The following is a 44,070-nucleotide window of genomic DNA, read 5'->3' as shown; positions in this document are numbered from 1 at the left end:
GGGGCGACCCTGCACGGCCACACCCCGGTCGTACGCCGGGTGCGGGCCGGTGGTTCTTGTAAGACGGCGAGGAGGGGCCGTGCAGGGTCGCCCCCGCAGCGGATCGGCGGAGCGAAACGGTGAGGAGAGTGCTCGGGCACCCCGCCGACCGCGAGGAGGTGAGCCCGGAGGGGCCCCGACCCGGAACGCCGGCCGCAACCGACCTGCACACGCCGCACGGCCGCCGCCGTGACCGGGGCCGGGGCCGGGGAGAGTGTCAGGCCGCAGTGGCGCGGGGGCGGGTGGAGCCCGGGGACATCAGGCCGCCGCGGCGGAGGACGGCGTAGCCGAGGCCGATGCCGATGGCGACGGGCCATTCGATGACGTCGGCCGCGCCCAGGACCCCGAGGCCGAGGTAGAGCGGCAGGCCGCCCTTCGAGGGGAGCACCTGACGGGCGGCAGCGACCGGGAGCAGCGCCGCGTTCGCCGCGCCGTTCGCGACCCGGTCGAGGGACGGAACGGTGAAGCTGATCGTGCGGCCTCCTGGGGAGGCCTTGTCCTCGCTCCGCTCGGGGGCCGGTGCCTTGAGCGCCTTCGCCGCCATCTGCTGGTCGGCGGCCGTCGCGTCGGTGGGCTTGGTCTCGGTGGACTTCGTCGTGGTGCGCTTACGAGGTGCTGGAGAGGTGGCCACAGATCTCACATCCATGGATGCGGTATGGGCAGGTTGTCCATATTTCAGGGTATCCATTCCGGGACGGCTGAAGCGGACGTGACGACGACCGGAGGAACCAGCCATGTCACCGTTGCACCTGCTCGGACCCGTGGCGTCCGGCGTGACGTATGGCGTCGCCGTCGGCGTGCGCGGCGCCGCCGACGTGGCCGCGCAGCTCATGGGGCTGCCGCAGCGCGGCGTGTGGTGGCGGCCCGGGCGCTGCTACATCGAGGTGCACGGGGTGCACGGGGCGGGCGGCGACCGGGTCGCCCGGCGCGTCGAGCGCGCCCTGGAGGAGCATCCGGGCGTGCTGTGGGCCCGGGTGAACGCGCCGTCCGAGCGCGTGGTCGTGGCCGTGTCCGCACCGCCACCGTCGGACCGCGAACTGGTCGCCCTCGTCGAGCGCGCGGAAGGAGAGCTCGACGCGCACGCCGACGAGTTCGACGAGTGGTGCCCCGAACCGCACCACCCGAGCGAGGGCCCCGACACCCGCCAGTCGGTGCCCGCGCTGGCCGCCGACACGGTGGGGCTGGCCCTCGCCTCCGTACGGCGGCTGGCCCCCTGGTTCCGACTGCCGCCCGAGGTGGCGGCGCTCACGGGCGCCCTCCAGCGCCACCCGCGGCTGCGCCACCTGGTCGCCGAGCTCAGCAGCGCGGAGCAGGCCGAATCCGTACTGCCCGTCGTCAGCGCCCTCGCCCAGGGCGTGGCCACCCGGGGCGGCGGCCTCGCCCTGGACGCCTTCGAACGGGTCGCCCAGTGGCGCGAGGCCACCGCCGAACGCGCCGCGTGGAACGAGGCCGAGCCCCGGCTCGTCACCGGGCCGGACGACGCCTCGGCCGATCCGATCGTCGTCGACCGCGCCGGTCCGCCGCCCAAGGACACCACCGACCGGTACGCCGAGCGCGCCACGGCGGCGGGTCTGGCGGCCGGCGCGCTGGCGTCCCCGTTCGCAGGGCCGCGCAAGGGGCTGGCCGTCGCCCTGTCCGCCGTGCCGAAGGCCCCGGACGCCGGCCGCGAGGGCTTCGCCACCCGGCTGGGCCGGGCGCTGGCACTGCGGGGCGTCGTCACCATGGACCGGAGCGCGCTGCGGAGGCTCGGACAGGTCGACACGGTGATCCTGGAGGAGGACGCGCTGCGCAGCGACCGGTACGAGCCCGTGGACCTGGAGCTGCTCAGCGGCGCCGACCCCGAGCTGACCGCGGAGCGGCTCTTCGCGCTGTTCGACTCCGACGCGCCCCTGCGGACCGCCCGCGACGACGACGGCTGGATCCTCGGCCCGCTGGACGACCTGGAACTGACCGGCCGCACCGGGCGGCAGGCCGAGGGGCAGCTGCGCCGCCGGGGTGCCGAGAAGACACTCGGCCTGGCGCGTGGCCACCGGCTCCAGGCGGTGGCGGGGCTCGCCACCCAGACCGCCCCGGGCGCGGACGCCGTCGCCGCCGCCGCCCGCCGGGCGGGGGCGCGGGTGGTGCTGGCGACCGACCGGGAGTCCCCGGCGTTCACCTTCGCCGACGCGGTGGTCCCGGCGGGCGGGCGTCTGGTCGCCTCCGTACGCGGCCTCCAGGCCGACGGCGCGGTGATCCTGCTGGTGTCCGGCAACCGGCGGGCGCTGGGCGTGGCCGACTGCGGGGTCGGCGTGCACCGCGAGGGCGAGCCGCCCGCCTGGGGCGCCCACCTCATCGTCGGCGCCGACCTCGAATCGGCGGGGATCATCGTGGACGCCGTCGGCATGGCGGCCCGCGTCGACCGGGACAGCGCCGTGCTCGCGGCCGGCGGCAGCGGTGTCGGCGCGGTGGCCGCGCTGCAGGCGCCGCCCGCCCAGGCGACGGCCCGGGGCATGGCGGCCGGGACGACCGCCGCGAGCGTGGCGTTCTGCATGGGCGCCTGGCGCGCCCGGCAGCTCCTCGCCCGGCCCCTCGCCCCGCCCGTCACGAGCGTGCCCTGGCACCTGATGCCCACCGACCGGGTCCTGGAGCGGCTCCGCACCGGCGCCGACGGCCTGACCGCCGACGAGGCCGCCACCCGCGGTGGAGGTTCCGGCGGCAACGAGCCCGCCCGCCTCACCCTGCCGACCGCCTTCGTCGAGGAACTCGCGAACCCCCTGACCCCCGTCCTCGCCGGCGGTGCCGCCCTCGCCACCGCCGTGGGCTCACGCACCGACGCCGGGCTGGTGGCCGCCATCACGGGCAGCTCCGCGCTCATCGGCGGCTTCCAGCGCGTACGGACGGAACGCGCCCTGGAGGAGCTGTTCCGCCGCTCGGCCATCGGCGCGCGCGTACGCCGGGGAGGGCGCGAGCGGCTGGTGACGGCCGGCGACCTGGTGGAGGGCGACATCGTCCTGCTGCGGCCCGAGGACGTCGTACCGGCGGACTGCCGGCTGCTGGAGGCGGAGGGGCTGGAGGTCGACGAGTCGTCGCTGACCGGTGAGTCCCTCGCCGTCCACAAGGACCCGGCACCGGTGGTTGCCACCGACATCACCGGCCGCCGCTCGATGGTCTACGAGGGGACCACCGTCTCCTCCGGCCGGGCGGTGGCCGTGGTGGTGGCGACCGGTTCGAGCACCGAGGTCGGACGGAGCCTCGCCACCGCCCGGCAGGCCGCGCCCGAGACGGGAGTGGAGGCCCGGCTCGCCTCGCTCACCCGGTCCAGCCTGCCCATCGCGATCGGATCGGCCGGCGCGGTCGCCGCGTCGGGCCTGCTGCACGGGCGGCCCCTCGCCGACAACCTCGCCTCCGCGGTGAACCTCGCCGTCGCCTCCGTACCCGAAGGGCTGCCCTTCCTCGTCAACGCCGCCCAGCTGGCCGCCGCGCGGCGCCTGGCCGACGTCGGCGCGCTCGTCCGCAACCCGCGGACCATCGAGGCGCTCGGCCGCGCCGACGTGCTGTGCTTCGACAAGACCGGAACGCTCACGGAGGGCAAGCTGCAGCTGGCAGCCGTGAGCGACGGGGACGGCGCGCTGCCGCTGGACCGGCTGGACGGCCCGCGCAAGGACGTCCTCGCCGCCGCGCTGCGGGCCACCCCGCCCGCCCGGCAGGCCGAGCCCATGGCCCACCAGACCGACCGCGCCGTGACGGCCGGGGCGCGCAGCGCCAAGGTGTCCGTGCGGCAGGCGGCGGCACGCTGGCGGAGGCTGGACACGCTGCCGTTCGAGCCGTCCCGCCCCTACCACGCCACGTCCGGGCAGACCGCGCACGGCCCGCTGCTGAGTGTGAAGGGCGCGCCCGAGAACGTCCTGGCCCGCTGTGCCCGGCGCCGGACGCCCGACGGCCGGCCGCAAGCGCTCGACGACGAGGGGATCGCGGGGCTGAACGCGGCGGCGGAGGAGCTGGCGGGCGCCGGGCGACGTGTGCTGGCGGTGGCGGAGCGCCGGATGGACACCGGCGAGGACCTCACCGACGACAGCGTGCGGAACCTGACCTTCCTGGGGTTCGTCACGCTGGCGGACCCGGTCCGTGCGGGCGCCGCGCCCGCGACGGCGCGGCTGCGGGAGGCGGGCGTGCACACCGTGATGCTCACCGGTGACCACCCGGCCACCGCCGACGCCATCGCGTCCACCATCAGCGAGGTCACCGACCCGAAGGTCTGTACGGGCGCCGAGCTGGACGAGCTGAGCGACGACGAGCTGGACGCGCTCCTGCCGACCGTGGACGTCATCGCCCGGTGCAGTCCGCACCACAAGGTCCGGATCGTCCAGGCGTACCAGCGCGTCGGCCGGGTCGTCGCGATGACCGGCGACGGCGCCAACGACGCGCCCGCCATCCGGCTCGCCGACATCGGCATCGCGCTCGGGCGGCGCGGCACCCCGTCCGCGACGGCGGCCGCGGACCTGGTGGTCAGCGACGACCGGCTGGAGACGATCGTCTCGGCGCTGATGGAGGGCCGGTCCATGTGGGCGTCGGTGCGGGCCGCGCTGGGCATCCTCATCGGCGGCAACCTCGGCGAGGTCACGTTCAGCGTGCTGGTCTCCACGCTGACCGGCGCCACACCGCTGAACGCCCGGCAGATCATGCTGGTCAACCTGCTGACCGACCTGGCGCCCTCACTGGCCATCGCCGTGCGGGAGCCGGCCGGCCAGGCGGCGCAACGGCTCCTGGCGGAGGGCCCGAGCCGCTCGCTGGGCAGCGCGCTCACCCACGAGATGCTGCTGCGCGGCGCCATCACCGCCACCGGGGCGGGGCTGGCGTGGACCGGTGCCCGCCTGACCGGCCGCAGCAGGCGGGCGGGCACGGTGGCGCTCGCCGCGGTCGTCGGTACGCAGCTGGCCCAGACCCTCGCGACGGGCGGTCTCGACCGGAACGTGCTGGCCGCGAGTCTGGGTTCGGCGGCGGTGCTGGCCGCCGTGATCCAGACGCCGGGAGTCAGCCAGTTCTTCGGCTGCACCCCGCTCGGGCCGGTCGGCTGGGGCATCGCGCTGAGCTCGATCGCCGCGGCGACCCTGCTCGGTACGGCCCTGTCGCCGCTGGTCCGCACGATGACGGCCGCGGCGGAGGAGGAGCCGGACGAGCAGGAACCGGACCAGCGGGACGAGCGCGAGCCGGACGAGCGGGAGTCGCCCGCCTGAGCGGTCAGCGCTTGGCGTGCCGCCCGCGCGGGGCCGAGGGCGCGCCGTCCTCGGCGACCGGCTCCTTCTTCTTCTGGGAGCGGGCCCGCAGGTACTCGATCACGATCGGGACGACCGAGATCAGCACGATGAGGATGAGGATGGGCTCGATGTTCTTGTGGACGAACTCGATCTTGCCGAGCGAGGCCCCGAGCAGCGTCACACCGGCGCCCCACAGGACACCGCCGATGACGTTGAAGGTGATGAACGAGCGGTAGTTCATCCGGCTCACACCGGCGATGATCGGCGTGAACGTCCGCACGATCGGGACGAACCGGGCCAGGATCAGCGACTTGGGGCCGTGCTTCTCGAAGAACTCATGGGCCTTCTCCACGTTCTCCTGCTTGAAGAGGCGGGAGTCCGGGCGCTTGAAGAGGGCCGGTCCGACCTTGCGGCCGAAGAGGTAACCCACCTGGTCGCCGATGATCGCGGACAGCACGACCAGGGTGCACACCAGCCACAGCGGGGTGTCGAGCACGCCGGTGGTGACCAGCAGCCCCGTGGTGAACAGCAGCGAGTCACCGGGGAGGAAGAAACCGATCAGCAGTCCGGACTCGGCGAAGACGATGACCAGGACGCCGATGAGGCCGAAGGTCTCGATGAGGTAGTCCGGGTCCAGCCAGCTCGGTCCGAGCGCAAGCGTATTCACGGGTTCCGGGGCTCCTGGGTCGGTGGGCGGGGGACGGCTGCCCAAAGCTATCAACGCTTCCACCCCCCACCCGGTTCCACGTCCCCTTCCCTGCCCCCCGCCCCCGGGATCCGGGCCCCGAGAGCGGCCGGCCGCTTACGAGTGGCGGGCCGCGTTGGCGTGGATGGCGGCGTGGAGGTGTTCGGCGAGGCCGGGGGCCATGGCCTCGTAATAGGCCGTGAAGCGCTTGTCCGACACGTACATGTCCGCGAGGCCCCGGTGGATCTCGTAGGTGCAGTCGTAGTGCCACCGGACGATCTGCTGCCGGTGTTCCTCGGCCAGGTCCATCGCCCGCTCGCTCGTCGGCGGCTCGCCCTCCGACATCAGGGCCTGGTAGCGGGCGCCCCACTCGGTGGCCTCGTCCTTCAGGCGCTGCCAGTCGGCCTTGGTGTAGCGCGCGGTACGGCGCTGGGACTCCCGGTAGGCGTCGGTGCCGCCCCAGCGCTGCTCCGCCTCCTCGGCGTACTGGTCGGGGTCGTGGTCCCCGAACACTTCGAACTTCTCCTCGGGCGTGAGGTTGATGCCCATCTTCTTCGCCTCCATGGCGTGTTCGACGGCCTCGGCCATCTTCTGCAGTTCGGCGATCCGCGTGGTCAGCAGTTCGTGCTGGCGCCGCAGGTGCTCGCGCGGGTCCGCGTCGGGATCGTCGAGGAGGGCCGCGACCTGGTCGAGCGGGAAGCCCAGCTCCCGGTAGAACAGGATCCGCTGCAGCCGGTCGAGGTCGGCGTCGTCGTAACGCCGGTGGCCCGCGTGGCTGCGGCCGCTCGGGGAGAGCAGGCCGATTTCGTCGTAGTGGTGCAGCGTCCGCACCGTGACGTGGGCGAAAGCGGCGACCTGTCCCACGGAGTAGCTCATGGCTCTCCGCTCCCTTCTTCTCGGTACGCACACCAGGCTGGGTCCTCACCCGACGTGAGGTGCAAGTCCCCCTCGGCCCAGGTCCCCTTCAGTCCTCGCAGGCCAGCCGGAAGGTCACCCAGCGCACCCCGTCGGGCGACACCCCGTACGCGCAGCCGGAACCGGCGGACCGCAGGTACCCCAGCGGGCCGCGGGTGACGTGGTACGTGCCGGGGCCCGCCTCCCTGAAGGTACGGCCGCCGTCACCGCTGGTGTACGTGCTCCGCTCCCCGTGCACGGTCAGCCGGCCGCCCGGCCCGGCGACCACGACGCCCGTGAGCGTGCGGGGCTCGCGCCCCGGGCCGCTCGTCCACACCCGCGTCCAGGTCCGGCCGCCGTCCCGGGAGCGGTGCAGGGCGCGCAGCGGGTTCCTGACCTGTTCCCCGCCCCCGAGCTCGCCGCCCTCCGCGGCGTACACCGCGTCCGGGCCGACGGTGACCGCGATGCGCCACGCGGGACCGGCGGAGGGGCTGGGCAGCCTGCTCACCGTCCATGTCCGGCCGGCGTCCCGCGTCACGGCGACGGCCGTGCGGCCCGAGCGGGGTTCGACGCCCGACAGCCACCAGGATCCGTCGGGCTGGGCCTCGCCCGCCGGCGCGCGGTGCCGGCCGAGCCCCGGCTGCCGCGCCAGGAACCGGACCTTCCCGTCCTCGGGCGAGATCGCCACCAGCCGCGGTTCGTCGCACTCCTGCACGAGCGGCCCGTCCGGCCCGGCGCACCGGGTGGACAGCACCGCGCCTGGGGGGATCGTGTCGGCCGTGCCCGCCGCCCGCAGGTCACCGGCCCGCCAGGACCGGCCGCCGTCCTTCGTGAACCAGGTGCGCAGCGGATGCCGCTCGCTGCCCTCGTGGATCAGGGCGCGGCCCGGGCCCAGCACCGTGAGCGTGGCGGTGACGCCCACGCCGCGTACCTCGGGCAGCGGAGAGGTCCGCAGCACCCACCGGTCCGCGCCCCGGTCGAGCACCGCGACGTGCTGGCGGCAGAAGCCGTTCTCCGGGGCGGTCTCGTCCTCGACGCACTGGGCGAGCAGGGCGAACCCGCTCCCGTCGGCGGCGAATCCGGGGCTGTGCGACCAGCCGGGCAGGCCGGGAGCCGACGGGATGCGGGGCAACGCCGGTCCCGGGGTCGCCGACGGGGGTGGCGTCGGCGACGGCCGCGCCTCCTGCCCCGTACAGCCTCCGGCCACGAGTGACGCCGACAGCGCCGTCGCCGCCACCGTCCCGGTCACGCGTGCACGTCCGCGCATGGAGCCGCCCCCCGCCCTCCGGCCGGTCCGTGGCGGACCGTGCCGTCATGGAAGCACCGCGGGCCCCGACCCGTCAGCGGCTCGGCCGGCCGAAGTTCCGCGCCGCCGGCGGGACGACCGGCGAGCCGGCTACCGGACGTCCTCCGGGTGCGCCGTCCCCGTCGCGTACGGGTTCTCCTGGCCCTCCGCCAGCACGCCCACGAACGGCTCGCCCTCCCCCGCGAAGGTGTACGCCCCGCCCTCGATGCGCTCGATCAGTCCGCGGGTCCACGCGGCGCCCGCGTCGGCCGAGTGCACCCACATGTTCATGATCTCGCCGATGTGGCCGAGCGCCTCCGGCCCGTCCTCGGGGGTGTAGTACTCCGTGACGCTCGCCCGCCAGCGCTCCAGCCCCTCGATCCGCTGTCGGAGGAGCGCGACGGCCTCCTCGCGCGGCAGGTCGACGATGAAGCCGACCCCCGCGGACAGGACGTCCGTCTTCTGGTCATGGGTGGTCAGCGACTCGCGCAGCAGCGCGAAGTACTCCTCGGTGCCCTTGTCGGTGATCTCGTACTCGGTGCGGGGCGGGCCGCCGGCCGTGCTCGGCGCGGTCTCGTGGGCGTGCAGCAGCCCCTGCTTGGCCATCTGCTTGAGGGCGTGGTAGATCGAGCCGGGTTTGGCGTTGGACCACTCGTGCGCGCCCCAGAACTCCAGGTCGTTGCGGACCTGGTAGCCGTGCGCCCGCCCGTGCTGGCGCACGGCCCCCAGAACCAGCAGCCGGATCGCCGACATCTCCCACACACCCTTCGTAGTCAACTTTGACCAGGGTACGCAGGCGGTGCGGGCGGTGACCGTCAGGCGTGCTCCAGGGCGATCAGATCGAAGGCACTCTTGCCGTCCAGCGACTCACGGACGATGTCGGCGTGGCCGGCGTGCCGGGCGATCTCCTCGACGAGGTGCATGCCCAGCCACCGCATCGAGACGCGGGCGTCCTTCGGGTACCAGGGCGCGTCCGGGAGCGGGAAGGTGTCGTCCAGGCTCGGCACCGTCCGCAGGAACTCCTCCGTCTCCTCGGCCACCGCGTCCCAGAACGCCAGCACGCCCTTGACCGACTCGTCGTCCACCAGCCGGAAGCTGTCGGCCCAGTTCTCCTCGGTGCGCTGCTTCTCGTTGGGCCGCTGCTGGGCCAGCCGCAGCCAGGCCAGCTCCGTCTCGGCGACGTGCTTGACCAGACCCGACAGCGACAGCTCGCTCGCGCTGGGGCGGGACGCGGCCTGCTCGTCGGTCAGTCCGAGCACCGAACGGCGGACCGCGCCGCGCTGCGCCTCGATGAAGTTGAGCAGCGCGCCGCGCTCGTCGCCGTGAGCCTCTGCGGGAACGTGAGTGACCATGACCTGGTCCGCCTTTCCGGTCGGTGCCTTACGACAACCAACCTACGGACCCTTGCGGTCAGGCTCTGTCCTCAACTCGCGCGGAATCGAGCCCGACTCGCGCCCGACTCGCGTCCGAGTCACGCCGTCTTCACGCGGCGGAGGTCCCCGGAGCAGGGGTCCTCAGAAGGGGAAGCGGCTCCGGCCGTGCTGGATGGAGATCCACTTGTAGGTGGTGAAGGCGTCCACCGTCGCCTCGCCGTTCAGCCGCCCCACGCCCGAGTGCTTCTCGCCGCCGAACGGAACGATCGGCTCGTCGTGGACGGTGGCGTCGTTGATGTGGATCATGCCGGTGTGGATGCCCCGGGCGACCCGTACGCCACGCTCGACATCACCCGTGTGGACGGCGCCGCTGAGGCCGTACGGGGTGTCGTTGGCGATCCGTACCGCCTCCTCCTCCCCGTCGAAGGGGACGAGCATCACGACGGGCCCGAAGATCTCCTGGCCCAGGACGGGGGAGTCGTCGGGCAGGCCGGTCAGCACGGTCGGCGTCACGACGTTGCCCTCGGCGGTGCCGTGCACCAGCGCCGTCGCACCGGCCTCGACGGTCTGCTCGACGAGCGTGGTCACCGCCTCGGCCTGGGAGGCGTTGATGAGGGGACCGATGTGGGTGGCCGGATCGGCGGGGTCACCGGCCTTCAGGGTGCGGACCTTGGCGACGAACTTCTCGGTGAACTCCCGCTCCACCGCCCGGTCGACCAGCACCCGGTTGGCCGCCATGCACACCTGCCCCTGGTGCACGAACCGGCTGAAGACGGCCGCGTCGACCGCATAGTCGATGTCCGCGTCGTCCAGCACGATGAGTGCGCTGTTGCCGCCGAGCTCCAGCACGCACCGCTTGAAGTTGGCGGCGCAGACCGTGGCCACGTGCCGGCCGACCCGGTCGGATCCGGTGAACGAGATGACCTTGGGCACCGGGTGCTCGATCAGCGCGTCACCGATCTCCGCGATGTCGGTGATCACGACGTTGAGCAGGCCGGCCGGGAGCCCGGCGTCCTCGAAGATCTTCGCGACCAGCGCGCCGCCGAGGATCGGCGTGTTCTGGTGGGGCTTGAGGACGACCGCGTTGCCGAGGGCGAGCGCCGGGGCGACGGACTTGATCGAGAGCAGGAAGGGGAAGTTGAACGGGCTGATGACCCCGACGACGCCGACCGGCACTCGGTAGAGGCGGTTCTCCTTGCCGTCGACCGGCGAGGGGAGGATGCGGCCCTCGGGGCGCAGGGCCAGGTTGACCGCCTCGCGCATGAACTCCTTGGCCAGGTGGAGCTCGAAACCGGCCTTGGCCCGCGTACCGCCGAGTTCGGCGATGATCGCCTCGGTGATCTCGGCCTCGCGCTCCTCGATGAGTCGCAGCGCCCGCTCGAAAACGGCGCGGCGGGTGTACGGATTGGTGTCCGCCCACGCGCGCTGTGCCCGTTCGGCCGCCCGGTAGGCCTGGTCTATCTCCTCGACCGTGGCCACGGTTATGGAGGCGAGCTTCTCCTCGTTGTACGGGTTGAAGTCGATGATGTCCCACGAGCCGCCACCGGCCCGCCACTCACCGTCTATGTACTGCAGGGCCAGGTCTGTGAAGTAGGACATGCCATCCCTTCCCGAGGGCGCGCAAGCTCATACAGGTGTTTGATGGGACGTCATCCTACTGGCGGGTCACGTGAGTTGGAGGAGACCTCGGAGAAGGTCGCGGCTTTCCTCGGGGCCCGGGCTGTCCTGATGCAGCCGCTTCATCACCCGCTCGTACTGGGCCACTTCTTCGCGCTTGTCGAGGTACAGCGCGCTCGTCAGCTGCTCCAGGTAGACGATGTCGGAGAGGTCGGACTCGGGGAACCGCAGCATGGTGAACGCGCCGCTCTCGCCCGCGTGGCCGCCGAAGCTGAACGGCATGACCTGCAGCGTGACGTTGGGCTGCTCGGAGACCTCGATCAGGTGCTTGAGCTGGTCGCGCATCACGGCCCGGTCCCCGTACGGGCGGCGCAGCGCGGCCTCGTCGAGAACGGCATGGAACCGCGGGGCCCGCTCGGAGACGAGGATCTTCTGGCGCTCCAGGCGCAGCGCGACGCGCCGGTCGATCTCGGCCCGGGCGGCGTCCGGCATGCCGCGGGTGACGACGGCGTGCGCGTACGCCTCCGTCTGCAACAGGCCGTGCACGAACTGCACTTCATAGATACGGATGAGGGAGGCGGCGCCCTCCAGCCCGATGTAGGTCTGGAACCAGCCGGGGAGCACGTCGCCGTAACTGTGCCACCAGCCGGTGACGTTGGCCTCGCGGGCGAGGCCGAGGAGGGATTCGCGTTCGGTGTCGTCCGTGACGCCGTACAGCGTGAGCAGGTCCTCGATGTCCCTCGCCTTGAAGCTCACCCTGCCCAACTCCATACGGCTGATCTTGGATTCGGACGCCCGGATCGAGTAGCCGGCGGCCTCACGGGTGATGCCGCGCGACTCACGCAGCCGCCGCAGCTGCGAGCCCAGCAGGATGCGCCGCACCACGGAACCGCTCGATTCACTTGCGGTCACGTCTCCAACCCTCCCCATCGCTGATGTGTACGACGGAGCACCCCCGAGCCCCGAGACGGCGGATTCTGCCACCAAAACGCTTCACCGCGTACTCGCCCGGTTACGCAAAGACGAAGCCTTGACCGAGTCACGCCCTCTTGACCGTGCCTCCGGTGAAAGTCATGGGGGGAAGATATGCGCAGCAACCGGTGCGAGACGGTACAGACCCGGCGCGTGCACGTGCATCTGCCCTTGCATCAGGTGGTCCCATTCGGAACCATGGACCCCGCGCACCTGCGTAGTCGTTCGTGTTGTCGCACCACAGCCGCGAATCCCGGGAGTGCCTCGCATGGGGACGAATGGATCGACCATGCTCGAGCCTTTAAGGCAGGGGCTTCCGCCGATCGACGCCGCTTCCGTCTCCAGTTCCGCCTCGTGCGCACTGCCCGCCCGCTATGAAGCGGTGCGCGGCGCACGGAAGTTCACCAGCACGACACTGGCCCAGTGGGACCTCACCGACCGGTTCGACGACGTCGCACTGGTCGTCTCCGAACTCGTCACCAACGCGCTCCGGCACGCCCTGCCCGCCGACACGCCCCGTGACGCCCCGCACGACCCGCCCGTACGGCTGCATCTGATGCGCTGGGCGAGCCGTCTGGTGTGCGCGGTGCGCGACCCGAGCCCGGACAGCCCCGCGACGCGCGAGTCGGAGGAGGACTTCGCGGCCGAGTCGGGCCGGGGGCTGTTCCTGGTCGAGTCCTTCAGTGACAGCTGGGGCTGGCACCCGCTGGCCGGCACGCTGCACGGCAAGGTGGTCTGGGCCCTGTTCCGCCTCTCGGACACGCCGCAGAAGCCGTAGACAGCGAGAGCGTGGACCCGACGCCATCGAGGCGCCGCCTTTCCGGCGGCGCCTCGCGGTCGTGCCCGGGTCCCGCGGCCGTGGCCCGGAATCCGGCGGATCCGGTCCGGCTCAGCCGGCTATCAGGTGGTCGAACTCGCCGTCCTTGACGCCCAGCAGCATGGCCTCGATCTCGGCCGGCGTGTAGACCAGCGCCGGGCCGTCCGGGTGCCGTGAATTGCGTACGGCGACATCCCCGCCGGGCAGTTTGGCGAACTCCACGCACGAGCCCTGCGAGTTGCTGTGCCTGCTCTTCTGCCATACGACGCCGTGAAGCTCCGTGGCCGCCATGCCGTTGTACACGTAGTGCACAGGACGCTCCCCGAGATACATGTTGCAGGTGTCAACTATCGGGATCATAGCGGTGAATCCCGCGCAGGTGCGCGTGCAGATGCACGTGCACGCGGGGTGTTCCTGTGGTTACAAGCGCGTTGCTACTGCCCCGTACGCCATAAGAGACGTACGAGCGGCCGTAATGGCTCCCTCCCTTCCTCCACGACATACGAAAAGGCCCTCCGGGAAGGAGGGCCTTTGGTCGAATGTGCGTACGCGAGGACCGTCAGCGCGCCGACGAGGAGTACGGCAGCAGGGCCATCTCGCGCGCGTTCTTGATCGCGCGGGCCAGTTGCCGCTGCTGCTGCGCCGACACCCGCGTCACCCGGCGGCTGCGGATCTTGCCACGGTCGGAGATGAACCTCCGCAGCAGGTCGGTGTCCTTGTAGTCGATGTACGTGACGCCGTCGCGGTCGAGGGGATTGGGGCGGGACTTGGCGGGCTTGCGGTCGGCCGAGTGTCGGGGGGACATGGGGGTCAGACCTCCAGGAGGGCGTCGAAGGCGGGCGGGAGCCGCTTCCAGGCCTCGCGGCCCGCGGCGAACTCCGCGTCGGTGAGCAGGCAGGAGTCGAGGAGCTCGGCGAGCCCCTCCCGGTCCAGGCCGGGCGAGGTGAAGACCAGGTGCTGGCAGCAGTCCCCGTGCTCGGGGTCCCAGTCCAGCGCGGCCGCCGCCCGGCGCACCGGCGGGACCATCTCCCAGGCGGCGTCCGGCAGCGAGGCGAGCCACGGCCCGGCGGGCTCGACGCACAGGGCGCCGCCCGCCGCGTCCCACGCCAGCAGCGTGTCCGGCCGGTCGGCCAGCCAGAACCGCCCCCGGCTGCGCGCCGCCGCACAGCACAGGTCCTCCAGTGCCGCGTACAGCCGCTCCGGGTGGAACGGGCGGCGGCGGTGCCACACATAGGTGCCGACGCCGTGCGCGTCCGCCTCCTGGGGCAGCAGCGCACAGGCGGGGTGCTGTGCGGCCGCCGCCGCCTCGACGTCGAACCCCGCCAGCGCGGCGGCGGCCAGGTCCCCGTCGGGCAGGGTCACCCGGTGGGCCGTCGGGTGGAGCTGAGCCAGGAGCGCGCGGTCCTCGTCGTCGGCGTCCGGGTTGTCCAGGACGGCGAGGACCGGCGCGTACTCCAGCTGACGCGCCCAGGTGTCGGCGACCGTGCGCTGGTCGGTGGCGGCCGCGGCCAGCCCCGCCTCCTTCAGGTCGTCGCCGTTGCCGAGGTAGGGCAGCAGCAGCGCCGGGTCGACGGCGGTGATCACGGAGCTGACCGTCAGCCCGGCCGCCGCGACGACCTCGGCCATCGCCTTGGGTTCGACCGAGTCCCACAGCTCGACCACCGCGAGCCGCGTCAGCCCGGCGCCGGCGAGCCGTTCCAGCTCCGGCACCAGGTCCTCGCGCAGCGCGCAGCACGCGCAGTCGTTGACCAGCGGTGTCTCGTCCGTCGACAGGACACCGGTCGTGTCGCGCACGGTACGGGTGACCGTGCCCCGTTCGGCGGCGGCCGCCAGGTCGTGGTGGAGCGCGACGCTGCCGGGAACGGTGGCGAGCAGCCGGTCGACGGCGGCCGTGCGGGCGTCGGAGTGCAGCCCGCCGACGAGAGCGACGGACAGCATCAGCGTCCCTCGCGTCGCCGGCCGTACCGCTGCTCGAACCGCTCTACGCGGCCCGCGGTGTCCAGCACGCGCGCGTGGCCCGTGTAGAAGGGGTGGCTCGCGGACGAGATCTCGACGTCGATGACGGGGTAGGTGTTGCCGTCCTCCCATTCGACCGTCTTGTCGCTGGTGGCGGTCGACCGGGTGAGGAAGGCGAAGCCGCCCGCCTTGTCACGGAAGACGACGGGCTCGTACGGGGGGTGGATTCCGGGCTTCATGGTGCGCCTCAGCGCTCCTCTCGGAAGTCGACGTGCCGCCCGACGACCGGGTCGTACTTGCGCAGCGTCATGCGGTCGGGGTCGTTACGGCGGTTCTTGCGGGTCACGTAGGTGTAGCCGGTGCCGGCGGTGGACCGGAGCTTGATGACCGGTCGGAGTTCGTTGCGGGCCATGGGGGTAGAGTAAATGGAAATGGTTTCCATTACCAAGACAGTGTCCAGAGAGGTAGGTCACCTTGTCCGCCCACTGCCAGCTGACCGGCGCCCAGCCGGGCTTCGGCAACCGCATCTCGCACTCGCACCGGCGTACGTCCCGCCGCTTCGACCCCAACATCCAGCGCAAGCGCTACTGGCTGCCCAGCGAGGGCCGGTACGTCCGGCTCACCCTGTCCACCAAGGGCATCAAGACCGTCGACTCGATCGGGATCGAGGCCGCCGTGGCCCGGATCCGCGCCCGGGGGGTGAAGGTCTGATGGCCAAGAAGAGCAAGATCGCCCGCAATGAGCGGCGCAAGGAGGTCGTCGAGCGGTACGCCGCCCGGCGCGCGGAGCTGAAGGAGCTGATCCGGCACCCCGGCACCCCCGAGGCCGAGCGGCTCGCCGCCCAGGCCGAACTGCGCCGCCAGCCGCGCGACGCCAGCCCCACGCGCGTCCGCAACCGCGACAGCGTGGACGGCCGCCCGCGCGGCCACCTGAGGCGGTTCGGGCTCTCCCGGGTGAACGTGCGACAGCAGGCGCACGCCGGGTTCCTGCCCGGGGTCACCAAGTCGTCCTGGTAGCCGGCCCTACCGGCTGGTAGCTTGGCGCGCGTTTCCGGCACCGACGTTGGGGAGACGTGGCGTGAACGCGCGCAGGCTCGTACGTACCGGGTTCGTCGCGGCGGCGGGTGTCACCGCCCTGCTCGCGCTGGCCGGCTGCGGCGGCGGCCGCGACCAGCGACCCACCGGTGAAGCCCGCGCAGGCGCAGCGCCTGCCGCCGGCGCCACCCCGGCCGTCAGCGGCCCCACCCCGTCCCCGGTCGCACCACCCGTCACCACCGGTGCCGCGGACGGGTCCTGGGTGGGGCTCACGGACGGCAGACCCGTCAGCGTCACCATCAAGAAGGGCCACGCCCTGGTACTGGCCGACGCGCACGTCTGCCAGGGCACCGCCCGGGGCACGGACACCGTCACGCTCAGCCTGACCTGCGGCGACGGATACACCGCCCGCACGGAGGGCGCCGCCAGGGCCGCCCGGGGCAAGCTGGTCGTCACCTGGACCGGCGGCGCGAAGGACACGCTCGGCAAGGCCGAGACGCCCGGGTGACGCCCGGGTGACGTCCGTGGAGCCGCACGGGAGACGCTCCCGGACAACGGCTACTCCGGCAGCCGCCCCCGCTCGGGGCCACGCGCCCGCCCGTGATCCGTCCGCGCCCGGTCCGCCGCCGCCGTCCCGTGGTGCCAGCCCGCCTCGTCCACGGCGCCCCGCACGCGCGTGGTGGTCGTCTCGGGGAACATCCGGTCCGCCCGTGCCGTGACCGCCACGTCCCGGGCCGCGAGGACCGGCAACAGGGTCGGCTCCTCGGCGGTGACCCGGCGGGAGGTGGACGCGAGCCGGTCGCCGAGGCGGTGGGCGTACGCCAGCAGGAACGACTGACGAAACGTCTTCGTACGCTTCCGTCCACCCTTCCTCTGTTCCGCCTCCGCCTTGGTCATCGCGCCCGTCCCCTGGACCAGCAGCGAGGTGTACAACAACTCGACGACCTCCAGGTCCGGCTCGAAGCCGACGACGGTCGAGAAGCCGAACGCCTCGTTCCACACCGCCCGGCAGCGGTTCGCCGACGCCACCGCGTCCAGCAGGATCGCCTTGGCCGTCTCGTACGGCGCCTCGACGCCGATCCGAACCGCGGCGGGCTCGTCCGGGCTGTGCGTGCGGGCCGCGAGGGCGGCCTCGTCCAGGCTGTGGCGCGCCATCAGCTCCTGTGCCTTCGCGGTCAGCGCCTCGGCCTCCTCCGGGTAGCCGGTCGCCTCCGCCTTGGCCAGCAGCGCCCGGATCCGGGCCAGCATCCGCGGCTCGCCGTGCGCGGGCGCGGAGTGCAGGGGTGAGGCACCCGGTACAGGGCCGACGGGTTCGAGCGCGGGGAGGCGGGCGAGCAGCCGGTACAGCTCCAGCACGGCCGTGGCGTACGAGAAGCGGTCCGCGCGCCAGCCGGTGTCACCGAGCTCGGCGAGCTGCGCGGCCCACCGGGGCGGCAGCCGCTCGTACCGGCCCGTCTCGGCGGCGATCAGCCCCGACACCAGCCGTACGTGGTGCTCGTCCAGGTCCCGGCGTACGAGCCGGACCACATCGGCCGGCTGCCAGCCGCGCTGCCACGCCCGGCGCACGAACTCCTCACCGCGCCGCGCCAGCTCGGCGTCCGCGCCCGGGTCGGCGGCCAGGAGCGAGGCACCGGTGTCGAGGGCCGTGTCGTCCCGCGCGTACAGAGCGGCGGCGAACGCCCGCTCCACGGCACCTGCCTCCGAGTGCCCCGCTGACATGGTCCCCGCCTCCTCGCGCGTACGCCGCTTCCGGTGTCCATGGTCGCAGGGGGGTAGGGCCGGCCCTACCCCGAAGACACCTGCCAGCGGTCGTGATCGCGGGCCGGGGAAGCGGTTCGCTTGAGCCATGACCACAACCGCCGTACGGCTCACCGCCCTTCGCCGCACCTACGGCGACGTCACCGCGCTCGACGGCGTCGGCCTGGACTTCCGTGCCGGGTCCTTCACCGCCGTCATGGGACCGTCCGGGTCCGGCAAGTCGACGTTGCTCCAGTGCGCGGCGGGCCTCGACCGGCCGACCGGCGGGCGCGTCGAGGTCGACGGCGTCGACCTGGCCGGGCTGAGCGAGCGGCGGCTGACGCTGCTGCGGCGCGACCGGATCGGGTTCGTGTTCCAGGCGTTCAACCTGCTGCCGTCGCTGACCGCCGCGCAGAACGTCGCCCTGCCGCTGCGGCTCGCCGGGCGGCGCCCGTCCCGTTCCGAGGTGCGGGCGGCCCTCGCACGCGTGGGACTGGCCGAGCGGGCGCGGCACCGGCCCGGCGAGCTGTCCGGTGGGCAGCAGCAGCGGGTGGCGATCGCCCGGGCCCTGATCACCCGGCCCGCCGTGCTGTTCGGTGACGAGCCGACCGGGGCGCTGGACAGCACGACGAGCCGTGAGGTGCTGCGGATGCTGCGGGAGGTGGTGGACCGGGACGGGCTGACGGTCGTCATGGTCACCCATGATCCGGTGGCCGCCTCGTACGCGGACCGGGTCGTCTTCCTGGTGGACGGGCGGGTGAGCGGGGAGCTGACGGCGCCCACCGCCGAGGTGGTCGCGGGCCGGATGGCCGGGCTGGAGTCCCCGGAGCGTGCGGCGTGCTGAGCCTCGCGGTCCACGGGCTGCGCGGCCGCTGGACGGCCTTCGTGGGAAGCTTCGTCGCGCTGGCGCTCGGCGTCGGGCTGCTGGCGACCATGGGCCTGGGCCTGGCGTCGACGTTCGACGCGCCGGAGCGGGCGCCCGAGCGGTTCGCGGCCTCGCCGGTGGTGGTGGTCGGTACGGACACCCTGACCGTCGGGCGCGTCACGCACGAGCTGTTCCATCCACACCCTGTGGACGTGCGGCTGCTCGCCGCACTGCGGGCACTCGGGCCGGTGACCACCGACGGAAGCCCGGATGCGGTGGGGGTCGACGCCGACCCCGACGCCGTCCGCCGGGTCGTCGGCGACCGCGGCCGGGTCCTCACCGGAGACGAGCGGCGGCAGGCCGACCCGGAGCCGGAGCGGGACGCGGAAGCGCTGGTGACGGTGAACGCCCTGCTGGGCACGGCCGGCGGGGTGACCGCCTTCGTGTCGGTGTTCGTCGTGGCGTCGACGTTCGCGTTCGCGGTGGCGCTGCGCAGACGCGAGTTCGGGCTGCTGCGGGCCGCGGGCGCGACGCCCGGGCAGGTGCGGCGGGCGCTGCTCACCGAGGCGGGCGTCGTGGGGGTCGTCGCCTCCGCGGCGGGATGCGCCCTCGGGGCGTGGGGCGCGCCGGAGCTGGCCCGGCTCCTGGTCGAGGGCGGCATCGCCCCCGAGTGGTTCACGGTCCGGGACGCCGCCTGGCCGTTCCACGCCGCCTTCTGGACCGGCCTGGCCGTCGCCGTCACCGGAGCCTGGGCGGCCGCCCGCCGGGCGGGGCGCACCGGTCCGGTCGAGGCGTTGCGCGAGGCGGACGTGGACAGCGGCGTCCTGCCCCCGGGCCGCCGTCTGCTGGGCGGGGCACTGCTGCTCACGGGTGCCGCCCTGCTCTGCTGGACGCTGATCACCGACCCGTCGGACCTGCTGAAGCGCAAGACGTACACGACCCAGCCGATGCTCCTGATCACCGGCGTGGCCCTGCTCGCCCCGCTGCTCGTCCGCCCGGTGGTGCGCGCCCTGCCGCTGCCCGGTGCCACGGGCATGCTCGTGCGGGAGAACACGGCCGCCGCCCTTCGCCGCACCGCCGCCGTCGCCGCGCCCGTCGTGGTCACCGTCGCCCTGGCCGGATCCCTGCTCGGCTCGGCCGGGACGGTGAGCGCCGCCAAGGCGGCCGAGGCCAGGCGGCACACGGCGGCGGACCACATCGTGACCGGCGAGGACCTCGAGCCGGTCCGGATACCCGGCGCCACGCTCTCCCCCACCGCGTCGACCGGCGTCTTCGTCCGCGACGGCGGCACGGCCGTCGTCCGGTACGAGGCCCGGGCGGTCGCCGACCCGGCAGCCTTCGCCGACCTGGCCCGCCTGCCCGTCGTCGCGGGTGACCTCAAGGACCTGGACGACACCTCGATCGTGATCAACCAGGAGATCGCGAACAGCGAGTCGGGGAAGCGGGCGGTCGGCGACCGGATCGCCGTGTGGCTGGGCGACGGGCGGCGGGTTTCGTTGCGCGTCGCGGCGGTGCTGGCGACCGGGACGGGCGACAACGGTCCGTACGTCACCGCCGCCAACGCCCGTGCGGCGGCTATCGACCGCGTCGACGTACGGCTCCCGCCCGGCACCGGCCCCGCCGTGCTGCGCGCCACCGGTGGCACGGTCACCTCCGTCGCGGCCTGGGCCGCCCCGCGCACCGGTCCGCAGACCCGGCTCGGCCTCCTCGTGGTGCTCGGCATCGCCCTTCTCTACACGGCGATATCCCTCGCCAACACACTGGTGATGGCGACGTCGGTCCGGGGTGGGGAGCTGCGCGCGCTGCGGCTGACCGGCGCGACCCGCCCCCAGGTCCTGGCGGTCGTCGCGGGCGAGGCGCTGCTCGCGGTCGCGGTCGGCGCGGTGCTCGGCGCCGCGGTGGCCGCGGTCAACCTCGCCGGGCTCGGCGCGGCCCTGGCCTCCCTGTCCGCCCCGGCCGCCGTCACGGTCCCGTGGAGCACGCTGGCCGCCGCGCTGGGCGGCTGCGCCCTGGTGGCGGTCACCTCGGCCGTCCTGGCCGCCACCCGCACGGGCCGGTGAGCACCCCCGTGACACCCGGCCGGCGCGGGACGGCGGCCCCTGGGCGGGCCGGAGGATCACACCCGGATCACCAGCTTGCCCCGCACATGGCCGCCCTCGCTCAGCTCCTGCGCCTTCGCCGCGTCGGCCAGGGCGAACGTCTCGGCGACCGGCACCCGCAGCCCGCCCTCGACGGCGAGACGGCCGTGCTCGGCAAGACCCGCCCGGACCACGTCCGACGGGGTGCCGCCCCCGGAGAAGGGGATGCCGTACGCGTCGGCGTCCGTGGCCGCGATGGTGACGATCCGGTCCGTCGTACCGCCCCGCAGCTCGATCGACACGGGCAGCGTGTCATGCCCGGCGGCGTCGAAGACCGCGTCGACAGCCCCGTCGGGCGCCACCGCCCGGACCCGGTCGCCGAGGCCCTCCCCGTACGCCACGGGGATCGCGCCCAGCGCCCGCAGGAAGTCGTGGTTGGCCGGGGAGGCCGTGCCGATGACCGTCGCGCCGAGCGCCACGGCCAGCTGGACGGCGACCTGACCGACCGCGCCCGCCGCACCGTGCAGCAGCAGGGTCTCGCCGCTCCGCAGCCCCAGGAGGCCCAGGACACGCTGCGCGGTCTCCCCGGCCACGGGCAGGGTGACCGCGTCGTCGAAGGAGAGACCGGCCGGCTTGTGGACGATGTCCCCGGCGATCGCGTACTCGGCGTACGCGCCGGTCCGCGTCCATCCGAACACCTCGTCGCCGACGGCGAATCCGGTCGCTCCCTCGCCGAGCGCGTCCACGACCCCGGCGAACTCCAGGCCCGGCACGGCGGGGAACGTCGTCGGATAGAACTGCTCGACCCAGCCGTAACGGCGCTTGTGGTCGAGCGGGTTGACCCCGACCGTCACCACCTTCACACGCACCTCGCCCGGCCCGGGCTCGGGCTTGGGAATCTCACCGAACTCCAGGACCTCCGGGCCGCCGAACCGGTCGTAAGTGATCGCCTTCATGTCGTGCTCCCCCTCGTGGTGGTCTCGCTGACGAGCTCAACCCTCCACCGGAGACCCACCCAACCCGGCCGGTCCAACGGACAGTTGCACCTGTCCGAAAGGACAGTGCCACCCGGACCGGGCCTGTCTAGCCTGGGCGCATGGACCTGATGGACCCGACCGGCCCCGGCGCCGTCCCCGCCCTCAACGCCGCCCACGACGTGATCAGCCAGCCGCTCGGCCGGATCCTGCCCCGGCTGTCGTCCGTCCTGTCCGGGACGGTCCCGCACCGCGCGGTGGCCGAACTGTCCACCCACTGCGCGCACTCACCCTTCAAGACGTACGGGGACGAGGCCCTCACCGCCCGGCTCACCACCGCCGATCTGGCCCCACTGCTCGCCTCGGGAGTCGCGGGCAGGCCCTGGCAGGGCACCCTGGCGGTGGCGGGGGCCGACCACCCGGTGCTCGCCGTCCGCAGCGACGCGACACCGCGCGGCGCCGTGCTGCTCCTGATCCGCGACGAGGGCACCGCTCTCGACGCTGCCGTCCTCGCCCTCGTACAGGCGCTGTGGGACCTGGTCACCAGCCACTTCGAGCGGCTGTCCGCCGAGGCCGTGCCGGGCGCGCTGGCCCGCTCCCGCACCGCCGCCGACACCCGTGCCCGGGTCATCGCCGAGCTGGGCGAGGCGCACTCGGCCGCGCTGACCGGACTGCTGGGCGTCCTGCGCAGCCGGCACCTGGACGACGCGGCCGCCCGCGCCACCGCCACCGACCTGGCCGTGTCCGCGCTGGTGGAGCTGAGGGCCCAGGCGGAGCGGGACCAGCGGATCGCGGAGGAACCCGCCGACCAGGCGTTCGCCCGGCTGGCCGACTCGCTGCGCCCCCTCGTCCGCTACAGCCCGGTCCGCCTGGAGCTGGGCGCACCGGGCTCCACCAAGCCGCTGGCCGCCGACGTGGCGCACACCGCCCGCGCGGTCGTCCGCGCCGTACTGATGAAGGTGCTGGAGCAGGAGCCGGTGGGGCGCGTCCACATCGGCTGGCAGGTCTCCGAGGACGCCCTGCGCGCGACGGTACGGGACGACGGGCCCGGGACCCTGTCGCACTGCACGCTGGGTCCGGGCCGGGTCGCCGAACGGCTCGACGTCCTCGACGGCCGCCTCGACGTCGACGCCGTACCGGGCTGGGGCACCACCGTCACGGCGACGATCCCGCTGCGCACCGCCCAGGATCCCGCGCCGCACCCCCTCACCGCGCTGGGCGAGCGGGAACTGGAGGTGCTGACGCACCTGGCGCTCGGTCACCGCAACCGGGTGATCGCCGAGGAGCTGCACATCAGCGAGTCGACGGTGAAGTTCCACGTGGCGAACATCCTGACCAAGCTGGGCGTCGGGTCGCGCGGCGAGGCGGCCGCGCTCTTCCACGCGGCGGCGTAGCCGCGGCCGCGGCCGATTGTCAGTGCCGGGTGCCAGACTCGCATGCGTGAGCGAGCGCTGGGTGGTGGACGGCACGGAGGGCGGCGGAGCGCGGCTCGTCCCCCTCGGCGGGGACGGCCTGCCCGCCGGCCCGGTGCTGACCGAGCCCGACCTGGTGGAGGCGGTGCGGTCACGGCCGGAGGTCGGCCGGTGGGTGTGGCGGTCCACCGGCTCGGTCTACCCCCGGCTCCTGGCGGCCGGTGTCCGGGTCGAGCGGTGTTACGACATCGAGGGCGCCGAGCAGTTGCTGCTCGGGCACGAGGGGCGCCTGGGTGAGCCCCGTTCGGCGGCGGCGGCCTGGGCGCGGCTGCACGACCGTCCCGTACCGCCCGATCCGCCGCTCAGGGCGGCCGAGCCGGGCGCCCAGTCGTCACTCTTCGAGCCCGTGCCCTCGACGGACCTCCCCTTCGAGGCCCTCCTGGAGGTGTACGCGGACCAGCAGCGAAGACACGCTGCCGCCGAGCACCCGGGGAGGATGCGGCTGCTGACGGCGGCCGAGTCCGCCGGGATGCTGGTGGCCGCCGAGATGCACCGGGCCGGGCTGCCGTGGCGGGCGGACGTCCACCGGGCGGTGCTGCACGAGCTGCTGGGCGAGCGGTACGCGGGCGGGGGCGAGCCGCGCCGGCTGGCGGAGCTGACGGACGAGGTGTCGGCGGCCTTCGGGCGGCGCGTCCGCCCCGACCTGCCGGCGGACGTGGTGAAGGCGTTCGCCCAGGCGGGGATCAAGGTGCGTTCGACGCGCCGATGGGAGCTCGCGGAGATCGACCACCCGGCGGTCGAGCCGCTGATCACGTACAAGAAGCTGTACCGGATCTGGACGGCGCACGGCTGGAGCTGGCTCCAGGACTGGGTGCGGGACGGCCGTTTCCGGCCGGAGTACCTCCCGGGCGGCACGGTCAGCGGGCGCTGGACGACCAATGGCGGCGGCGCCCTGCAGATCCCGAAGGTCATACGGCAGGCGGTCGTCGCGGACGACGGCTGGCGGCTCGTCGTCGCGGACGCGGACCAGATGGAGCCCCGCGTGCTGGCGGCGATCTCCCGGGACCCGGGGCTGATGGAGGTCGCGGGCCACGGGGACGACCTGTACACACGCCTGTCCGACCGGGCGTTCTCCGGCGACCGGAACCACGCGAAGCTCGCGCTGCTGGGCGCGATCTACGGGCAGACCAGCGGGGACGGTCTGAAGAACCTGGCGGCTCTGCGTCGGCGGTTCCCCCGGGCGGTGGCCTATGTGGACGACGCGGCGAAGGCGGGCGAGGAGGGGCGGCTGGTGCGCACCTGGCTGGGCCGGACGAGCCCGCGCGCGGCGGGCGCTGCGGAGGCCGACGAGGCGGGCATCCCGCAGGAGGGGGTGGAAGAGCCGCTGCCGGACGGGGAGTTCACCCCGGGGTACGCGTCGGTGAACGCCCGCGCGCGGGGCCGGTTCACCCGGAACTTCGTGGTGCAGGGCAGCGCCGCAGACTGGGCGCTGCTGATGCTGGCCGCGCTGCGGCAGGCGCTGGCGGGCATGCGGGCGGAGCTGGTCTTCTTCCAGCACGACGAGGTGATCGTGCACTGCCCCGCCGGCGAGGCCCCGACGGTCGCCGAGGCGATCCGTGCGGCCGGTGACACGGCCGGACGGATCGCCTTCGGGGACACCCCGGTGCGGTTCCCGTTCACGACGGCGACGGTGGAGCGGTACTCCGACGCGAAGTGACGCCGTGCCCCGGGTGGACGCCGTGCCCTACTTGAGCGTCAGCCAGGAGTCGTCGACCGCCACCGCCTTGAGCTGCTCCAGGGAGGCGGGCGGCGTCGTCCGGTTGGCGTCCTTGTGCGGGTACTCCGCGTTGTACGAGCTGATGGTGACGCGCAGACCGTTCGGCCGCAGCGCGTCGACCCGCCACTCGGTGACGCCCTTGCCCTTGGCGGGCCGCTCCGAGGTGGCGATCTTCGTGCCGTCCGGCAGTGTCTCGCTCCACTGCGGCTCCCCGCCGCCCGGGGCGCCCTTCGGGGTGAGGGTGGCCCGGAGGTGGCTCTTGGTCTTGTTCTTGACGTCGTACGCGATGATGTAGCCGGTCGCGCCGTCGCCCCCGCCGCCGCGCGGCGAGAGGCCCTTGGGCGAGAGCCGCTGCAGCCGCTCCATGACGTCCAGGCTCCCCGAGATGTGCACCTCGCGGCTGAAGAGGTCCGGGTTGGGGATGCCGTACTTGGTCATCGCCGAGTTCAGCATCCCTACCAGGTGGGACGTCTGCATCCGGGAGAAGGGCGTGTTCGTACGGGTGGCCCTGCCCTCCTTCGGCAGACCGTTGAAGGTGGTCAGCTCGACGAGGTAGCCCTCCTCGGACAGGCTCGTCGTGCGTGACTTGCGCAGGCCCTTGTCCTCGCTCAGGACGGTGGCGTAGCCCCCGCCCCACGACTCGCCGTGACAGCTGATCGCGGGCGGGGTGAGCTTCTTGGGGCAGACGATCAGCTTGCGGTTGGCCGGGTCCTTGCGGTCGGCCCGCTTGATGGACACCTCGACGAGAGCCTGGCCGAATCCGTCGTCGTACACCAGGGACGCGTTCGCCGCCTGGTTCGGGTCGCCGAAGTTGCTGGTGCCGCGCTGCTGGGTCAGCTTCGCCTTGGGCAGTACCCGTTCCAGGATCTGGATCATCTGGTCGGCGCTGACACGGATGTGCTGGTCGGGGTCGTTCGTCCCGGGGTTCGGCCTGCCGGTGAGTGTGACGTCCGGGGTCGGGGACCGGCCGCTGTCGGCGGCGAGTTCCCGGCTCTCCTGGGCGGAGGATGCTCCGAGCAGCCAGCCCCCGTAGACCGCCGAACCGGTCAGCGCCATCACGGCGGCCGCACCGACGGCGGCGTGGCGGCGCAACACCCGGGCACGCCCCCGGCGCAGTCCGCCTTCCACGAGCGCGCGGTGGTCCGTGGTGAAGGTGTCGCCGGTGCGGTGCATCGCCTCGGAGACGTCGTCCTCAAAGGGCATGGGGAACCACCGTTCGTGGGTCGTATGACGTGCGTGGGTCGCAGGGTCGGGGGGGGGAGCGCCGCCGCTCAGTGCGCGGGGACGAGTTCGGCGAGGCTGCCGCCGAGTTGCTCACGGAGCCGGGCGAGCGCCCGGCTGGAGCGGGTGCGTACGGCGGCGGCGCTGACGTTCATGGCGGCGGCGGTTTCCTCGACGCTGCGGTCCTCCCAGTACCGCAGCACCACCACCGCCCGGTCCTTGGGCGCCAGCCGTGCCAGCGCGTCGAGCAGTGCCACCCGCAGCGCCGGATCGTCGCCCCGCCCCGTAGCAGTCTCGGGAACTTCGGCCAGCGGCCGCTCGCCCGCGGAGCGCCGGCGCGCTTGGGTGAGGTAGGCGCGGACGAGGACGGTCTGGGCGTACGCCGCGGGGCTGTCGATCCGCGCCATCCGGCCCCACAGCGCGTACATCCGCCCCAGCGTCTCCTGGACCAGGTCCTCGGCGAGGTAGGTGTCTCCACTGGTCAGCAGGCAGGCAGAGCGGAAAAGATGCCCGGTGCGGCCCGCCGCGAACTCCATGAACTCGTCCGCTCGGGACCTTCTCATGCCCTCCCCTTCACCCACTGCCGTCGTCCTTCACCCCATTGACGCGGCAGCCCCGGGCAAATGTTTCACATGAATTCCTCCCGCCCCCCGCGCTCGCGGCCCGCAGGCCCACGCACAAGGGCGGGCCCCGCATCCGTGGTGTCGGATGCGGGGCCCGCCCAAGCGTGGCTACGCGTGCGGGGAGGTGTGTCAGTCCTGGACCGCGAGGGCCCCGTTCTCGGAGATGACGTTCTCCAGGATGTGCGACAGGGCGCTGTCACCCTTGACCGCCGTGGAGTTCTCGGCGCACTGCTGGTTCTGCGTGTCGTTGAGGATGTCCTGAACACCGATGTTGAGCAGGCCCACGACGTTCTGGACGTCCGCCTCCACCGGCAGACCGATGCAGGGCTTGTTCAGCGTGCCCTGGATCAGCCCGATCTGCGGGCTCATGTAGCCACCGGTCGTGGTGTTGCCGTAAATCTGCTTGGAGAAGTTGCCGTTCTGCGTGTCGACCCCGCGGTCGCCCACGGCTGCGGCCATCGGCGCGGACGCGCCGAGCACGGCCGCAGCGACGCCGGCGGTAGCCAGAACCTTCTTGATCATGGTTCATCCCATTCGTCGAGAGACCCGGTGCTCGGGTCGTGCCAGCGCCCGGCGTCGGGCGCGTGGGAGGTGGGCGTCAGCCCGTTGTGCGTGGCGAAGGCCACGCGGATCCGTCCCGCACGGCTGTGACGACCGTGCGGGACGGTGACCTCGCGCGTCACTTCTGGACGGCGACGGCCCCGTTCTCGGAGAGGACGTTCTCCAGGAGGTGCGACAGGGCGCTGTCGCCCTTGACCGCCGTGGAGTTCTCGACGCACTGCTGGTTCTGCGTGTCGTTGAGGATGTCCTGAACACCGATGTTGACCAGGCCCACGACGTTCTGGATGTCAGCCTGGACGGGCAGACCGATGCAGGGCTTGTTCAGCGAGCCCTGGATCAGCCCGATCTGCGGGCTCATGTACCCACCGGTCGTGGTGTTGCCGTACGACTGGGTGGCGAAGTTGCCGTTCTGCGTGTCGATTCCGCGGTCGCCCACGGCGGCGGCCATCGGCGCGGACGCGCCAAGGACGGCCGCGGCGACGCCGGCGGTGGCCAGAACCTTCTTGATCATGGTCCATCCTTCTCGTCGAGAGACCCTGTGCTCGGGGTCGCCCTGATCAACAGCAGGCCACCGTTTAAGTTGCGCCAGGTCACCCGAAGAGATCAATCACCTAAAACCGGATGAATCACTGAGATGACGATGGGCTTGTTCACGCCCACGGAGATGTCTGATCGCCGCACGACCGGGGTACACGCCCCATATGGACTCTCTCACGACATTCACCACGGAATTCGCCGCTAAGGACCATGTCGTCGGTATTGGTCCGCTGGTCGCGGGGATCCTCCTCGTCGGCTTCCTGATCGGCGCGTTCTGGCTGGGGCGGCGCATCCGGAACCGGGAGCCCGCTCCCCCCACGCCGGACCAGCAGCCGCACCGGCCTTTGGACGCCGGGATCCCCGGCGAGGCCGAGGGCCACCGCCGGCCCGCCGAGCTGGACGAGCGCGAGGACCGGGTGATGCCGTACGAGCTGAGGCACCAGAACACCGACCCGGACTCCTCGCCGCGCAGCGAGAAGGACGCCAAGTGGGGCGGCGCGCCCAGTGGCGGCTTCGGCAGCGGCGGGCCGACCACGGGCGGCTGATCCGCCCCGGCCGATGCCCCGCCGACCGCTCCCACCTGCCGTTTCGCGCGCCGGACGCCTGGGCACCCGGGGGCCATGACCAGTACGGACACGGCCACGCACACCCCCGCCCGGGCGTCCGCCCGTGACACGGCACGGCTGGTCGCCCACGTCGTCGCACCGACGCTCGCGGCCGGCGTCATCGTCCGCCGCCGCGCCGGGATGGCCCTCGCCGAGCGGTACGCCGTCGACCGGCGCGCCACCGGGCTCCTCACCGAATTGCGCGGCGCCTACGGCCCCGGCCCGCTCCGGGTCGACGTGGCCGGGCGGCACTTCGCCGTCGTCCTCCGGCCCGGCGACGCCGCCCGCGTCCTGAACGGCACGCCGGACCCGTACTCCCCCTCCACCCGTGAGAAGCGCGCCGCACTGGAGCAGTTCCAGCCGCACGGCGTGCTGATCACGCACGGCGCGGAACGCGACACGCGGCGCGCGTTCAACGAGGCCGTGCTGGAGTACGGCCACCAGATGCACAGCATGGCCCCCCGGATGGTGCGGACCGTACGCGAGGAGGCCGGCAAGCTCCTGGGCGCGACGACCGCGGGCGACGGCGAGATCGACTGGCCGGCCTTCCGCACCGCCTGGGACCGCACCACGCGCCGCCTCGTGCTCGGTGACACCGGGCGCGACGACACGGGCCTGACCGCGATGCTCGGCAGGCTGCGCTCCACCGCCGACTGGGCGGGCGCCGCCCCGCGCCGCACCGGTCTGCGCGACCGCTTCGAGCGGCGCCTGCGCGGTCACCTCGACCGCGCCGAGCCCGGGAGCCTCGCCGCCGCCCTCGCGGCCGCCCCCGCCGGGTCCGGCACCGACCCGGCCGGGCAGGTGCCGCACTGGCTGTTCGCCTTCGACGCGGCGGGCATCGCGGCCTTCCGGACCCTGGCCCTGCTGTCCACGCACACCACGCAGGAGACGCAGATACGCAACGAACTGGCCGTCACCGACCTCACCGAGCCGCGCCTCCTGCCGTACACCCGCGCCAGCGTGCTGGAGTCGGTACGCCTGTGGCCCACCGCCCCGTTCCTGCTGCGGGAGTCGGTGCGCCCGACCGACTGGGGCGACGACGCGCTGCCCGCCGGGACGGAGTTCCTGATCTACGCGCCCCTGTTCCACCGCGACGAGTCGCTGCCGTACTCCGACCGGTTCACACCGGAGATCTGGCTGGACGGCACGGCACAGGACACCGAGGCGCTGATGCCGTTCAGCGCGGGCCCCGGCGAGTGCCCCGGGCAGGACCTGGTGCTGCTGGTCACGTCGACCATGCTGGCGGCGCTCCTCGAACGGCACACGTACCTGCCGGAACGCCCCGGCCGGCTGCGGCCCGACCGGCCGCTGCCACGCACCCTCGACCACTTCGGGCTGCGGTTCGCCGCCCTCCCCCGGCGGCCATGAACCCTGAATCGTGAGGATACGAGCACGGGCTGTGACATGATGCGAGAGCCTCTCCAAGGCTGCTGTGAACGGAAAGGTTCGGCATGGCTCCTCGCGCCGGTAAATGGCAGCGTGTGCCCCTCATCCCACAGAGCAGGCAAGCGACGGAGGCCGACACGGTCCCCGTCTATTCGTCGTTGATGCGCGAATGGAGAGCGCTGGGCCGGGCCGTCCCGGGACTGCCGGACCACGAATGGGAGGTCCTGGTGACCCGCCCCGTGTGGCCCAGTCGTTGAGCCATCTGCCTCCGGCCGGTGCTCGGCGGTTCGAGTGAATCGGTGCGGAATGCAGCCTCAATGGTGTCTTTCCGCTTTCGCATTCGTTGTGATTTTCGCAGTGGAAGCCGGGCCTCATCGGGCTCGCCCGTCACGAAATCCGTGGCAAGACTTCCTCCTGTGGAAAGGACCCGAAACTATGAAGTGCAAGAAGGCTGCGGTAGCCGTCGCCGGTGTGGTCATGGCGCTGGGTGCGGCCGCGCCTGCTGTCGCCGACGCTGACGCCAACGGTGCCGCCGTGGGCTCCCCGGGCGTCCTGTCCGGCAACGTCGTCCAGGTTCCGGTGCACGTGCCGATCAACATCTGCGGCAACACCGTCAACATCGTCGCGCTGCTGAACCCGGCCTTCGGGAACGTCTGCATCAACAAGTGACGCAGCATCAGGCCTCGGCCGCGTAACAGCCGGTCCCGGAGCGCTCCGGGACCGGCTTTTCTGTGCCCGGATGCCCCCGAGCGGGCGATGAAATCCCCCAACGGCCTACTGGGGGACGGGACCGCGATCCCGATCGGCCCATTAACAATACTTTTGCTCCGAGTGGCTGGCGAAATCCTGACGCCTGGCGAAGGAGCGGACATGGGTCACCGGAGAGCGAAGACGAAAGGCGCACGGCTGGGGGTGCTCACCGCCGGTCTGCTCAGCCTGCTGATGGCGGGCTCCGCCGTGTCGGCCCCGCCCGGCCATGCCGCCGTGCCGGCCTCTGCCCCGGTCGCCGGACCGCGGCAGGGGCCGGGCCCGGGCGGCGACGGGGACGCGGACGCGGACGCGGACGGGAGGGTGGCGGACGCGGGGACGAAGACGGACGCGGGAGCGAGGACGGAACCCGAGGCGGCCGGGGACGCGGCGGGGACAGGGCCGGGGGCCGACGCAGGGACGGGGCCGGGGCCGGAGACGGACGCGGGGACGGGGCCGGGTACGGCGGCAGGGACGGAGCGCGGGCCGGGGCCCGGCGTGGAACCCGGCCCCAAGGACGGACCCGCACCGGAGCAGGGCACGGGCGCCGGGGACGCGGACGGGGCGCAGCCCGGGGCGGGGGCACGGGAGGCGGCGGAGGAGGAAGCCCGGACGGCGATGGGGGCCTACCTGGATTACGGTCCGCGGGGCATCCACCGCATGGCGGGGCTGCGCAAGTGGCTGGGCGGCACCGAGCTGCGGGTGGGGCACACCTACCTCCCGGGCGATGTGTGGACCAACATCGAGGGGCGCCCCGGGTTCCTGGAGCACTGGGCACAGTGGCGGCAGGCCCGGAAGGACCGGCTGTTCGTCCTCAACGTGCCCATGCTGGAGCGCAACGAGAGCCACCTCCCCGACCCCGTCGTACGCCAGTTGCTGCGGCTCGGCGCGGACGGGCGGTTCGACCGGCACTTCCGGGCCCTGGCGGAACGTCTCGTACGGGTCGGCGTGCCGGACACCGTCGTCGTCCTCGGCTGGGAGATGAACGGCATCACCTACTCGCACCGCTGCGGTCCCGACCCGGAGGCCTGGAAGACGTACTGGAAGCGCATCGTCACCACCATGCGCGAGGTGCCGGGGCAGCGGTTCCGGTTCGACTTCGCGCCCAACCGCGGGCGGGACGCCGTTCCGTGGACCGCCTGTTACCCCGGTGACGACGTCGTCGACATCATCGGGATGGACTCGTACGACCAGCCTTCGGGCCTGACCTTCGACGAGCAGGTGAACGAGCCCTACGGGCTGCGGGAGCACGTGCGGTTCGCCGCCGAGCACGGCAAGCCCATCTCGTATCCGGAGTGGGGGCTGTTCCGCAACGGCGACAACCCGGAGTACATGCGGCGCATGCTGGACTGGATCGAGAAGAACAAGCCGCTCTACCACACGATCACGGACTACTGCCCGCACGGCGTCTGGCAGTGCGACGAGAATCCGAAGTCGTCCGAGGTGTTCCGCACGAAGCTGTCCGGGAAGGGCGACCCCACCGAACCGGCCCCGGAGCCGACCCCGGATCCCAATCCGGAGCCCACTCCGGAACCCGAGCCGCAGCCCGAGCCCGAGCCCGAGCCGCAGCCGGAGCGGCCCGCCTGTACGCCGCTGGACCTCGGTGAGTGGGTCGAGAAGTGGCTGGGCCGCAAGCTGTGCGTCCGGTTCGAATGGCGCCGTCACCTCACGGCATGAGCCGCCGCACCCAGGTACGGTCGCGCAACCGGTCCGCCGCCCAGCGGCGGCCGGCCGCGCAGCCGGCCAGGAGCAGCAGCGGTGCCGCCGTCCGTCGCCGGGCCAGCAACAGCCTCTGGTTGACGACCGGTTCGGGACGCCAGTGGCTCTTGTAGGGCTCCCGGCCGCGCAGCAGGCTCAGTTTGACGCGGCCACTGGCGCTGCTCTCCCGGGCGCCGTTGCGCAACAGCAGGGTGGCGACGTCCACCTTGCTGCTGCGCAGCACCGGGTCCGCCCCGTAGAGGTAGCCGCCGGAAAGCAGCGGTGACATCAGCGTGAGGTCCGCGGCGACCACGTCTCCGGCCATGCGGAACTCCGTCACCATCGCGTCCCCCGACTCCACCATCGACCGCACCGCCCGCTGGAGGTGCTCCGCGAACCGGGGCCGGAGGTGCTCCGGCGTCACTCCCCGGTCCGCCCACTGGCGTTGGTGCAGGTCCAGGAGTCGCCGGAGCGCGCCCGGCACCTCGGCGGGCGGGACGACGTGCTCCTCGATGCCCAGCTTGTCGAGCCTCCGCAGCTTGGACCGGGCGCGCTGGGCGCGGGACGACGGCAGCCGGCCGACCAGCTCGTCGATGGACGCGGCGGGCAGCTCCATGCAGACCGAGTCGGGCAGGCGGTGGCGCGGACCGCGCCAGTTCGCGTAGACCCGCTGGGCGGCGGCTTCCGCCCGTACCTCCCGGAGGTCGATCACGGCGGTACGGGCCAGTCGGCCGAGGGCCCCGGTCAGCGCCGGTACCGCCTCCTCGGCGCGCGTGTCGTCGACGAGCACGTCGGAGAAGTCGGTGATCGCCCCGCCCAGGTGCGTCAGTACGGGCAGCGGTCCGCGCACCAGCCGCAGCGGCGCCGCGGCGAGGAGCTGCCCGTCCCGGCGTACGAGGACCACGCGCAGACAGCCGGGGGTGCCGTACGACACCCACCAGGAGTGCAGCCAGGAGTGCGACTGGAACGGGGTGGCGCCGGCGCACCGCCGGTACAGGTCCGTCCACTCCGGCCCCAGCCGGCCGAACTCCTCGCCGTCCCGGCAGACGGTGACCTCCCACGTCATACGAGCGCCTCCTGCTGTGCCACCGGCCCCGGCACGGACCTGTACCCGGCCCGCTCCCCGCGCCGGGGGTACCGGGGCCGCACGAGCAGGGCCAGGGCACCGAGCAGTCCGCCCGCGCAGCCGCCGACGAGCGCGGACAGCGACGCCGACGGGGAGACGGGACTGGTGGGTGTGGCGGCCCGGGTGAACTGGAGGACCTTCACCCCGGTGCTGCCCTCGGTGTGGGAGCCCTTCTGCACCAGGGCCCTGGCCACGCTGTCGGCCATGCCCGCCGCGACCGCGGCCTCCGGCGCCCTCGCGGTGATGGCGATCATCGGGGCGTCCGGCGAGGTCACGGCCTGCACGCTCGTGCGCAGGGTCTCCACCGGCACACCGGCGGCGACCTGGGCGTCGCCGACGACCGCGATGTCGGTCGCGACCCGCCCGTACGCCTGCGCCAGGCCCATCGCCCCGGCCGGGTCGGACTTCGCGGACGGTACGACGATGACGTAACTGGTCGCCGCGTACTCGGGGGTCTTCAGCAGCCCGTAGAAGCCGCCGACCAGGAGGCCCAGCAGCGCGGCGCCCGGGACGAGCCACCGTCGGCGGGTGCGCTTGAGGCGGGTGAGCCAGCCGATCGCACGGCGTACGGCAAGGGACTGGGTCGTGGTCATCGACAACTCGCTCCGTCGTAAAGGTCGTCGTAAAGGCCGTCGTGGAGGTCGTGGTAGAGCGACATCAACTGCCGGGCGCTGCGGGCGATGTCGTAGCGGTGCACGGCGGCGGGCACGGGCAGCCGTTCCCGGGTGACCGACCGCAGCTCGGCGGCCACGTCCGCGACCGCCCCGCCGATCCGGCGGGCCCCCGGCGCCTCCTCGGGCGGCAGGTCGTCGAGCGCGGGGCAGGCCACGTACCGCACGGGCAGCCCGGCGGCCAGCGCCTCGACGATCGCGAGCCCGAACGCCTCGTCGGCGGACGTGGACACGAACACGTCCATGGCGGACAGCAGTTCCGGCAGGCCACGGTCGACCGCGCCCGCCCACACGACCCGGTCCGCCGCCCCGCATTCCCGGGCGACCCGCTCCAGCGGCTGCCGCTGCTCGCCCTCCCCCACCAGCAGCAGCCGGGCGTCGGCGGGCAGCGCCGCGACCGCCCGGATCAGCGTGTCGAACCGCTTGCCGGGCGCGAGCCGCCCCACCCCGCCGACGACGTACGCGTCGGGCGCCAGGCCCAGCCGTCGCCGCGCCGCCCCCCGGGCGGCCGGGTCGAAGGCGAAGCGCCGCACGTCGACGCCGTTGGGCACGACCCGGATGCGCCCCGGGTGCACCCCCCACGCGGCCAGGCGCCGGGCCACCGTGTCGGAGACGGCGACCGTCGACGTACCGAGCCGCTCGCCGGCCAGGTACAGGGCCCGCGCCCCGGGGCTCAGCCGCCGGCCCTCGATCTGCGCGGCGCCCAGCGAGTGCTCGGTCGCGACGACCGTCCGTACGCCGGCCAGCCGGGCGGCGAGCCGGCCGTACAGGCAGGCCCGGTACAGGTGCGTGTGGACGACGTCATAGGCGCCCTGCCGGATCAGCCGGGTCAGCCGGGGCAGGGCGGACAGGTCGCGGTTGCCGCGCATGCCCAGGTGGGCGACCGGCACCCCGTCGGCGCGGAGGGCCCGGGCGACCGGGCCGGGGTTGGTGAGGGTGACGACGCTGCTGCGGACCCGGTCCATGTGCGGGATGAGCAGGCGCAGTTGCTGTTCGGCGCCGCCGATGCCGAGGCCGGTGATGACGTGCAGGACGTTCAGTGCCTTCATGACACGGGTACCGGGGCGCGCCGCACCCCGTGCAGCCGGCGCTTGGCGTGCAGCCGCCAGGCGGTGTCGCGCTGCCCGATGTGCACCCGGGGCACGGCGAACACGCTGTTCAGGGCGCACGGGTCGATGGCTGCCGCGTACGCGTACCCCGCCTCCCGCACGGCGCGCACCGCGCGCTCGTCGACGTGGCCGTACGGGTAGCAGAAGCCGTCCGGGGCGGTTCCCGTGAGGGTGCGGAGCAGTTCCCGGCTGTCTGCCGTCTCCTCACGCAGCACGTGCTCGGGGGCGGCGGACAGGGAGACGTGGAGCAGGCCGTGCGAGGCGACCTCCATGCCGGCGGCGGCGCAGCGGCGGACGCCGTCCTCGGTGAGCAGGGGCTTGCGCGGGCCGAGCGCGTCCCAGCCGTTGTCGCCGCCGAGCCGGCCGGGGAGGACGAAGACGGTGGCCGTGCACTCGTGGCGGCGAAGGACCGGGACGGCGTTGTCGAGGAAGTCGGCGTACCCGTCGTCGAAGGTGAGGCCGACCAGCCCGCGGGTGTCTCCGTGGCGTGCCGCGTACAGCAGGAGTTGCCGCAGGCCGACTCCGCGCAGGCCGTGGTCGCGCAGCCAGCGCAATTGCTTGTCGAGGCGGGAGGGGGAGACGGTCACGTGGTACGGGTCGTCGTCCGTGGTGTCGTCGATGGAGTGGTACATCGCCACCCACAGGGGGATTCTCGGCTGGTTCATGAGCGGGCCTTCGTGAGCCGACGGAACGGGTGCGCGGAGCGGATCAGGGAGGGGACCACCGGGGCGCGCAGCACCCAGGCGGTGGCGGTGAAGGCGGCCGGGACGGCGGCACAGGCCAGGGCGACCGCCAGGAGCGGTGGGCCGGCCGCGCACCACCACCCGGCGGCGGTGGCGACGGCCGCCGCGGCCGTGAGCCGGGCGAGCCCCGCGGCGAGGCCGCGGGCGTCGAGGGGGACACTCTGCCTGCGGACACCGAGAAGGAGGAGGGCGGCGGTGAGGGTGATGCCGAGCGCGTTGGCCGCGGCGATGCCTTCGGCGCCCCACGCCCCGGCCCAGGCGTGACCTGCGGCGGCGGTCACGGTGATGCCGCCGAGCATGGCGGCGGCCGGGTACCACAGGGGGCGCGAGGCGGAGAAGTAGCAGCGGACGAGGGCGCCGACGAGGGTGTGGCCGAGCAGTCCGAGGGCATACACCCGCATGACGGCCGCCGTGGCGGCGGTGTCGGCGCCGTCGAACGCGCCCCGCTGGAACAGCAGGTGGACGATCTGCGGTGCGGCGGCGATGACGGTCGCGGCGCCGACGAGGACGATCACGCCCGCGAGCAGCAGGTCCCGCTCGGTCCGTCGCCGCGCGGTCGCCGTGTCACCGGCCGCGAGCGCCCGCGCGACGACCGGGAAGCTGACCGTGCAGAGCATCAGCGAGAGGACCATCGGCAGTTGGGCGACCTTCTGCGCGTAGTTGAGGTGCGAGATCGCCCCGGCGGGCAGGGGCGCGGCGAGGAACCGCTCGACCAGGACCTGCGACTGGCGGCTCAGCGCGAACACGATCACCGGCGCGAGCGCGGCCAGGAGGAGGCGGGGCGCCGTCCCGCCCCGCGCGGGGGCCGAGCCGGGGGTACGCAGTTGCCGCCACAGGACCGGCGCCTGCACCAGCACCATGAGCACACCGCCCACCGCCACTCCGGCCGCCGCCGCGCGTACGCCCCACGCGCCGGGGTCGAGGAGGACGACCGCCGTGATGATGCCGGTGTTGTACGCGACGTAGATCGCGGCGGGTGCGAGGAACCGGCCGTGGGCGCGGAGTGCCGCGCTGCAGTACCCGGCGAGCGCGAAGGTGAGCAGGCAGGTGGCGGTCAACCGGGTGCAGTCGACGGCGAGTTGGCGCTCGGGCAGTCCGGGCGCGAGCAGGGCGACCACCTGGGGCGCGGCCAGCACGAGCAGCCCGGTCGCCGCGCTCGTGGCGACGACCGTCCTGGGGAGGGTTCCCCTGACGAGGGCGTGTACGGGATCGGGGCCGCCGGTCCGGTCGGTCCGGCCGGAGAGGGCGGCGGCGAAGGCGGGCACGAGGACGAGGGCCATGCCGTCCTCGATGAGCAGCGTGGCCGCGAATTCCGGGACGGTCCAGGCGACGAGGAAGGCGTCCGTGCCGGTACCCGCGCCGAACGTGCGGGCGAGCAGCTGGTCCCGGACCAGCCCCAGCAGGGCGCCCACCGCCGTCAGGGCGGCCGTGAGCGCGGCCGCCCGGGCGAGGAGCCGGCCGGACGGCGCCCATACCGGTCCGCCACCCTCCGGCGCGGGCCGCGCGGCCACCACGACACGCCGCGGACGGTCAGCCATGCGGCACCCCCGCGTCGCGAGCACCCGACGGAACGGCGGTACGCGCCGGAGCGGCGGTGCCCGGCGGGGCGGCGGTGTGCGGCGGGGCGGCGGTGTGCGGCGGGGTGGCGGTGACCCGTGGGGCAGCGGTGCGCGACGGGGCGGCGGCCTGCGGTCGGGTCGCGGTGGCCGGGCCGGGAACGGTGGGCGGTACGGGGCCGGTGCCCGGGGCCGTGGCGGGGGGCGCCCAGGGGGCCGGGGGGCGAGGGTGCGGGGGCGGGTCGCCCCGGAGGCCGGACGGGTACGCGGTCGCCGCCGGCCGGGGCGGGGCGAAGGACCACCACGCCGCCAGGCCCAGCACCAGGGCCGTGAGGACCGTCGCGGGGCCGCCGATGTCCGCGTACGCGAAGTCGACGAGCTGCCAGACCAGCAGGCCCACCGCGACCAGGGCGCACTCCAGGCCGTCCCCACGGGTGTCCGCCAGGCGCCGTAGCGCGCACGCCAGCAGGGCGAGCCAGCTGCCCGCGACCGTCAGCAGGCCCAGCAGCCCCTGCTCGCCGAGGACCAGCAGGTACATGTTGTGCGGCGACAGCAGGGGCTGCCGCTTGAAGCCGCTGCCCGCGCCCGCCGTGTCGCTGCCCGACGACAGGGCCAGCGAGGCGTGGCTGTCCCGGTAGTGGGGGAAGCCCTTGAGCCCGACGCCCGTGAGCGGTTCGGTGCGCCACATCCCGGCCGCCGCGGCCCACATGGTGTACCGGTCGGTGACCGACCGGTCCGGGGCTGCCGTGACCTGCGAGATGCTCGCCACCCGTTCCTGGACCGCTTGCGAACCGACGCCCAGCCCGGCCACCAGGACCACGCCCAGGGCGCCCGCCGCCAGGCCCACCCGCACGGCCCGCCGCACCCCGCACAGAGCGAGGAGCAGCGCGCACGCGGCCACCGTCGCGATCCACGCGCCCCGGCTGAACGACACGACCAGCGGCACGACGAGCAACCCGCCGCAGGCCAGGGCCCACGCCCTGGCCCGCCGCCCCGGCGACCCGAGCGCGATCCCGGCGGCCGCGACGATCCCGTACGCGACGGCCGTCGCCATGCCCATCACGTCCGTCGCCCCGAACGTCCCGACGGCCCGGACGTCCTCCCCCATGTACGAGGCGCCCGTGCCGGTCAGGTGCTGCACCACCCCCACCGACCCCTGCACCAGTGCGAGGCCGATCACCGACCAGGCGACCACGGCGAAGTCCCGCCGGTCGCGTACCAGCAGCACCACGGCCGCCGGTACGAGGACGAAGACCTGGAGGTAGCGGGCGACGCCCGGCAGGCTCGCCGCCGGGTCGTGGGACGCGACGGCCGCGCCGCAGATGCCGAGCACGGGCAGGCCCAGTACGACGGCCGCCGTCCGCGACAGCGGCCGTGCCCGGTCCCGGACCACCCGTACCGCGCAGAAGACGACCAGCACGGCGGACGCGGCGTCCGCCACCGTGCCGGTGCCGGAGGAGCCGCGCGGCGGCGGGACGGCGAGCAGCGCGACGACGGCGAGCAACGGCACCAGCGGTGCCCACTTGCGTACCGGCATCAGCTGCCCGCCGGGCGGATCAGCGAGGCCGCCGTACGCAGCAGGATGCACACGTCCTGCCAGAGCGACCAGTGGTCGATGTAGTGGTTGTCGAAGCGGCACCGGTCCTCGATGGAGGTGTCGCCGCGCAGCCCGTGCACCTGCGCGAGCCCGGTCAGCCCGACGGGCATCCGGTGGCGGGCCGCGTAACCGGGGTGGACGCGGCTGAACCTGTCGACGAAGTAGGGGCGTTCGGGGCGCGGGCCGACCAGGCTCATGTCGCCGCGGAGCACGTTCCAGAGCTGTGGCAGCTCGTCGAGCGAGGTACGCCGCAGGAACGTTCCGACGACGCTCATCCGCTCGTCGTGGGCGACGCTCCAGCGGGTCGCGGCCTCCTCGTCGTCGGCGGGCCGCAGCGTACGGAACTTCAGCAGGGTGAACAGCCGGCCGTCCTGGCCGACGCGCTCCTGACGGAAGATCACGCCGGGGCCGTCCGACAGCCGGATCGCCGCCGCACACAGCAGCAGGAGCGGCGAGAGGGCGGCGAGCATGAGCCCGGCGACCGTGACGTCGAGGATCCGTTTGGGCAGCCGGCCCCGGTGCGCGGGCGGCGCCTCCAGGCGCCGGCAGGCGTGGCCCCACAGGTGCTGGCCCATCGGCATGCCGCCCCCGGTGCCGCCGACCAGCCAGCCGGCGCAGCCGTAGTGGCGCAGCAGCGCCACGAGGTCGGGCTGCTCGCCTCCGGCGAACACCGCGTCGCGCACGGTGTTCTGGATGACGGCCCGGTGGATCTCCTCGGGGGTCGTCAGCACCGGCAGTGACGATTCGGCCGGGGCCGGTGGGCGGTGGGTGGTGACGATGCCGACCGGGCGCATGCCGTACTCGGGGTGCCTGGCGAGGGTCTCGGCCAGCCGCTGCGCGGCGGTGGCGGAGCCGATGACGAGCGCGGAGCGCGGGTGCGCGCGGGACGCGGCACGGCGCCGGTGGTGCAGGACGGCACGGCACCCGCACACGAGGCCCAGGTGGACGGCGTACGCGGCGGCCAGCGCTGCCGGGCCGATGGCGCGCTGCGCGGACTGCGCGGCGAGCAGCGCGGCGGCGGCGCACCACGCGACGGCCGCCCTCCCGGCGAGGGTGGGCAGCTCGTCGAGTACCGAGGCGACGGCGCCGGGCCGGTAGAGGCCGGCGTACCCGTTGAGCGCGGCCAGGCACGCGGTGAGCTGCATCAGCAGGGCGGCGCTGCGCTGCTCGGGGTCGAGCACCAGCGCGGCGAACAGGACGGCGACGCAGTCTGCGGCGACCAGGGAGGAGACGAAGGCCGGCGCGGGCACCGGGCGGCGTGGTGGCAGGGCGACCCGGTCCGCCGCACCTCGGGGCGGGACGACCGTGGTGGTGGCCGGGCTGGTGCTTTCCGTGGTCACTGGGAGATCGGCTCCCTGAGCTCGTGGCGTGGCGTGGCGGTCACCTCGCGGTACACGTCCGCGATGGCCGCGCCGGCACGCCGCACGTCGAAGTGCCGCAGCACGTGCTGCTGGGCCTGGCGGCCCAGGGCCTCCCGGAGGACGGGCCGCTGGAGGAGGCGGGCGAGTGCGGCACCGAGGGCGGCCGGGTCGTCGGGGCGGACCAGGCAGTACGTCTCGTGGCCCGGCGGCAGGCTCTCCCGGGCGCCGTCCACGTCGGTGAGGAGGACGGTCCGGCCGCCCGCCATGGCCTCCAGCGGCGCGAGGGCCATGCCCTCCCAGCGCGACGGCTGGACGACCAGGTCGGCGGCCCGGTACCAGGGCGCGGGGTCGGGGACGGCACCGGCGAAGGTGACCGAGTGTCCGGCGGTGGTCAGCCGGGCGGCGCTGCGCAGCGCCCCGGCAGCGGGGCCGTCGCCGACGAGGACGAGCCGGGCGTGCGGTACGCGGTCGAGGGCGGCGGGCCATGCCTCCAGGAGCGTGTCCTGGCCCTTCTGCCGGCACAGCCGCCCCACGCACACCACGAGCGGTGCCGAGGCGGGCAGCCCGAGCGCGGCGCGGGCGTCGGCCCGGCCCGGTCCGGCGCGGAACCGCTGGGCGTCCACACCGTTGTGGACGACCGTCCAGGGCGCCCGGACCCCCGCGTGTTCGCCGCGCCGCCGTTCCGCCTCGCTGACGCAGATGACCCGGTCGGTCCAGCGGGCGGCCCAGCGCTCCCACCCCCTGGCGAGGGCACCGGTCACCCCGTCGACCGCCTCGAACGACCAGGCGTGCGGCTGGTACACGGTGGGCACCCGGCCGCGTACGGCGATCCGGGCGGCAAGCCCGGCCTTCGCACTGTGCGCGTGCACCAGGTCGGGGCGTACGTGATTCACCAGCGCGGCGATCCGGCGGCTTTCGGCGACCAGCCGCGGCCCCGGCTCGCGGCCCGCCGGCCACGGGTGCACGTCCGCCCCGCACGCGTCGACCGCGAGAGCCAGCGGCGTGCCGGGCGGGCAGGCGACGGCGACCCGCATTCCCAGGTCCAGCTGCGCGCCGACCACGTCGACGACCACGCGGGCCACCCCGCCGTCACCCGGCTGGACAACATGCAATGCGGTGAATGGGGGACGCACGCGTGACCCTTTCTACGAAGCTTTCTGGGAAGCGGGCGGCAGTGAGGGTTCCGGCGGATTCGACGGGACTGGCGGGGTCGGCGGGACATGCGCTTTCCGGTGCGCGGGCGAATGTCAGCGGCGCGTGTTATTCGGGCGCGCCCGCACTGCAAGAACCTCTGAATTCCCCATACTGGTTCTCCGCTTTGACGAGTGAGGACCGCGTCCAGCGAGATGTACGTTATAACTCAGCAAACACGACCAGAAGCATGCGAAACACCGCCGGAGCAACTTCCCGATTTTCACGCCGCGTTGGCGGGGCGGCGTGTCGCGCGCGGGCTTCCGGCGGGCGCGTCACCCATTCGGTCGCGCAACCGGCGAAATTCTGGGGCGTTGTTGGTGTAGCCGGCCACGTCGGCCGCTGTGCCTCATCGACCTAGGAGTTCGTCACCATGTCCCGTATCGCGAAGGCAGCCGTCCTGACCTCCGCCGTCGCCGCGTCCGTCGTCGGTGCCACCGGCGTCGCGCACGCCGACGCGGATGCCGCGGCCGTGAAGTCCCCCGGTGTCATTTCCGGCAACGTGGTCCAGGTGCCGATCCACATCCCGATCAACCTGTGCGGCAACACCATCGACATCATCGGTGCGCTGAACCCGACCTTCGGCAACGTCTGCATCAACGACTGACGCACGCGGCGCTTCGCGCGCACGACAGCCGGGCGTGACGACAGTGCGCCATCCCTCCGGGGATGGCGCACTTCTGCGTGAGCGCGAAAGGGACGGGCGGGCCACTCCATCGGCGGCGCGTCACCATGATCAGGTGACGGAGCGTCGGGCACTCTTCCCGGCAGGTCAGGCGGCCCGATTCACCCATCGGGCCCATGCGCATTTGTCACGCATGCGTTTGCGGGTCGCAATGAGCGGACTCACGGTGATGTCACGTTCCGACGCATCACTGGAAGGACAAGGCATGCGTCTCCTGACACCCCGCCGCGTGGCGGTCACCGCACTCTGTGCCGCGCTCACACTCGGTACGGCGGGACCCGCACTCGCCCACTCCACCTCCCACGCCGCCGAGCAGGGGGCCAAGGCGCCGGAGGACATCGGCGACATCCTCGGCTCGATCGGCGACGTGCTCGACTCCGTGCTCGGCACCGTAGCGGGCACGAGCAGCACCCAGACACTCCCCGCTGGTGAGACGAACCAGCAGATGAAGGACCTCACGGCCGCCATCGAGGCCTTGAAGAAGGCGGCGGCCGAATCCAAGACCAACACCTCCGGCACGACCGGGACCACCGGCACGACCGGTACGACGGGCACGACCGGGACCACCGGCACCGCCGGCACCGGGACGGCGGCCGACGACACCCCCCTGGACCCCATGGACTCCGTGAACTCCCTGGACTCCATCAACTCCGCGGGCTCCATGGACGCCATGGAATCCCTGGACACCGCGGACGCGGACATGGACAAGGCCCTGGCCGCCATGGACAAGGCCATCGACGACCTGGTCGCCTCCGCGGTCAAGGGTCAGGCGGTCACCTCGGCGTCCCAGGTGCAGGCCGCGACCAAGACCCTGATGGACATCATCATGCGGGACGTCACCAAGATGACCGGCACACCGGCGACGGGCGTGAGCACGCTCCCCGCGACCACGCTCCCGGCCACCTCCCAGCCGGCGCCGGTGACCGCCGAGCGCTAGGCCCCGCGCCCCATCGCGTCCCACGCACCGACGGCCGTGCCGCCTCAGTCCCCCCGCTGAGCCGACACGGCCGTCGGCCTTGCTCCTCATACCGATCGGAGAATAGGACGAGTTCGTATCGTTCGGGTGCAGTGCCGAGAATTCCGGGCTCGCGGAGTTTCCCCCACGCGGAGGTCTCGTTACAGAAGGCAGAGCACTGCACAGGTGGCTCCAAGTGGCCTGTGGAGCGCGCGAGTTGCAGCGAACAGACGCCATTCCAGGAAGGACTCACTCCAATGAAGCCCACCAAGGTTGCTGCGGTCGTCGCCGGTTCCGTGATGGCTCTGGGCGCGGCCGCGCCGGCCTTCGCCGTCGACAGCCTCACCCCGTCCAGCCTCAACGGAGGAGTCGAAGCCCTGGGCAAGCGCGGTCTGACCGAGGCGGTTCCGACCGACGCGGTCGGCAAAGTGACCGACGGCAAGGCCGTCGACAAGGTGCAGGGCGCCGCCGGTGGACTGGAGCCCGCGAAGGACACCGCGCAGCCCCTCCTGGGCGGGCTGCCGCTGGGCAAGTAACACGCCCACAAAAAACCCGGCAACGGCCGGGAATGCACTACGCGTACGCGACGCTGCCGGGGCCGACGGGAAACAATGACGTTTCCGTCGGCCTTTCGGCGTGCTCGGCCGTCAACACCGGGGCTTCGACATTGCTGCAACCAGGCGAATTCTGACGCGTTTTTCGGCGCGTGCTCGTTCTTTTGGGCAACACCGTACTCACAGCCCCGGAAGGCGTACGCAGCAATGAACCGGAAATATCAGGCCGGCATGGGGATCGTCGTCAGCTGCCTCGCGTCGGCGGCGATGGCGTCACCCGCCGAGGCGGCCGCCGCCGTCCCCGTCGCACCGGTGGACGTACCGCTGCACGGACTCGGCACCGTACTCCCCACCGAGACGCCGACGCTGCGTACCGGCGTTCCCATCCCGCTCCC

At 73.4% G+C, this 44,070-nt stretch carries 43 protein-coding genes and 1 pseudogene (1 of these 44 cut by a window edge); 17 read left to right on the top strand and 27 right to left on the bottom strand.

Translation table 11 applies throughout. The features are described from left to right. Positions 1-256: 256 nt before the first annotated feature. A complete protein-coding gene (locus tag ACZ6C1_RS24165; RefSeq protein WP_469243003.1) occupies positions 257-685 on the bottom strand; it encodes a hypothetical protein in 429 nt (142 codons plus the stop codon). A gap of 88 nt (positions 686-773) precedes the next feature. Here ACZ6C1_RS24165 and ACZ6C1_RS24160 point away from each other — a divergent pair, with 88 nt between their 5' ends. Continuing rightward, on the top strand, positions 774-5,252 hold the full coding sequence (locus tag ACZ6C1_RS24160; RefSeq protein WP_469243004.1) for a cation-translocating P-type ATPase: 4,479 nt from the start codon (positions 774-776) through the stop codon (positions 5,250-5,252). Between the two features lie 4 nt (positions 5,253-5,256). On the opposite strand, the gene ACZ6C1_RS24155 is transcribed toward ACZ6C1_RS24160, so the two are convergent. From ACZ6C1_RS24155 to ACZ6C1_RS24125, 7 genes are all read right to left on the bottom strand, one after another. Continuing rightward, positions 5,257-5,940 (bottom strand): DedA family protein, encoded by a 684-nt coding sequence (locus tag ACZ6C1_RS24155; protein ID WP_469243005.1) that lies wholly within the window; start codon positions 5,938-5,940, stop codon positions 5,257-5,259. A gap of 135 nt (positions 5,941-6,075) precedes the next feature. After that, positions 6,076-6,834, bottom strand: a complete 759-nt coding sequence (locus ACZ6C1_RS24150) for a MerR family transcriptional regulator (protein WP_469243007.1) — start codon at positions 6,832-6,834, stop codon at positions 6,076-6,078. A gap of 88 nt (positions 6,835-6,922) precedes the next feature. Then, a complete protein-coding gene (locus tag ACZ6C1_RS24145; protein WP_469243008.1) occupies positions 6,923-8,119 on the bottom strand; it encodes an exo-alpha-sialidase in 1,197 nt (398 codons plus the stop codon). Between the two features lie 129 nt (positions 8,120-8,248). Continuing rightward, positions 8,249-8,890 carry a PadR family transcriptional regulator gene (locus tag ACZ6C1_RS24140; RefSeq protein WP_469243193.1) on the bottom strand — a complete coding sequence of 214 codons (642 nt, stop codon included), beginning with the start codon at positions 8,888-8,890 and terminating at the stop codon, positions 8,249-8,251. Between the two features lie 62 nt (positions 8,891-8,952). Further along, entirely contained in the window at positions 8,953-9,489 is a 537-nt protein-coding gene (locus ACZ6C1_RS24135) for a DinB family protein (protein ID WP_469243010.1), read from the bottom strand. A 162-nt stretch (positions 9,490-9,651) separates the two neighbouring features. After that, entirely contained in the window at positions 9,652-11,109 is a 1,458-nt protein-coding gene (locus ACZ6C1_RS24130; RefSeq protein WP_469243012.1) for an aldehyde dehydrogenase family protein, read from the bottom strand. Between the two features lie 66 nt (positions 11,110-11,175). Beyond that, positions 11,176-12,057, bottom strand: a complete 882-nt coding sequence (locus ACZ6C1_RS24125) for a helix-turn-helix domain-containing protein (RefSeq protein ID WP_469243014.1) — start codon at positions 12,055-12,057, stop codon at positions 11,176-11,178. A gap of 310 nt (positions 12,058-12,367) precedes the next feature. On the opposite strand from ACZ6C1_RS24125, the gene ACZ6C1_RS24120 reads away from it, so the two are divergent. Beyond that, positions 12,368-12,877: an ATP-binding protein gene (locus tag ACZ6C1_RS24120; RefSeq protein WP_469243015.1), complete on the top strand. Its 510-nt coding sequence runs from the start codon at positions 12,368-12,370 to the stop codon at positions 12,875-12,877. A gap of 111 nt (positions 12,878-12,988) precedes the next feature. Here ACZ6C1_RS24120 and ACZ6C1_RS24115 read toward each other — a convergent pair whose 3' ends face one another. The 5 genes from ACZ6C1_RS24115 to rpmG all read right to left on the bottom strand — a co-directional run bounded on the left by ACZ6C1_RS24115 (position 12,989) and on the right by rpmG (position 15,284). Further along, the gene (locus ACZ6C1_RS24115; RefSeq protein WP_469243194.1) at positions 12,989-13,228 is read right to left on the bottom strand and encodes a DUF397 domain-containing protein; all 240 of its coding nucleotides are present in this window, start codon (positions 13,226-13,228) and stop codon (positions 12,989-12,991) included. Positions 13,229-13,475: 247 nt separating this feature from the next. Beyond that, positions 13,476-13,721 carry a 30S ribosomal protein S18 gene (gene rpsR / locus ACZ6C1_RS24110; protein ID WP_469243017.1) on the bottom strand — a complete coding sequence of 82 codons (246 nt, stop codon included), beginning with the start codon at positions 13,719-13,721 and terminating at the stop codon, positions 13,476-13,478. A gap of 5 nt (positions 13,722-13,726) precedes the next feature. Next, the gene (locus ACZ6C1_RS24105; RefSeq protein WP_469243018.1) at positions 13,727-14,854 is read right to left on the bottom strand and encodes a CobW family GTP-binding protein; all 1,128 of its coding nucleotides are present in this window, start codon (positions 14,852-14,854) and stop codon (positions 13,727-13,729) included. Further along, a complete protein-coding gene (locus ACZ6C1_RS24100) occupies positions 14,854-15,111 on the bottom strand; it encodes a type B 50S ribosomal protein L31 (RefSeq protein ID WP_469243020.1) in 258 nt (85 codons plus the stop codon). The genes ACZ6C1_RS24105 and ACZ6C1_RS24100 overlap by 1 nt, the downstream gene beginning before the upstream one ends. Positions 15,112-15,119: 8 nt before the next feature. After that, on the bottom strand, positions 15,120-15,284 hold the full coding sequence (rpmG, locus tag ACZ6C1_RS24095; RefSeq protein WP_003999141.1) for a 50S ribosomal protein L33: 165 nt from the start codon (positions 15,282-15,284) through the stop codon (positions 15,120-15,122). 62 nt (positions 15,285-15,346) lie between these two features. Between rpmG and rpmB the strand changes: the two genes are divergently transcribed. From rpmB to ACZ6C1_RS24080, 3 genes are all read left to right on the top strand, one after another. Next, on the top strand, positions 15,347-15,583 hold the full coding sequence (rpmB, locus tag ACZ6C1_RS24090) for a 50S ribosomal protein L28 (protein ID WP_469243022.1): 237 nt from the start codon (positions 15,347-15,349) through the stop codon (positions 15,581-15,583). Beyond that, positions 15,583-15,888 (top strand): 30S ribosomal protein S14, encoded by a 306-nt coding sequence (rpsN, locus tag ACZ6C1_RS24085; protein ID WP_469243024.1) that lies wholly within the window; start codon positions 15,583-15,585, stop codon positions 15,886-15,888. Before rpmB ends, rpsN begins: the two co-directional genes overlap by 1 nt. Before the next feature lie 61 nt (positions 15,889-15,949). Beyond that, the gene (locus ACZ6C1_RS24080) at positions 15,950-16,414 is read left to right on the top strand and encodes a hypothetical protein (protein ID WP_469243026.1); all 465 of its coding nucleotides are present in this window, start codon (positions 15,950-15,952) and stop codon (positions 16,412-16,414) included. A 50-nt stretch (positions 16,415-16,464) separates the two neighbouring features. On the opposite strand, the gene ACZ6C1_RS24075 is transcribed toward ACZ6C1_RS24080, so the two are convergent. Beyond that, entirely contained in the window at positions 16,465-17,625 is a 1,161-nt protein-coding gene (locus ACZ6C1_RS24075) for a DUF2786 domain-containing protein (protein ID WP_469243028.1), read from the bottom strand. Positions 17,626-17,752: 127 nt separating this feature from the next. Here ACZ6C1_RS24075 and ACZ6C1_RS24070 point away from each other — a divergent pair, with 127 nt between their 5' ends. Continuing rightward, complete coding sequence (locus tag ACZ6C1_RS24070; protein WP_469243029.1) at positions 17,753-18,487, top strand: ABC transporter ATP-binding protein; 735 nt, start codon at positions 17,753-17,755, stop codon at positions 18,485-18,487. Then, entirely contained in the window at positions 18,481-20,568 is a 2,088-nt protein-coding gene (locus ACZ6C1_RS24065; protein ID WP_469243031.1) for an ABC transporter permease, read from the top strand. The genes ACZ6C1_RS24070 and ACZ6C1_RS24065 overlap by 7 nt, the downstream gene beginning before the upstream one ends. Before the next feature lie 56 nt (positions 20,569-20,624). Here the strand turns inward: ACZ6C1_RS24065 and ACZ6C1_RS24060 are convergent, their stop codons facing one another. Next, entirely contained in the window at positions 20,625-21,542 is a 918-nt protein-coding gene (locus ACZ6C1_RS24060) for an NADP-dependent oxidoreductase (RefSeq protein WP_469243033.1), read from the bottom strand. A 140-nt stretch (positions 21,543-21,682) separates the two neighbouring features. Between ACZ6C1_RS24060 and ACZ6C1_RS24055 the strand changes: the two genes are divergently transcribed. Both ACZ6C1_RS24055 and ACZ6C1_RS24050 read left to right on the top strand, forming a co-directional pair. Then, entirely contained in the window at positions 21,683-22,954 is a 1,272-nt protein-coding gene (locus ACZ6C1_RS24055; RefSeq protein WP_469243035.1) for a LuxR C-terminal-related transcriptional regulator, read from the top strand. 46 nt (positions 22,955-23,000) lie between these two features. Further along, on the top strand, positions 23,001-24,689 hold the full coding sequence (locus tag ACZ6C1_RS24050; protein ID WP_469243037.1) for a bifunctional 3'-5' exonuclease/DNA polymerase: 1,689 nt from the start codon (positions 23,001-23,003) through the stop codon (positions 24,687-24,689). A gap of 27 nt (positions 24,690-24,716) precedes the next feature. Here ACZ6C1_RS24050 and ACZ6C1_RS24045 read toward each other — a convergent pair whose 3' ends face one another. From ACZ6C1_RS24045 to ACZ6C1_RS24030, 4 genes are all read right to left on the bottom strand, one after another. After that, a complete protein-coding gene (locus ACZ6C1_RS24045) occupies positions 24,717-25,952 on the bottom strand; it encodes a hypothetical protein (RefSeq protein WP_469243039.1) in 1,236 nt (411 codons plus the stop codon). A gap of 68 nt (positions 25,953-26,020) precedes the next feature. After that, positions 26,021-26,533 carry a SigE family RNA polymerase sigma factor gene (locus ACZ6C1_RS24040; RefSeq protein WP_469243041.1) on the bottom strand — a complete coding sequence of 171 codons (513 nt, stop codon included), beginning with the start codon at positions 26,531-26,533 and terminating at the stop codon, positions 26,021-26,023. A gap of 189 nt (positions 26,534-26,722) precedes the next feature. Beyond that, positions 26,723-27,115: a rodlin gene (locus tag ACZ6C1_RS24035; RefSeq protein ID WP_469243043.1), complete on the bottom strand. Its 393-nt coding sequence runs from the start codon at positions 27,113-27,115 to the stop codon at positions 26,723-26,725. A 157-nt stretch (positions 27,116-27,272) separates the two neighbouring features. Continuing rightward, positions 27,273-27,665: a rodlin gene (locus ACZ6C1_RS24030; RefSeq protein ID WP_469243045.1), complete on the bottom strand. Its 393-nt coding sequence runs from the start codon at positions 27,663-27,665 to the stop codon at positions 27,273-27,275. 190 nt (positions 27,666-27,855) lie between these two features. On the opposite strand from ACZ6C1_RS24030, the gene ACZ6C1_RS24025 reads away from it, so the two are divergent. The 4 genes from ACZ6C1_RS24025 (at position 27,856) to ACZ6C1_RS24010 (ending at position 32,106) form a co-directional block, all read left to right on the top strand. Further along, positions 27,856-28,236 carry a DUF6479 family protein gene (locus tag ACZ6C1_RS24025; RefSeq protein ID WP_469243047.1) on the top strand — a complete coding sequence of 127 codons (381 nt, stop codon included), beginning with the start codon at positions 27,856-27,858 and terminating at the stop codon, positions 28,234-28,236. A gap of 75 nt (positions 28,237-28,311) precedes the next feature. After that, on the top strand, positions 28,312-29,664 hold the full coding sequence (locus tag ACZ6C1_RS24020) for a cytochrome P450 (RefSeq protein ID WP_469243049.1): 1,353 nt from the start codon (positions 28,312-28,314) through the stop codon (positions 29,662-29,664). A 453-nt stretch (positions 29,665-30,117) separates the two neighbouring features. Next, a complete protein-coding gene (locus ACZ6C1_RS24015) occupies positions 30,118-30,351 on the top strand; it encodes a chaplin (protein ID WP_469243051.1) in 234 nt (77 codons plus the stop codon). A 402-nt stretch (positions 30,352-30,753) separates the two neighbouring features. Beyond that, entirely contained in the window at positions 30,754-32,106 is a 1,353-nt protein-coding gene (locus ACZ6C1_RS24010) for a glycoside hydrolase family 26 protein (protein ID WP_469243195.1), read from the top strand. Here the strand turns inward: ACZ6C1_RS24010 and ACZ6C1_RS24005 are convergent. The 8 genes and pseudogenes from ACZ6C1_RS24005 to ACZ6C1_RS23970 all read right to left on the bottom strand — a co-directional run bounded on the left by ACZ6C1_RS24005 (position 32,096) and on the right by ACZ6C1_RS23970 (position 41,402). Beyond that, on the bottom strand, positions 32,096-33,193 hold the full coding sequence (locus tag ACZ6C1_RS24005; RefSeq protein WP_469243053.1) for a GNAT family N-acetyltransferase: 1,098 nt from the start codon (positions 33,191-33,193) through the stop codon (positions 32,096-32,098). The two genes, ACZ6C1_RS24010 and ACZ6C1_RS24005, sit on opposite strands and share 11 nt — an antisense overlap. Next, positions 33,190-33,846, bottom strand: coding sequence for a YveK family protein (locus ACZ6C1_RS24000; RefSeq protein WP_469243055.1), 657 nt, complete (start codon positions 33,844-33,846; stop codon positions 33,190-33,192). Before ACZ6C1_RS24000 ends, ACZ6C1_RS24005 begins: the two co-directional genes overlap by 4 nt. Further along, positions 33,843-34,964, bottom strand: coding sequence for a glycosyltransferase (locus ACZ6C1_RS23995; RefSeq protein WP_469243196.1), 1,122 nt, complete (start codon positions 34,962-34,964; stop codon positions 33,843-33,845). The genes ACZ6C1_RS24000 and ACZ6C1_RS23995 overlap by 4 nt, the downstream gene beginning before the upstream one ends. A 5-nt stretch (positions 34,965-34,969) precedes the next feature. Beyond that, on the bottom strand, positions 34,970-35,698 hold the full coding sequence (locus ACZ6C1_RS23990; protein ID WP_469243057.1) for a polysaccharide deacetylase family protein: 729 nt from the start codon (positions 35,696-35,698) through the stop codon (positions 34,970-34,972). Further along, a complete protein-coding gene (locus tag ACZ6C1_RS23985; RefSeq protein WP_469243059.1) occupies positions 35,695-37,314 on the bottom strand; it encodes a lipid II flippase MurJ in 1,620 nt (539 codons plus the stop codon). Before ACZ6C1_RS23985 ends, ACZ6C1_RS23990 begins: the two co-directional genes overlap by 4 nt. Before the next feature lie 292 nt (positions 37,315-37,606). After that, positions 37,607-38,869, bottom strand: a pseudogene (locus ACZ6C1_RS23980) (O-antigen ligase family protein); the annotation flags it as partial. Next, entirely contained in the window at positions 38,869-40,269 is a 1,401-nt protein-coding gene (locus ACZ6C1_RS23975; RefSeq protein WP_469243060.1) for an exopolysaccharide biosynthesis polyprenyl glycosylphosphotransferase, read from the bottom strand. The pseudogene ACZ6C1_RS23980 and the gene ACZ6C1_RS23975, both read right to left, overlap by 1 nt. Continuing rightward, complete coding sequence (locus ACZ6C1_RS23970) at positions 40,266-41,402, bottom strand: glycosyltransferase (protein WP_469243061.1); 1,137 nt, start codon at positions 41,400-41,402, stop codon at positions 40,266-40,268. Before ACZ6C1_RS23970 ends, ACZ6C1_RS23975 begins: the two co-directional genes overlap by 4 nt. 452 nt (positions 41,403-41,854) lie before the next feature. On the opposite strand from ACZ6C1_RS23970, the gene ACZ6C1_RS23965 reads away from it, so the two are divergent. The 4 genes from ACZ6C1_RS23965 to ACZ6C1_RS23950 form a co-directional block, all read left to right on the top strand. Then, complete coding sequence (locus tag ACZ6C1_RS23965; RefSeq protein WP_469243063.1) at positions 41,855-42,088, top strand: chaplin; 234 nt, start codon at positions 41,855-41,857, stop codon at positions 42,086-42,088. A 283-nt stretch (positions 42,089-42,371) separates the two neighbouring features. Further along, positions 42,372-43,103: a hypothetical protein gene (locus ACZ6C1_RS23960; protein WP_469243065.1), complete on the top strand. Its 732-nt coding sequence runs from the start codon at positions 42,372-42,374 to the stop codon at positions 43,101-43,103. A gap of 275 nt (positions 43,104-43,378) precedes the next feature. After that, positions 43,379-43,657 (top strand): hypothetical protein, encoded by a 279-nt coding sequence (locus ACZ6C1_RS23955; RefSeq protein ID WP_469243066.1) that lies wholly within the window; start codon positions 43,379-43,381, stop codon positions 43,655-43,657. A gap of 225 nt (positions 43,658-43,882) precedes the next feature. After that, a protein-coding gene (locus ACZ6C1_RS23950; protein ID WP_469243067.1) for a hypothetical protein crosses the window boundary here: on the top strand, positions 43,883-44,070 show its 5' end (the start). Its footprint extends 337 nt past the window's final position; the window shows 188 of its 525 coding nt (coding positions 1-188); its start codon is at positions 43,883-43,885; its stop codon lies beyond the right edge, outside the window.

The organism is Streptomyces sp. NPDC041796, from assembly GCF_055590785.1.
Note: the sequence above shows the minus strand (reverse complement) of the source record. Positions and strands in the feature narration are given on the sequence as shown.

Coding starts and splice junctions, on each gene's coding strand:
- ACZ6C1_RS24035 (WP_469243043.1), bottom strand. CDS start 27,115: ATGATCAAGAAGGTTCTGGCTACCGCCGGCGTCGCTGCGGCCGTGCTC.
- ACZ6C1_RS24015 (WP_469243051.1), top strand. CDS start 30,118: ATGAAGTGCAAGAAGGCTGCGGTAGCCGTCGCCGGTGTGGTCATGGCG.
- ACZ6C1_RS23960 (WP_469243065.1), top strand. CDS start 42,372: ATGCGTCTCCTGACACCCCGCCGCGTGGCGGTCACCGCACTCTGTGCC.
- ACZ6C1_RS24140 (WP_469243193.1), bottom strand. CDS start 8,890: ATGTCGGCGATCCGGCTGCTGGTTCTGGGGGCCGTGCGCCAGCACGGG.
- ACZ6C1_RS23985 (WP_469243059.1), bottom strand. CDS start 37,314: ATGGCTGACCGTCCGCGGCGTGTCGTGGTGGCCGCGCGGCCCGCGCCG.
- ACZ6C1_RS24125 (WP_469243014.1), bottom strand. CDS start 12,057: ATGGGGAGGGTTGGAGACGTGACCGCAAGTGAATCGAGCGGTTCCGTG.
- ACZ6C1_RS24075 (WP_469243028.1), bottom strand. CDS start 17,625: ATGTCAGCGGGGCACTCGGAGGCAGGTGCCGTGGAGCGGGCGTTCGCC.
- ACZ6C1_RS24025 (WP_469243047.1), top strand. CDS start 27,856: ATGGACTCTCTCACGACATTCACCACGGAATTCGCCGCTAAGGACCAT.
- ACZ6C1_RS24100 (WP_469243020.1), bottom strand. CDS start 15,111: ATGAAGCCCGGAATCCACCCCCCGTACGAGCCCGTCGTCTTCCGTGAC.
- rpsR (WP_469243017.1), bottom strand. CDS start 13,721: ATGTCCCCCCGACACTCGGCCGACCGCAAGCCCGCCAAGTCCCGCCCC.
- ACZ6C1_RS24130 (WP_469243012.1), bottom strand. CDS start 11,109: ATGTCCTACTTCACAGACCTGGCCCTGCAGTACATAGACGGTGAGTGG.
- ACZ6C1_RS24030 (WP_469243045.1), bottom strand. CDS start 27,665: ATGATCAAGAAGGTTCTGGCCACCGCCGGCGTCGCCGCGGCCGTCCTT.
- ACZ6C1_RS24160 (WP_469243004.1), top strand. CDS start 774: ATGTCACCGTTGCACCTGCTCGGACCCGTGGCGTCCGGCGTGACGTAT.
- ACZ6C1_RS24005 (WP_469243053.1), bottom strand. CDS start 33,193: ATGACGTGGGAGGTCACCGTCTGCCGGGACGGCGAGGAGTTCGGCCGG.
- rpmG (WP_003999141.1), bottom strand. CDS start 15,284: ATGGCCCGCAACGAACTCCGACCGGTCATCAAGCTCCGGTCCACCGCC.
- ACZ6C1_RS23955 (WP_469243066.1), top strand. CDS start 43,379: ATGAAGCCCACCAAGGTTGCTGCGGTCGTCGCCGGTTCCGTGATGGCT.
- ACZ6C1_RS24120 (WP_469243015.1), top strand. CDS start 12,368: ATGGGGACGAATGGATCGACCATGCTCGAGCCTTTAAGGCAGGGGCTT.
- rpsN (WP_469243024.1), top strand. CDS start 15,583: ATGGCCAAGAAGAGCAAGATCGCCCGCAATGAGCGGCGCAAGGAGGTC.
- ACZ6C1_RS24070 (WP_469243029.1), top strand. CDS start 17,753: ATGACCACAACCGCCGTACGGCTCACCGCCCTTCGCCGCACCTACGGC.
- ACZ6C1_RS24105 (WP_469243018.1), bottom strand. CDS start 14,854: ATGCTGTCCGTCGCTCTCGTCGGCGGGCTGCACTCCGACGCCCGCACG.
- ACZ6C1_RS24000 (WP_469243055.1), bottom strand. CDS start 33,846: ATGACCACGACCCAGTCCCTTGCCGTACGCCGTGCGATCGGCTGGCTC.
- ACZ6C1_RS24040 (WP_469243041.1), bottom strand. CDS start 26,533: ATGAGAAGGTCCCGAGCGGACGAGTTCATGGAGTTCGCGGCGGGCCGC.
- ACZ6C1_RS24135 (WP_469243010.1), bottom strand. CDS start 9,489: ATGGTCACTCACGTTCCCGCAGAGGCTCACGGCGACGAGCGCGGCGCG.
- ACZ6C1_RS23990 (WP_469243057.1), bottom strand. CDS start 35,698: ATGAACCAGCCGAGAATCCCCCTGTGGGTGGCGATGTACCACTCCATC.
- ACZ6C1_RS23965 (WP_469243063.1), top strand. CDS start 41,855: ATGTCCCGTATCGCGAAGGCAGCCGTCCTGACCTCCGCCGTCGCCGCG.
- ACZ6C1_RS24020 (WP_469243049.1), top strand. CDS start 28,312: ATGACCAGTACGGACACGGCCACGCACACCCCCGCCCGGGCGTCCGCC.
- ACZ6C1_RS24045 (WP_469243039.1), bottom strand. CDS start 25,952: ATGCCCTTTGAGGACGACGTCTCCGAGGCGATGCACCGCACCGGCGAC.
- ACZ6C1_RS24150 (WP_469243007.1), bottom strand. CDS start 6,834: ATGAGCTACTCCGTGGGACAGGTCGCCGCTTTCGCCCACGTCACGGTG.
- ACZ6C1_RS24060 (WP_469243033.1), bottom strand. CDS start 21,542: ATGAAGGCGATCACTTACGACCGGTTCGGCGGCCCGGAGGTCCTGGAG.
- ACZ6C1_RS24165 (WP_469243003.1), bottom strand. CDS start 685: ATGGATGTGAGATCTGTGGCCACCTCTCCAGCACCTCGTAAGCGCACC.
- ACZ6C1_RS24145 (WP_469243008.1), bottom strand. CDS start 8,119: ATGCGCGGACGTGCACGCGTGACCGGGACGGTGGCGGCGACGGCGCTG.
- ACZ6C1_RS24055 (WP_469243035.1), top strand. CDS start 21,683: ATGGACCTGATGGACCCGACCGGCCCCGGCGCCGTCCCCGCCCTCAAC.